We start from the raw sequence: 42867 nt of genomic DNA on the forward strand, positions 1-42867 counted from the left end.
GGTATCACAAATTGATAAGGCAATACCTGCACGTTATCAGTGGCAGTAGCTTGTTTTGTTTGCTCACCGCAAGCACTAAAAAAACAAGCTAAATAAAAAAGTGTTAAAACAGAATAAAACGAATATTTCATAGTTGAATAATAACAGATTGCATAGGCGCTAAATTGAGTTTAATGAAACCTAAGTTCTGTTGTTTAATCAAGGGATATTTATCACCTGTGAGTAGTTCGAGGCCTTCTTGATTAGTGGTATTTTGCAAAATATTTTCCGGCAATGGCACAGAAATAGTGACAGAATTGTCCACTGAAAAATGACTAACCACTAATAATGTGTGTTCATCAGCATGACGAATAAAGGCTATTGTTTTATCTGGGTTTGTGAGTTCAATTGGTACGTATTCACCTAACATAGCCGGATGATACGCTGAAATATTCATCACTTTTAGGTAAAAATCACGCAGTGCTTTTTCACCAAGCGTTAGTTGTCCACCGTCAAACTTCCCTTCATTCATCCATCTTTGATGAGCTGGCACACCTGCATAATCAAAAATGCTGGTACGAGTTGGATCACCAAAACCCATATCTTCACTACCATCTTCACCAACATCTTGAGCAAAATATAAAAGAGTAGGAGAACGGCTGATCAAGGCTGACACAACAAGCGCGGGTTTACCCATTTCGGCCCCGCCCACTTTACCTGCAAAGTCATCACTCGCAATACGTTGTTCATCGTGATTTTCTAAAAAGTGCAACATATGTTGCTCAATATCTGCAATGGCTGACTGAATGTCATGCAACTGAGTAGCTGATGTTTTATCTTGCATCACTGCTTTTAAGGTATCGTAAAATCCAACCTTGTCATACAGATAGTCCATTTTCCCAAGTTGAATGTAGTGACGATATAAATCTGGGTTATAAACTTCAGCCAATAAAAACGCCTGTGGATTTTTAATTTTGATTGATGAATTTAGGTAACTCCAAAACTCGGCTGGCACCATTTCAGCCATATCATAACGAAACCCGTCTACCCCTTTATCTAACCAATAATGGGTAATATCTCTAAATTTCTTCCAAGAATCAGGCACTTTTTTATCAGCCCAAAAAGCGGCATGTGCTTGCACATCTAGCTGCATATATTCTTCAGGTAGCTGCGCAAAATCATAACTCCCATCTGGCTTCACACCATAATTAACTTTGACTGTTTCATACCAATCGTTAAAGTGAGGTTTGGCTTTACGAGAGCCATTACCTGTCCATTTGGCAGGCCTTTCGATAAATTTGTTATCAGCTAAGGGATGAGGCTCGCCACCAAGAGGCTGATAAACATTTAACGCATCAGGTACTGCAAAGTCTTCACCTACCACATAATAAAAGTTGTTATTTTTGGCATACTCCACACTAGTATCATCATGCTCTCCGAAGTCACTCACTCCTTCGGGTTTTGCTAACGACTGATAATTACGCGCCACATGGTTAGGCACAATATCGATAATCACTTGCATACCATTATTGTGAGTACGCTCAATTAGTGCTTCGAATTCAGCCAATCGCTTGGCTGGATCATCAGCTAAATCAGGATTGACTGAATAATAATCTTTCACCGCATAAGGTGAACCAGCTCGGCCTTTAACCACATCTGGATCATCATTACTTATGCCATACGCTGTGTAATCTCTGATCACATCGTGATGGGGAACACCTGTGTACCAAATATGTGTTGTGCCTAATTCTTTAATGCCTTGTAAAGCAATATTGGTGAAATCACTAAATTTTCCCACACCATTTTCTTCAATTGTGCCCCAAGGTTTGTTCGTGCTGTTTTTATTACCAAACAACCGAGTAAAGACTTGGTACACCACAGGTTTACCTTGTGGTTCAGTGGGTAATCTTGACTTGAGTTCAAACATCATGGGCTTCTCATCCGCTGTTTCTAACTTTTCTTGTTTTGGTGTACAGGCATATAAACCTAAACTTAAAACAAACAACAAGAGTGATTTTTTAGCATCAATTGATCTTTTTTGGCCACACATATTTCTGATATTCCCAAAGTTTAACTGAGTAAATCATACCCTCAGCTTGATGCACCGAGTAGAGCACTACATACGTATTCAGTCCCTTTAACAAATTGATTTATCTTTTCAACAATTGATTCTAACAACCAACACAAATGTATATTTTTAACAATTAACATTTATATCAATTTCTAATCATGTAATAATATTGTTAACTAATTTTGAGTAATCACTTATGTCGTCACCCACTAGAAATGCTTTTTTATATTCGTTAATTGTCGCCTTCGGCGGTTTTGTTTTTGGCCTAGATATTGTGCTAATTTCAGGCACAATCAAAGCCATCACCTCAGAATTTGGTTTAACCGCTTTAGAAGTTGGATCTATTGTTTCTGGCCCGGGTTGGGGAGCCCTTGTTGGCCTAATCTGTACTAGCTATTTTTCTGATAAATTTGGTCGTAAAAATACTACCTTAGTTATCGCTGCACTTTATACCCTGTCAGCAATTGGCTCAGCATATGCGCCTAGTGCAACTTTTTTATTCTGGGCCAGGTTTTTAGGTGGATTGGCATTTGCGTCACTTTCATTAGCTTCTATGTACATAGGTGAAATTGCTCCTCCTAAATCTCGGGGTAAGTTGGTTGGATTAAATCAGCTCAATATTGTTATTGGTATTTTTATCGCGCAAATCTTAAATTACTACATAATTAATGGCACGGAACAAGGAGCAGCTTGGACCCTGAGTTTAGGTTTAAATGCTGAAAACGCTTGGCGCTGGATGTTAGGAGCCGAAATTATTCCAGCTTTGTTATGGTTTTCTGCATTATTTATTGTCCCAGAAAGTCCTCGTTGGTTAGCCTTAAATGGCAAAGAAGAAAAAGCCAAAGCGGCATTGGCTAAAATTACCGAGCCTGAGAAATTAGATCAAGAAATCAATGAGATAGTTCACAGTTTGAATGATACTGACCATCATACTTTGTCTTTAGCGCAACAATTTAAATTATTGTTCTCTTCTAAAATGCGTATTGCCTTAATCATAGGCGTAGTCATTACCATTATTCAGCCTATGACAGGAATGAATGCAGTATTAGCCTACATGCCCACTATCTTTGCTCAATTAGGTGGTAGCGAAAGCTCTGCATTTGGTCAAACCGTAATGGTGGGTGGGATTGGCTTATTCTTCACTGTATTGGCCTTAGTGTTTATCGATAAGCTTGGCCGTCGCCCTATACTGCTTGGCGGTTTAACTTGGGCCATAATCAGTTTAGCCGTGGTGGCGTTAGGCTTTTTCAACGCGACTTACATGTTAACTGCCGAATCTTTAGTGACACTTAAAGAATCAATGGATGTGAACTTACTTCAGTCTTTGCTGAACACTGAATTTAGTTCTGACGTAGATTTTAAACAAGCCATTGAAAATAAAATCGGTCGCGAACAACTTGTGGCTTATGAAAGCAGTATCATGACCGCAGCAACCACAATTAATGGCTTAATGGTGTTATTAGGTATTATTAGTTTTCAATGTGCCTATAACTTCTCGTTAGGCCCTGTAGTATGGATATTATTATCAGAAGTGTTCACAACTAAAGTACGTGCCGTAGCCATTCCTTTATGTGGGTTTGTAGCCAGTGTGTTTGGAGGCATTATTGTGCCATTGTTCTTCCCATGGCAGTTAGAAAATATGGGCGCAGTGTCAACATTTAGCGTGTATTTAGTCTGCTGTTTTATTGGGTTAATTTTTGCTTACAAAGTGATCCCTGAAACTAAAAACAAAACAATAGAACAAATTGAATTGGAGTTAGCGGGTAAATAAAATTAATTCTTAGTTATGGCTGACAACCAATAATATTGGTTGTCAGCTTTTTATAACATGCTTTAAACACTTGTCAGTTTATTTTGTAATGCCATGGGCTAACAGAGTAAATGCATATTCTTCCGCGTAGTCTTTTAAACGTCCATACCTGCCTGTGTTGGCAAAATGCCCAGCCCCCATATTTATGCGCATAACCAATAAATTATTATCGGTTTTAGTCGCGCGCATTTTAGCAGTCCATTTGGCGGGCTCCCAATAGGTCACTCTAGGGTCATTTAAGCCGCCAGTCACCAACATAGGTGGGTATTCTCTTGCTTGAATATTGTCATAAGGAGAATAACTTTGAATGAATTGATACACAGATTTATCTTCAATCGGATTCCCCCACTCTTGCCACTCTGGTGGGGTTAAGGGTAATGTCGCATCTAACATGGTATTAAGTACATCAACAAAAGGCACGCCTAAATTTACCGATCGCCATAAATCAGGCGCTTGGATCACAGCCGCTCCCATCAACTCACCACCTGCGCTGCGACCTCCAATAGAAATATTTCCTTTAGCTACATATTTTTTATCTATTAGATGTTGAGCTACGTCTATAAAGTCATTAAAGGTATTGGTTCTTTTATTTAACTTGCCGTCTAGATACCATTTATAACCCAATTCATCCCCCCCTCTCACATGGGCATAGGCATAAACAAAACCTCGATCTAATAAACTCAACCTTAAACTTGAAAAGCTGGGTGACAAACCTAAACCATATGCGCCATACCCATACAAGTATAAAGGATGGTTCTGATCTTTTTTAAATTCTTGTTTGTACACTAACGTCACTGGCACTTTAACGCCATCCCTTGCAGGTACCATAATGCGCTCAGTGTGATAATCGTTTTTGTTGTATCCTGATGGTATGGACTTGATTTTTCTTAACGCTAACTTCTGCTCTGAAATTTGATAATCATAGACACTGTCTGGCGTGATCATTGATTCATAGTTGATTCGAACATGTGTTTGCGAAAATTCTGGGTTGTTGCCTAAACCAACAGCTGCAACACTTTCAGGTAACTGAACATCATAAGGTTCACCTAATTCTGGATATATAGTCACAGATTCCAATCCATCCACAGATTGATTAACCGCAAGAAACTCTTGGAACACTTGTATATCGGTTAGGTATCGAGCATCTGAGCCTGTAACTAATGTTTGCCAATGTTTTTGCTCGGGTAAGTTTTCTGGAGTTTTAACTAAGCGAAAATTTACATGAGTATCGTTAGTTAAAATATAAAAATGACCGTTACCATGATCCACCACTTTAAGTAATTTATTCTGTGCTCTGTCGCTTAGTTTTATGGGCGCTTGGCTTAGATCATGTAAGTTAAAGGCAAACACTTCATCTTGTACTCGGTCACTTGATTTGGAAATCAAATATCTGCCATTACTAGTCACATCAAAACGCAGAAAATAACTATCATCTTCTTCACGGACCAAAACAGTATCTTGTTGCAATGGGGTGCCAATTTTATGAGTATTGAGGCTGACGGTTTGCCATTTGTCTTTTTGTAGCAGGGTGTAAATAACATGTTGGCTATCATGACTAAAAGTTACTTCACCAGCTGAATCTATAATTGTATCATCCAACAATTTATTCGAATTTAAATCAACTATACGGATGACACTTCTTTCACTGCCGTCTGTATCTAGAGTGTATGCTAAGTATTGATTATTTGGGCTGATGTCCCACTCTTCAATCGAAAAATACTCATATCCTTGGGCAAGTTTAGTTTCATCTAAAAACACTTCTTCGGTTTTAGTACCTAACTTTTTGCGCACCCAGGTTTTATAGTTTTCCCCTTCGCGATAAAACCAACGGTATTCGTATCCATTTTTTTGCCAAGGCACCGAAGCGTCTTGATCATTTTCTCGGCCTTTAAATTCCTCAAACAATGTATTGATTAGTTTTTTATGAGGTTCAATAAAATTTGCATAATATTGATTTTCCGCTTTTAAATAAGCAATCACAGCTTGGTCATCAACTTCTGGGTAACCTTGGTCTTTTAACCAGTGATAGTTGTCAACTAAGGTTATGCCATGATACCGAGTTTTATATTCTTTTACTGGCGCGATAGGAGTCTCATCACCTAACGCTTGAATTCGTTGATAATATATAGATTGTTTAGGTGAATTAGGCGTGCACCCTTGAACGATTGCCATAATCACTATTCCTGCTATAAATGTTAGATTTACATAAGACATGTTTAACTCCCTTTAATCAGCGTAATACTAGCTAATGTCCCAATACGTGGTGTAATGTTTTTCTGACCATAGCAAGCTTTTTTCGTTATACCTATAGTGAGTAGATATTTAACTAATTTTATTTAAGCCTTACACCGATCACCTCATTTTTAGAGCCTAATATAATTGCTATAAATAGAGGGTAAAAACATGGCATAATTGCCGGCATTTTTTACGACAAGGATATTTAAATGAAGTTAATGGTTACCGGCGGTGCAGGTTTCATTGGTAGTGCCATGGTTAGACATATTCTCAACTCATCTGCAGACACTGTAATAAATGTAGATAAATTAACGTATGCTGGCAATCAAGAGTCAATTCCTACTGAATTGCATTCATCTCGTTATATATTCGAACAAGTCGATATCTGTGATGCATCCGAGTTAAAGCGTGTTTTTAACCAATATCAACCCGATGCTGTGATGCATTTGGCAGCAGAATCTCATGTTGATCGTTCAATCGATGGACCTGGTGAGTTTATTCAAACCAATGTCGTAGGTACTTATACTTTACTAGAAGCAACTAGAGAATATTGGTCTGGCTTAGATAACCTTAAAAAGCAAAGTTTTATTTTTCATCATATATCTACAGACGAAGTCTATGGCGATTTACCCCACCCAAATGAATTACCAGCAGGTTCTGAACTGCCCTTATTTACTGAACAAACGCCTTACGCTCCAAGTTCGCCATACTCAGCAAGTAAGGCAAGTTCTGATCACTTAGTTAGGGCATGGCAACGCACTTATGGATTACCTACCGTTATCACCAATTGCTCAAATAACTACGGGCCATATCACTTTCCAGAAAAGCTAGTTCCCCATATTATTTTAAATGCGCTGGCTGGAAAGTCATTACCGGTTTATGGAGATGGTAGTCAAATTAGAGATTGGTTGTATGTAGAAGATCACGCAAGAGCTTTAGTCACTGTGGTTAAATCTGGAAAAGTCGGCGAGACTTACAATATTGGTGGCCACAATGAAAAACGTAATCTAGAAGTTGTGGAAACAATTTGTGATCTATTAGATGAGTTAGCTCCAAATAAACCAGACGGAGTAGCTCGTTACCGTGATTTAATTACTTTTGTGACTGACCGTCCAGGCCATGATGCCCGTTATGCAATTGATGCTGATAAAATTCAGCAAGAACTCAACTGGGCACCACAAGAATCGTTCGAATCTGGGATCAGAAAAACAGTAGAGTGGTATTTAGGTAACCAAGATTGGTGGCAAAGAGTCATGTCTGGCGCATACAAACTAGATCGCTTAGGCGCTTAATTAAAAAATTGGTAAAGGAATTAAAATGGCAAAATACAAAGGTATTATATTAGCAGGCGGCTCTGGATCACGTTTACACCCTATCACTCAAGGCACGTCAAAACAGCTATTACCCATTTATGATAAACCTATGATTTATTATCCGTTATCAGTGTTGATGCTAGCGGGGATTAAAGACATATTGATTATTACTACACCTGAAGACCAAGCAAACTTTGTTAAGTTACTCGGTGACGGTAGTTCATACGGAATAAATATTAGTTACACCATTCAGCCTTCTCCAGATGGTTTGGCACAAGCTTTTATTTTAGGTGAAGAGTTTATTGGTGACGACAATGTAAGCTTAGTCTTAGGCGACAATATTTTTTATGGTCAGCACTTTTCTGACAAATTAAAAGCAGCCACTCAAGTTGAAACTGGTGCTACTGTTTTTGGTTATCATGTCAACGATCCCGAGAGATTTGGTGTAGTAGACTTTGATAAAGACGGCAAAGCCGTTAGCATTGAAGAAAAGCCAGAACAACCAAAATCTAACTATGCTGTGACTGGATTATATTTTTATGACAACAGTGTGGTTAAAATTGCTAAAGGTATTAAACCCTCGCACCGAGGGGAGCTAGAAATTACCGATATCAATGTGGCGTATATGCAACAAAACAACCTCAATGTTTCCTTGTTAGGGCGAGGTTTTGCTTGGCTTGACACAGGTACACATGACTCACTACTTGAAGCAGGCCATTTTGTGCAAACGGTTGAACATCGCCAAGGTTTAAAAGTCGCTTGCCTTGAAGAAATTGCCTATAACCAAAAGTGGATCACAACTGAGCAATTGATCGAGCAAGGCAATAACCTTAAGAAAACCGGCTATGGCCAATATTTATTAAAACTGGCTAAAGGATATAAATAAGTGCAGGTAACCAAAACAAAATTAAATGATGTACTTATTTTTGAACCCAAAGTATTTGGTGATGAGCGTGGTTTTTTTATGGAAACCTTTCGTGCAGATTTTTTTACCGAGCAAACAGGTGTTAAAGAATTAGTTCAAGACAACCACAGTAAATCTGCTAGTGGTATTCTGCGAGGGTTGCATTACCAAACTGAGCATACCCAAGGTAAGTTAGTCCGTGTCACCCAAGGCAGTGTTTATGATGTGGCGGTAGACTTACGAGAATCATCATCTACTTTTGGCCAATGGGTGGGTGTTGAACTATCAGCTCAAAACCATAAACAACTTTGGGTTCCAGCAGGATTTGCTCATGGTTTTTATGTCACAAGCCAAACCGCTGAATTTGTGTATAAATGTACAGATTATTACCACCCGCAAGCAGAAGTATCCATCAGCTGGAATGATCCCCAACTTAATATTGACTGGCCACTTGTAAATGGTAAACAGCCCAACCTTTCCGCTAAAGATGCTCAAGGGTTATCTTTTGTGGATGCGCCTAAGTTTGCTTAAGGAAGTCTAAGGTATGAAAGTATTAATCACAGGCAAAGGAGGGCAACTTGGCTGGGAGCTTCTACAAAATGTCCCAGCTGATATTGAATGTATAGGTCTGGATAGCAAAGAATTAGATATCACCAATAAGCACTTAATCCAACAAGTTGTGGCGCAATATCAACCTGATGTTGTGATTAATACCGCGGCCTATACCGCGGTAGACAAAGCAGAAACAGACCAAGAGCAAGCCTACGCAGTTAATGAAACGGGTGCCAAGGAACTAGCCTTAATTTGTAAAAGTAACAATATACGTTTACTCCATGTATCAACTGATTTTGTATTTGATGGGACTAAAAACACTCCCTATCAAACTACCGACCAAACACATCCTATTAGTGTTTATGGTGCGTCTAAACTAGCGGGTGATATAGCCGTTATGGATACACTCCCCCATGCAGTGATTGTAAGAACGGCTTGGGTATATTCTGAAAATGGTAATAACTTTGTCAAAACCATGCTCAGATTAATGGCAGAAAAACCCAGTCTTAACGTAGTGTATGACCAAGTTGGCACACCTACATGGGCAGCTGGATTAGCCGCATGGCTATGGGCAATAGTTCAACAACCTCATGTGTGTGGGTTATATCACTGGACTGATGCTGGGGTAGCTTCTTGGTATGATTTTGCTATCGCGATTCAAGAACTTGCTATAGAAAAAGGTATGTTAAAAAAATCAATACCCATCTCACCGATCCCAGCGAGTCAGTATCCGACCCCAGCCAAAAGACCTGCATTTTCAGTGATAGACAAATCTTCAGCGGAAAGTGTATCAGGGTTACAAACTGTGCACTGGCGAAAGCAACTTTCTAGTATGCTGGATACTTTAAAAGCACATCAATAGATAACTTTAAATAACTCACCACATATTGTTTTTAATATTGGTGAGTTAGTTGGCCTTTAACTTGCCTGTGCTTCGTGCTCTTCTGATTCTATTAAGGAAATCAATTCTGGTGAAAAGCGACAACTAAATTCAGCCCCTTTGTTCACTTTACTTTCAATAACTAACTTAGAATTATGGTGGGACAAGACGTGTTTAACGATAGATAAACCTAAACCAGAACCGCCTGTAGTGCGAGATCTAGCTTTATCAACCCGATAAAAGCGCTCAGTTAAACGCTCCAAATGTTCTGCAGAAATGCCATCTCCGTTATCTTTAACGCTAAACTTAGCTTGTGGACCTTCAAATCCCCAAGTCACCTGAATAACACCTTTATTTGGCGTGTAATTTATGGCATTAAAAATCAAGTTAGAAAAAGCACTTCTGAGTTCTGTTTCAATACCATAAACATAAAGAATTGGCGAAATATCAAAAAATATCTTATGTTGTTTTTCTCGATTTAACGCTTCGGCTTCAGCCTGAATTTGCCACAACATTTGCGGCACATTGACTAATTTTTCAAAAGCCCTCTCGGCACTGGCTTCGATGCGAGATAACACCAATAAATCTTCAATTAAACTTTGCATTCTAAAAGATTGAGAGCGCATTTCAGACAAGGCTTTTTGCATCATAGCTTGCGGCATATTGCCATCTTCGGGGATCATTTCTAAATAACCATTAATCACAGTTAATGGCGTTTTTAATTCGTGGGATACGTTAGCCACAAAATCTTTACGCATATTTTCTATTTGGGTAATTCTAGTCACATCTCGAATCAGTAACATCAACTGATCTTCAGCATAAGGAACAATTCTAATTTCTAATACTTTGGAAGAATTAATAGGCGATTCAATTTCAATAGGCAACTCAAATCTTTGCTCTTGCAAAAATTCAATAAATGCAGGGTCACGAATGCATAAGTCTATGTTTGAACCGGCATCTTCAGGCCAACGTATACCTAGCTCAATTCTGGCTAAACGATTACACCAAGTAATATTAGCGGAATGATCGATCACCAATGCAGCATCAGGCAATGCCTCAGTGCCTTCTCTAAAACGACGGATAATTTCGCCCAAGGCTTTGCGTTTATTTCGATTATTTACCTTAGCCGCATATATTCCTTCATATATATTGGCCCACACTCCGCGAGTACTCGGAGGGGAAATCTTTTTACTGTGCCATAGCCAATAATTTAAACGATACAATCGCCAATATTGCCAAGCAAGCAATATAACGCCACCGACAACAATCCCTGCAGCAACATGTCCAAAATAGTACCCTAGACTAGCAGTAAGCGTCATAAACACTAAAACTCTTATGATACTTTTTAACCAAATAAATCTATGGTACATAAATCACATTTCCCTGATCCGTTTAAATTATTTATGCCGATTGATATTACACTTTAGTAGAGTATCGATACCCCGCACCACGCACAGTTTGGATCATATTTTCATGAGAATAAACAGATAAGGCTTTACGCAGTCTTCGAATGTGCACGTCAACTGTTCTGTCTTCAACATAAACATTGGTGCCCCATACATTATCTAGTAATTGCTCGCGGCTATACACTCTTTCAGCGTGAGTCATAAAAAAATGTAACAGTTTAAATTCAGTTGGCCCCATGTCGATAGGTTCATCATTTGAAGTCACTCTGTGTGAAACAGGATCTAACCTTAAGCCCTTAAACTCTATAGCATCTTCGCTTGAAGTAGGAGTCACACGTCTGATTACAGCTTTCACTCGAGCGATCAACTCTTTTGGTGAGAAAGGCTTAGTGACATAATCGTCTGCGCCTGACTCTAATCCTCTAATTTTATCTTCTTCCTCGCCTTTTGCCGTTAACATTATAATAGGAATGTCTCTAGCATATTCGTGTTGTTTAAGTTTTTTAGCTAACTGAATACCAGAACCTCCAGGCATCATCCAATCTAATAAAATAAGATCGGGATATGGTTCAATAATCTTGTCGAGAGCGACTTGATAATCTTCTGCTTCTATCGCCTCAAAGCCCGACTGTTCAAGAACAAATCTTAACATGTCTCTGATTGGAGCTTCATCTTCCACTAATAATATTCGTTTGGCCATCTGGTAATTCCTTGATACTTCAATGGGTGCGTATTATTCAGACATTTTATGACACTTTTATTAAAGTTTTCATTTAAGTTTCATAAACATTGATTTGAGCCCAGATTTGCGTAAAAAAACATCACTTTATGAAAATTAACATCATTATTAAACTTTAGTAGTAGGACTATTAAACTTTATTGTATAAATTTCATTCAAACTAAACACTTTTAATCGCGGCGCTAATTTTTAGGCAAACCCACATTCTTCAAACCACATGCCGTAGTGTTTGTGCGGCATTTGCCGCAGCTTCAGTATTCACTTATATAGAATAACTAGATCACATTCGTGCTTCATTGTATAAATACTGTACAACTCACTACAAAAACACACTACAAAGTTCAATAGCCCATCATTAATTCTTTTATAATCATTTAATCACACTTCTTGTTTATTTTTTTGAAAGCGCATACTCTGTACAATGTTCGTAATGTTTAGCTGAAGGATGCCAATTAGATATGTCTAGCGTTAATGAGGGATTATCAAAAAAGCTATTAGCTCGAGTGCTTTCCGTTTATTTTATACTTACCCTTTTAGTCACTGCCGGACAAATTTTTTCAGAGTACGTGAATGCTAAAAGTCACATTGAAGGTGAACTTCAAACTCTTAAAAATACATTTAGCACTAGTTTAACTCGGGCAATATGGGAACTAAATACCCCACAAGCTAAGTCTATTGCAGTTGGCTTAATGGAACTCCCAATCATTGAGGGGGTTCAAATCAGAGATGAAAATAGCAAATATATTGCTGATCTAGGACGCACCTCCCAACTAACCGAAGAGCCAATCACAAAAGGTGTAGTAAGGGATCACTCTGGAGGCACTTTTGGTTATAGTTTCCCACTGATTTTTGAATTTTCTGGGCGTACCTCTTTAGTAGGTGATGTAACCCTGTATTCCAGTATTGACATTATATTTAGCCGAATTGAAGTAGGTATATTTTTTCTAATCGGTAATGCCATTCTAAAAACAGGCTTTTTGGTATTTTTGTTCATGAGTGCTTTTCGCACCATGTTAACTAATCCTCTAAATGAACTTACACAACAAATTACAGATTTCCATCTAGACGATCCTGAATCCTCTAAATTAGATTTAGGGATAGAGGATGACAACGAATTAAAATTATTAGAAACCTCGTACAATAAATTAATTGATGAAATGGTTGAATTTCAATCTAAATTGTCTGATACCCAAAATGAATTAAAGCAAGCTAATCACAGACTAGACGAACAAAATATATCACTCGAAGAAGAAGTCGCTAAGAAAACTGCAACTCTTAGTAAAATCATGCTCGATCTTGAACAACAAAAAGACGAACTATTGATAAATCAGAGAGAATTACGTCAAGAAAACGAAAACCGTCAATTTATAGAAGATGAATTACGTAATAGAAACAGAGAATTAGCCAATTCAATGGAAACCATTCAATTAGCTAAAGACCAACTTATTGAATCGGAAAGAATGGCCTCGTTAGGTGGATTAGTGGCTGGTATTGCCCATGATGTCAATACTCCACTTGGTGTGAGTATTACAGCCACCAGTTTTCTACAAGAACGTTTAGCTAAGCTAGAAGTGGCATATAAAGATAAGAGTTTAACCGGTAGTACCATGTCTTCATTTATTGAAGATGCCCAGCAAACGACAACTTTATTAACCAGTAATCTTAATCGAGCCTCAGACTTAATCTCTAGTTTTAAACAGGTGGCAGTTGATCAAACCAGTGAAGCAGTTAGAGAAATAAATGTTAGTCAGTATCTAAATGAAGTTGTTCAATCATTGGCACCCAATTTCAAAAAGACTCAGCACACAATAGATATTAATTGTCCGGATAATATTTCTATTCAATGCGCCCCTGGGGTATTAGCCCAAATTTTCACCAACATGATAATGAACTCTTTGATACATGGCTTTGAAAATATCACTAACGGCCATATAAAAATTGCTATCAGCCAACAACAAAAAAGTTTGTTTATTGATTATTCAGACAACGGTAAAGGCCTAGATGCAGATAATTTAAATAAACACTTTGAAGCGTTTTTTACGACCAAACGAGGAAAAGGCGGCAGTGGTCTTGGTACTCATATCATGTTTAACCTAGTCACCCAAACCCTCGAAGGTAAAATTGAAGTATTTAGCGAACCTGATCAAGGATTACAATACAAAATTGAATTACCGGTTTAATAATTATTACCGCAAGGTGGCTAGCTAATCCATAGCAGCCACTTCGAATTCCTGCTACTCTTTACCTCCCTTTTAGTACACCTCCCTTTTTTAACGATGGACTTTTTTTATGTGGTTTAAAAACCTAAAACTGTATTCTCTTACCCAAGATATCGATATTACCGAGCAAGATCTTGAAGACAAACTAGCTGAATTTAAATTTCGCCCTTGTGGTAGCCAAGAGTTAGCGACTATGGGATGGGGATCTCCATTTAATCAAGGTAAAACTTTAATTCATGCCACGGCTGGACGTATTTGGCTAACTTTAAAGAAACAAGAACGTATTTTGCCCGCTACTGTGGTTAACGCTGAACTAGCGGATAAAGTCGCTCAAATCGAAGCTGAAACAGGCTCGTCAGTGGGTAAAAAAGCCCAGCAAGATATGAAGCAAGAAATTATTCAACGTTTATTACCCCAAGCCTTTACTAAAAATAGTTTTACCCATGGTTTCATTTCAACAAGAGATAAGCTGGTAGTTGTAGACTCCTCTGCAGATGGAAAAGCAGAAGCATTTTTAGCCATGTTACGCAAAGCGATTGGTTCGTTACCAGTCATGCCTCTCGCAAGGCAATCTGTACAAATTGAACTAACCTCTTGGTTAAAAGACGACTCTGCTCCAAAAGACATAAAAATATTAGAAGAAGCTGAATTAAAAGCACTTGAAGAAGATGGTGCAATTGTCCGAGTTAAAAACCAAGATTTATACTCTGATGAAATTGCCAATCATTTAGAAGCAGGGAAATTGGTTCAAAAAATTGGCATCGAATGGAGTGAAACCCTTAACGCAATCATTCAAGAAGACCTAAGTATTAAACGACTTAAATTTACTGATATGATCAAAGAACAAAATGATGATATTCCTAAAGATCAAATGGATGCTAGGTTAGATGCTAATTTTGCACTGATGTCTGGTGAAATTGTTAGATTTGCTGAACGTCTCAAAGAAATATTTAACTTAACTGAAGAAGAATAAACAATTAAGTGCTGGTGCCGTTTATGTAAACTTACACCAGCATTTAAATAAGATTGCTATTAGCTATTAAACAATTGTTTTGCGTTATCACGTAATTCATCAAAATCGTCTGTCAATAATTCATCAAGACCTGAAATCACACCTTTTTGTATAACAGTTTCAAATACTTGGTCTTTATGTTCATCAAGCCTTCCACACAAAGCGGCTCCCAACCTGACAAAATCTAAATAGGAAATGCCATCAGTTTGGACTGACATATCATTAAAGTGAGAAGATACTTCAACAAACTCAGGTTCAAAGCCCCATTCTTGAGTGATACTTGCGCCTATTTTTCCACTCAGCTTTTCAATCGCCACTTCTAAGAAGGTAGGATTGGCGAAAACGTCAGCGTGCCTTTCTGCCTCTGTTAGTACAGGCAATATACCAATATTATGAGTCAATGCTGCTAACATCATTGACTCTAAATTTAGCTGTCTATTTTTTGTTTTTTTCACATGTATCTGTAAAGCAGCCATAGAGTTAGCCACCACTTCTAAAGTGTCGCCCCAGACTTTGTCCATGTACGACTTAACCACTTGATTTTTAGAAACAAATAATTGTTCCATTGCCAATGCAGTGGATATGTTTTTAATTTGACGTAAACCTATGCGAGTGACAGCCTGTTGGGTTGACGTGACTTTAACCGAGCGACCTAAATACGCACTATTTGAGATTTTAATCATTCGAGCACTAAGAGAAGGGTCTTGACTAATGACATCAGCCATTGCGTTTAAATTAATATCAGGATCATCGGCACATCGCCTAACCTTAATTGCAATTGCGGGAAGAGTTGGTAGAACCAAAGTGTCATTATTTATTTTATCTACCAATATGGTTAATAGTGCATTTTCTGTAGCCATGTAGTTACCTGTTCCTGTGATAAATAGAATAATATTTCTATGCTTGTGCTTATTATTCTTTTACGTATAAATTTATATCCAGATGGATATAAATATAGAATCCAACCCCTCCTTCATTTATCCAAAATTCAATCCATTCGTTAAACTAACGTAAGATTATGCTTCCAAGATAGACAAATAAAACAGTATGTAAATGCTAGCATATTTTTTGGCCATGCCTAGAGCGGATAATGCCTATAAATGCTAATTTTTTGTTATATTCGAGTGTATAACATCTGACTCAATCAGTTTACTCAATTATCAGGTCAAAAAAGCACCTATCGATTAAAAATATACAACAAATATAAAATTAGGATATTTATGAAAAAACTAACTAAATCAAATATTTCAATCTTACTAGTGACTGTTATTTCCAGTTTACTTTATGCTTGCAATGAGGCACCAATATCAAGTCATCCACAACCCAGCACAACCACTTCACTAGAGTTAAACAAAGATATTACTAATAGACTAAACATCTATTTCCCTGTTGAGCTAAACACTGACCTTAGCCATTTAAGTGACAATCAAAAACAAATGTTAGTGCATTTAATTGATGCTTCCAAAATTATGGATAAGTTATTTTGGCAACAAGCCTTTGGCGAAGACAAACATACTTTTTTAGCCAAAATAGAAGATCCTAAAATGAAAAGTTTTGCTATAATTAATTATGGCCCTTGGGATAGACTAAATGGTGACAAAGTCTTTTTAGAAGGTTATCAAGCCAAATCACCTGGAGCTGAATTCTATCCAAGTGATATGACTAAAACTGAATTTGAACAACAGAATTTTACCGCCAAAAAAGGACTTTATTCGATTGTAGAGCGAGATAGTCATGGCAAACTTATTAGCACCCCCTACTCTAAAAAATATAAAGATGAGTTGCTTAGCGCGTCAAATATTTTAAAACAGGCTGCAAAACTTGCTACTGATGAGCAATTTTCTCATTACTTAAACCTACGTGCAGAAGCTTTAATCACTGACCAGTACCAAGCTTCAGATATAGCCTGGATGGACATGAAGAATAACCCCATTGATTTGGTAATTGGTCCTATCGAAACCTATGAAGATCAGCTATTTGGTTACCGCGCCGCTTTCGAGGCTTACGTTCTAGTTAAAGATATGGCATGGAGTGACAAGTTAGCTAAATATGCCCAGTACCTACCTGAATTACAAAAAGGCCTGCCAGTAGAAAAGAAATATAAAGCAGAAGTACCAGGCTCTGATGCAGATTTAAACGCCTACGATGTTATCTATTACGCGGGGCATTCAAATGCGGGTAGCAAAACCATTGCGATTAACTTACCAAATGACGAAAAAGTTCAGTTACAAAAAGGCACTAGACGTTTACAGCTTAAAAATGCCATGCAGGCTAAATTCGATCATATCCTAGTCCCCATTTCGGAACAGTTGATAACACCAACGCAAAGAAAGCATGTAACCTTTACCGCTTTTTTTGCCAATACTATGTTCCATGAGGTGTCGCATGGGCTTGGGATAAAAAATACTATCAACGATAAAGGCACTGTGCGTCAGGCACTTAAAGAACATGCATCTGCGTTAGAAGAAGGTAAAGCAGATATTCTTGGTTTATATATGATCCGTCAGCTTTTAGAAAAAGGCTCCATAACTGACGGCCAGTTAGAAGATTACTATGTCACTTTTATGGCTGGCATCTTCCGTTCAGTGCGTTTTGGCGCTAGCTCAGCTCACGGTAAAGCTAATATGATTCGTTTTAACTATTTCCAAGAACAAGGAGCCTTTGAGCTTGATGCTCAGGGTTTTTACCAGGTCAATATGCCTAAAATGGAATTAGCCATTGATTCATTATCAAATTTAATTCTGACCTTACAAGGCAATGGGGATTATGAAGGCGTGGATAAACTAGTCGCAAAAATGGGCGTTATCAAACCCCAATTACAAAGTGAGTTAGATAAGCTAACCAAAGCCGATATTCCTGTGGATATTGACTTTAAACAAGGCGTGAGCGTCTTAGGACTAGACTAACAAACAATTATTGTCACTACTAATATTACTCCTAACAAGTGCCACTAAGAACAGTTAGTGGCTAGTTTGGCCCATAACTAAGTTCCCCAATTTGATATAATCTGGGAGCTAGTTATTTTAATCTTTCTTGATAAGGCGGCCAGCCTAACGCTTTACCTGCTAATACGTGTAAATGGATATGGTAAACAGTTTGTCCACCGTCTTCATTACAATTCATTACAGCTCGATAACCATCTTGGGCAAAACCTTTCTGCTTGGCTATTTGCGCGGCCACCCAATACAAGTGGCCAACGGTGGCTTTATCTTCAGATTCGATATCGTTAATTGTAACAATGGGCTTTTTGGGGATCACTAAAAAATGAATGGGTGCTTGAGGGTTGATATCACTAAAAGCTAATGCAATATCATCTTCATATAAAATTTCAGCGGGTATTTCTTTATTGATTATTTTAGTAAAAATTGTATCTGTCATTTATTTTTCCTATACAAAAATAAAGAGTAAAAGTAGCGTACCTAAAGCCAAGCGGTAAATCACAAAAGGCAACATACCTATTTTAGATATCCAAGCCAAAAATAAATAAATACAGGCATAGGCACTGACAAAAGAAAACACGGCGCCAAACAATAAAGCATTCCAGTCAACCGCTTCAGATACTTTTAACAAGTCAAAGGTAGCTAATGTCCCTGCTCCTAAAATCACGGGGATTGACAACAGAAAAGAAAAACGAGCGGCACTTTCACGATCTAAGCCTAAAAATAACCCTGCAGTCATAGTAATGCCGGAACGAGACGTACCTGGAATAATGGCAACGGCTTGAGCTAGGCCAATAACTAAGGCATTTTTCCATGTGATATGGGTAATGTTTTTAGCTAAAGTAGCTTTTTTATCTGCGTACCAAAGTAACAAACCAAACACTATAGTCGTGGTGGCTATCACTAAGGCTGAACGTCCATATTCTTCTATTAAATCTTTAAATAGGAATCCAAATAAAACAGCCGGAATAGTAGCAAGAATAACCCACCAGGCTAATTTACTGTCTTGAGATTGCTTAGAACTTAAGCCCTTACTTAACCAGGCAAGCGTTAATCGCCAAATATCCTGACGAAAATATATCATCACGGCCAATAAACTGCCTAAATGCACAGCTACGTCAAAAGCCATACCTTGATTGTTCCAACCTAATACTTCCGCTGGCAAAATTAAGTGCGCTGAACTAGATATAGGTAAAAACTCAGTCAACCCTTGGATAATCGCTAATATGATGATCTCAAATAATGTCATAAATCTGTTGAACTCCATTCAAAATTTATTGCCCACAACTGCTGTTTAGTTTTGTCATAATCTTGCCACAATGAGGCATAAGTTTTCTTTACAATTGGATGAACTTTATCACCGGCTATTTCGGCTAACGGTCTTAAAACAAAAGCATTATACAGCACTTCAGGCCTAGGAATAATGATAGGATTTTCGATTATCTGCTCATCAAACAATAACAAGTCAAGATCTAACGTACGAGGGGCAAACTTTTGTTCACCTCGCTGACGTTTATTATCTGTTTCTATTTGTTTTAATATTTTACATACCTGTTCAATACTTAGCCTAGTCTGTGCTTTGACTACCAAATTGTAAAAATTATCGCCTTCAAAACCCACAGACTCACTTTCAAACACTGAAGATAACTCTAAGTCGCCAAACGCTTGATACATAGCTAAAAGACCGGCTTTAGTGTGCTTTTCTCGATCAATATTACTGCCAACACTGATATAAATTTGATGCTGAACAGTCAATGCACTCAAACTTCTTGTCCTTTACTAAATTCCACTGCCACATTTTTGGCATTAGATAAAATATCCGGTTTACTTAACTTAAGTTTCACAAAGGACACTAACGGGAATTGTTCTAAAATGCCTGTAACTAAGTTGTTGGCTAAGGCTTCGATAAGCTTAAACTCAGCTTTTTGTGCCAAAAAAATCACAGTTGCTGCCACTTGTGCATAATTAAGGGTATCTTCAACATCGTCTGATTTAGCTGCAGTACTTAGATCCGCTTGTAACTCAATATCAATCAGCAATCTTTGCTTGTTTTTTCTTTCCCAGTCGTACACACCAATCAACGAAGATGTCTCAAGTTGTTCGATAAAAATTTTTTGCATAAGAGATCCGCGCAGTATTTTGTGGAGTATTGTTATATTCTGCATGGATTGTAACTCATTCTAATCTAACGAAACAATTAAGATATGAATAGTTACTAAAGTTAAATCAACTAACTTGTCTTTGGAGACGATTGAGAAAGTGACATGACAGCATTAACAATCTTAATGTTTGCTATAGCCTATTTATTGGGGTCTATTTCTAGTGCCATTTTAGTCTGCAAGTTATTTAATTTAGGTGATCCTCGATTACAAGGCTCTGGTAACCCAGGTGCCACTAATGTGTTTAGGCTTGGCGGAAAAACACCTGCTCTATTCGTTTTAATATTTGATGTTTTAAAAGGTACAGTACCCGTTTGGTTTAGCTATTATCTGGGCCTGCAGCCAGTTTATTTAGCTTTTGTAGCGATATTTGCTTGCTTGGGCCATATGTACCCATTGTTTTTTCAGTTTAAAGGCGGAAAAGCAGTAGCCACGGCTTTGGGGGCGACATTACCTTTGGGGGCAGATTTAGCCGCAATGTTGCTCAGTACTTGGATTTTAATTTCATACTTAACTAATTATTCTTCATTGGCATCAATAACCACCTTCATACTTGCGCCAATTTTCACTTGGATTGTTAAACCTGACTACGCTATTCCAGTCGCGATATTGAGTACCTTAATCATTGTTAGGCATAGAAAGAACATAGTTAGATTAATATTCAAACAAGAAACAAAAATACGAGACAAGAAGCAAATAAAATAACAATTAAATAGCGCTTAATTCTTCTAAAGACCACCTAGGTTTAGCTTTAGTTGACAAACCTTCTACGTCATTAGCCTTTAATCGTTGTAGCCCTGCATAAGCAATCATTGCTCCGTTGTCAGTACAAAACTCTAATCTAGGATAAAACACTTCACCTTTAATAGACTTCATCATTTGAGCTAACTGACTACGCAATTGTTTATTGGCACTCACCCCTCCGGCTATGACTAACCGTTTTAGTTTGGTTTGTTTTAAGGCTCTTTTACATTTAATGGCTAAGGTATCTACAACCGCTTCTTGGAAGGCGTATGCGATGTTAGCCTTAGTTTGTTCACTACCATCAGATTCTCTAATAGTGTTAGCAGCGAAAGTTTTTAATCCACTAAAACTAAAATCCAATCCTGGTTTAGTGGTCATCGGACGAGGAAAGTTATAATGTCCTGCTTCACCTTTTTCAGCTAACCTAGCTAACAAAGGCCCACCAGGGTAATCTAAGCCTAATAACTTAGCGGTTTTGTCAAAAGCCTCGCCAGCCGCATCATCTACAGATTCACCTAAAACTGTATATTGCCCAATACCCTGCACTTCCACCATCATCGAATGACCACCAGAAACCAACAAAGCTATAAACGGAAACTCTGGCGTTGGTTCATCCAACATAGGAGCAAGAAGGTGTCCTTCCATATGATGAACACCAACCGCGGGTAAATCCCAAGCATAAGCTAAACTGCGAGCTACTGACGAGCCCACTAACAAAGCCCCAACTAATCCAGGGCCTTTTGTAAATGCTATGCCATCTAGATCTTTTTCTGTACAATTAGCTTCCAACAAGGCTTGTTTAATTAAAGGTATTATTTTACGAACATGATCCCGAGATGCGAGTTCAGGCACAACACCACCATAATCAGCATGTAACTTTACTTGGCTGTATAGTTGATGTGACATTATTCCTTGTTTCTCATCATATATTGCGACACCCGTTTCGTCACAAGAGGTTTCGATACCTAAAACACGCATATTTTCTGCTATTTTGTTAATTTTGATGGCGGCATTTTACTGGCTTAGAAAAAAAGCGCCAATTTATTTGAAGATATTCACTTTTTAACCTATCAAGGCTTTACTTCTACTGCGGATATGATTAGAATTCCGCACCATTTTTAACCGAGCTGGTCACATTTCGTACTGGTTCGAACAATTATTATATTTTTGAGGTGAGATTTTAATGCCAATCGTTAAAGTTAGAGAGAACGAACCTTTTGATGTTGCATTGCGTCGTTTTAAACGTTCATGTGAAAAAGCAGGTGTACTTTCTGAAGTTCGTCGTCGCGAATTTTTTGAAAAACCTACTTGGGAACGCAAACGTAAAAAAGCTGCCGCTAAGAAACGTCTTTTGAAGAAGTTGTCTCGCGAAAACGCACGTCGCATCAGATTGTACTAATCTCTCCTTTGGCGTGTTGCTTATTTAACTAACAAATAACGCGCCGAAAGAAGTTTTACCAATGTCCTTTTTTTTGTTTTTCATTGAGTCATGCCATGTCAGTATTAGATGATTTAAAAAATGCACAAAAAGATGCGATGCGCGCTAAAGACAAAATTCGTCTTGGCACTATTCGTATGGTTTTAGCTGCCGTTAAGCAGCGTGAAGTTGATGAGCGTATTGAGCTAAATGACAGTGACGTAATTGCGATACTGACTAAAATGGTAAAACAGAGAAAAGACGCTGCTAGCCAGTTCGAAACAGCTAATCGTCAAGATTTGGTTGATGTTGAACTCGCAGAAATTGTTATTTTACAAGACTTTCTACCACAAGCTCTAACAGATGCAGAAATTGAAGCACTTATTGCTCAAGCCATGCAGGAATCTGGCGCAAGTGGTATGCAAGATATGGGTAAAGTGATGGGCTGGTTAAAACCAAGAGTCCAAGGTCGTGCAGACATGGGCCAATTAAGTGGTAAAATAAAAGCACAACTTAACGCTTAACAACTTATTGATAACAATTCTACAAACCGCACTCGTTGCGGTTTTTTGTTTTTTAGATCTAACATTAGCTAAATCCATTGTCGCTGAATGATGTATATCCTGTCTATTTTTGATAAATATGTCATCATACTTAACCTTTTTACACTGAGATTATTAATTCAAAATGGCAGGCCGTATCCCTCGTGACTTTATCGATGATCTCATCGCTCGAACTGACATAGTCGAATTAATCGATGGTCGTGTATCTCTAAAAAGGGCAGGCAGAAACCACCAAGCCTGTTGCCCATTTCACAACGAAAAAAGCCCGTCTTTTACAGTCAGCCAAGATAAGCAGTTTTATCACTGTTTCGGCTGCGGTGCTCATGGCAATGTTATATCTTTTTTAATGGAATTTGACCGCTTAGAGTTTCCTGAAGCCATTGAAGAACTGGCACAATATCACAGCATAGAAGTGCCTCGGGAAAAAGGCTCGGCCCCAGCTTTGAGTGCCGAACAAAAACAACAAAAAAGTAATGATTATGACTTGATGGAAAAAGTCTCAAAATTTTTTGCCCAACAACTCAAAGTTAATGAACACAAAGATAAAGCGGTTAATTACCTAAAAGGCAGAGGGTTAAGTGGTGAAATAGTCAAAGCCTTTGACATGGGTTACGCGCCACCAGATTGGGATTCGATCTTAAAAACTTTCGGTACCGATCCAGTTACTCAGCAGCAATTGTTAGATTTAAAGCTCATTACCGAAAATGATAAAAGGCGCAGGTTTGATTTTTTCCGCGACCGCATCATGTTTCCAATTCGTGATAAACGAGGCAGGGTTATAGGTTTTGGTGGTCGAGTATTAGAAGATGGCGGCCCAAAATATTTAAACTCACCTGAAACACACATATTTCATAAAGGTCATGAACTATATGGCTTTTATCAAGCCAAGCAAGCTCATAGAAACTTAAAACGAGTGATGATAGTTGAAGGTTATATGGACGTGGTTGCCCTTGGACAATATGGTATCGACTATGCTGTGGCTTCATTGGGTACGGCAACCACTCCTGAACATATTCAAATGTTGTTTCGCTCTACCAGTGAAGTTATATGTTGTTACGATGGCGATCGTGCTGGACGAGATGCCGCCTGGCGGGCCTTAGAAAATGCTTTAGCATTTTTAAAAGACGGCGTTCAAATGAAGTTTTTGTTTTTACCCGATGGAGAAGATCCTGACACATTAGTCCGACAAATTGGTAAAGAAGCATTCGAACAGAAACTAAATGATGATTCAGTTCCACTTTCAAAGTTTTTCTTCGACAATTTATTGCAACGACATCAAATCAGCAGCAATGAAGGTAAAGCAGCGTTAAAAACTGAAGCTAGCCCTTTAATAGAAAAAATATTAGGGGAAAATATTCGCGCTAGTTTACTAAGTGATCTAAGTACCCACATGGGTGAGCACAATAAACACAGGTTAGAAAATGACATTGCCAAAGCTAATCAAAATAAAGAACCTAAAAAGCTCGACTTTAACCGACTAAACAAAAGCAATATTTCACCGGTACGTATGATGATCCGTTTATTGATAGACGATCCAAGCATTGCTACAAGATGCTCAGCAGCGGATCCAAGTTTATTGATCGGCACCTCCATTCAGGGTATTGACATGCTTTGTGAAGTGTTTCAATTATGTAAAAACAAACCAACAGCTAACACAGCTCAAGTGATCGAACACTTCAGAGGGCACCCACACAGTGCCCATCTAAGTAAACTTTTAACTTGGGAATATGCTGAGCAAAATCAAGCAGCGGTTTTTGAAGACAGTTTTGCAAAATTACTCGACTGGCACTTACAAGGCCGCATGGACGAGCTATTTGCTAAGTCCAGAACAAGTTTTTTGACAGAAGAAGAAAAACAAGAATTAAATCTACTTGTAAAAGAACAAAAATGACCCAATATCTGGTAGTAAGGTAGCTAAGTCTGCTATACTGGCGAATTCGCTAGAGCGTTTAGTTATTTTCAAACTAAACTATTTTCGGCAAGAATTTATTACGACGTAAAATTCATCTCAAAAAAAGAAGAGTTGTACGGAATTTTTAATCATTTCAAGAAGTGTAAGGTTATATGGTGCAAAGCAAGCAGTCGCAGATAAAACTCCTCATTGCTAAAGGTAAAGAACAGGGCTATTTGACTTTCGCGGAAGTTAACGATCACCTTCCACAAGACATTGTCGATTCAGATCAAATCGAAGATATCATTCGGATGATAAATGACATGGGTATTAAGGTAGCTGAAACAGCACCTGATTCCGATGAGCTTTTGATGCAAGAAAGTGACACAGACGAAGAAGTTGCGGAAGCGGCTGCCCAAGCCCTTGCGACGGTAGAAAGCGAAATAGGTCGAACTACTGATCCAGTGCGCATGTACATGCGTGAAATGGGTACAGTAGAACTTCTAACACGTGAAGGCGAAATTGTTATCGCTAAACGTATTGAAGAAGGCATTAACCAAGTTCAGTGCTCGGTTGCAGAATATCCAGAAGCTATCACTCATTTATTAGATCAGTGGGACTTATTTGAGGCCGAAGAAATTCGTCTTAGCGATATTATCATTGGGTTTGTTGATCCAAACGAACAAGACGTAGCGCCAACAGCTACCCACATAGGTTCTGAGTTATCTGAAGAAGAGTTAGAAGACGAAGACGGCGAGAATGACGACGAAGAAGACGAGGAAGAAGAAGATACTGGACCCGATCCAGAGCTTGCTCGTGAAAAGTTTGAAGCATTACGTAAACAATACGAAATTGTGCGCGATGTTATTGCAGAAAAAGGTCGTTCACATGCCGATTCACGCGCAGTAATCCATGACCTAAGCGAAGTATTCAAAGAATTTAGATTAACCCCTAAACAATTTGATCGCATGGTTAAAAACATGCGTAGCATGATGGATCGTATCCGTGTGCAAGAGCGCATAGTGATGAAGCACTGTGTTGTCACTGCCAAAATGCCTAAAAAGAACTTTATTAAAGCGTTTGCTGGCAACGAAACATCAACCGACTGGTTATTCGAAATATTAAATTCAGATCTTCCTTATGCAGAAGAGATGCGAGTTCACCAAGAAGAACTTGAACGTGCCATCAGCAAAATGAATGCGGTAGAAGACGAAACTGGCTTAATCATTGCAGACATTAAAGACATCAACCGTCGTATGTCAATTGGTGAAGCAAAAGCCCGTCGCGCGAAAAAAGAAATGGTAGAAGCCAACTTACGTTTGGTTATCTCAATTGCGAAAAAATACACAAACCGCGGTTTACAATTCTTGGATCTTATCCAAGAAGGTAATATTGGTTTGATGAAAGCAGTTGATAAATTTGAATATCGCCGTGGTTATAAGTTCTCAACTTATGCAACTTGGTGGATACGTCAGGCAATTACTCGGTCAATTGCAGACCAAGCCCGTACTATTCGTATTCCGGTACATATGATTGAAACGATTAACAAATTAAATCGTATTTCTCGTCAAATGTTACAAGAAATGGGCCGCGAACCTTCACCAGAAGAATTATCAGAACGCATGTTAATGCCAGAAGATAAGATCCGTAAGGTATTAAAAATCGCTAAAGAGCCTATTTCCATGGAAACGCCAATTGGTGATGATGAAGATTCACACTTGGGTGATTTTATCGAAGATAGCACTATTGTGCAGCCTTTAGATTCAGCCACAGGTGGAAGTTTAAAGGATGCGACACAAGAAGTACTAGCAGGCCTTACAGCCCGTGAAGCAAAAGTACTAAGAATGCGTTTTGGTATTGATATGAATACTGACCATACTTTAGAAGAAGTAGGTAAGCAGTTCGACGTAACCCGTGAACGTATTCGCCAAATCGAAGCTAAAGCTTTACGTAAATTGCGTCATCCTAGCCGCTCTGAGCAACTTAAGAGTTTCTTAGACGAGTAACAAAAAACTAATAATTACACAAGCCCCACTCGTTAGTGGGGCTTTTTTATTTAGGTTGTCTACAAAATGAAATACTTAAATAGATTTGCATATACAATACTGGGAATTTGTTTACTTAATGGTTGTAGTAAAGACATTCCAGCTGATCCCATGTGCAGAGTGCAGCCTTCTGAAAAGCCTTTGTCACCTGCTCCAGCTGTTTGCTTGATCAAGTTGAATTCTAAATTATTAGCTATAACTACTCACCAGCAAGAATTATGGAGTTTACCTGTTGAGAAACAGCACAAAGCTAAAAGTGCTCAATGTAGTGCCCACCAAGCCGTATGGAAATCTACTGGGTTAAATGTAGAAGTAGGTGAATTGCTATTTACTGATGAAAAAAATGTTCATTACTTTTCTTGTATCGCGCAAAACCCATTGACAAAAGACCAAATACAATTACCCGTGCCAACTTGGGCAACCTCAAAAGTAAATAACATTCAATTGATTAACCCTTACCAGACTCAAGCTGAGGATTGGTCACCTAGGCATGACTTACTAAAGCTTAGAGAAGCCTTTACTCAACTTTAACCTCTAAAATTTGTAAACCGAGATTATCCTAATCGGGTTATTTCCACAACTAAATCTAAATACGAGTAATTATCATTTGCGCTAGCCTATTTATATGCTATTGTGTTCACGAATTAAATCAAGGGACACTTAGAAGTATACAACTATGAAAAACACCAACAACACATTAGCTTTTGGCGCACAGGCTGTTGCAGCAGCATTAATATTTAACAGTGGTCAAATTTCAGCACAAGAAAACACCCAAACTTGTAATCAAGATGACTCAACTGAATGTCAATCTAACCAGTCTGCCGAATCTATTGAGAGAATTAGAATACACGGTGTACAAGATTCAGTTTACTTGTTTGAAAAGTCTGGCGATCTGCGCCGTGTAGCGGACTTAGTGGATACCCCACAAGTGATTACCGTATTAACCCAAGACCAAATTCAAGAGTCAGGCAAAACTGACCTTAAAGACATTCTATCAGCTCAAGCAGGGGTAACTCTTGGTACTGGTGAAAATGGAAACGCATTTGGAGACAGATATATTATTCGTGGACACGAAGCTCGAAGTGACGTTTTTGTTGATGGATTACGTGATCCAGGTATGACAACCCGCGAAAGCTTCGCCACTGAACGTGTTGAAATCACTAAAGGCCCAAGTTCAACCTTTGCTGGCCGAGGCTCATCTGGTGGTGCAGTTAACAGCGTGACTAAAAAAGCATCTACTGCATATAATTTTGGACGAGTGGATGCCAGCGTAGGCTCAGATGATCACACCCGTTTAAGCCTAGACTACAACTTATCTTTGTCAGATAGTACAGCCGTTCGCTTCAACGCATTGACAGCTGAGCAAGACAAACCGGGGCGTGAGGGGATCTCAAGAGAAAGAGACGGGGTACAAGTTTCAGCAGTTTATTTACCTCAAGATAATTTGTCTTTTATTGCTGATGTTTACTTTTTAGATGCAAAAGACGTCCCTGATTTAGGGAGCTACTTCGACCGGACGACGCGTGCACCGCTAGCAGACATCCCAGTTTATGCACAAGAATCAGACATGTTAGACTCTGAAGTCACTACTTTCACGTTCAGAACCGAATACGAAATTAATGACAGCTTCATGTTTTATAATGCCACCCGATTAGGTAAAACAGAAAATGCCTATATCACCACAGGTATGAGTGCGACCTCACGCCACGTGACAGATCCTACTGCCCCCGGCGCTGACACACTTAGGCTTAGTACACACCAAGGATCACAGGATGTCGATTACGTTAGCACGCAATTTAATTTATTTTGGAATACTGAAGCCTTAGGGTTTTCACATAAATGGGTATTTGGTGCCGAATTAACTGACGAATCAGTAGATAATGGGGTATTTAATATTACTAACAATAACCCAACCAATTGTATAACAAATGGCAGAGGTACTAATCCTGATACTGGCCTACCCAATACATCCAACTCTTTTTGTATTTTAGATGGCACGGGTAATCAAGTAGAAAACATCAGCCAGCTAATGGGTAGAAGTTATACACGCGGTATTATTGATGCCGCCTATGATATTAAAACCACATCAATTTATGCAATGGACACTGTAGCACTGTCTGATCAATTAGAACTATTCTTCGGTGTAAGACAGGACAGCTTTGAATTAACGAATAACACTGTTGGTCGAGGAGGAGAAGCACTTTATGGTTATTCAGATGATATGTACAACGGTCATATTGGCTTAGTATACGACTTCAACCAAGATACAAATGTTTATGTAAATTACAGCACAGCTACCAATATTAACGGTGGTGAATCTGACTTAGGAGCCAGCTGTGGTTATGGGGGTTTATGCGGTACGCCAGATCAAGTACTTCAATCCGATCCTGAAAGAGTGGAAAACATCGAACTAGGCACAAAATGGATGTTATTTAATGACAAGTTATTGTTCTCTGGTTCAATTTTCCAAATTACCAAGAGTGATGTAATGGAAAGTGTAGGTGACAGTTATTCTAACTTAGGTACGCTGAATACCGGTGAAAACCAAGTTAAAGGTATTGAACTAGGTGTAACAGGTAATATCACTGACGACTTAAGTATTCAATTCTCAGCCGCTTCTATGAGTGCAGAAGTGATTGAATCTTTCACGCCAGAAAACGTAGGCTTAACCTTAAGTAACTTTGCAGACAAGAGTGCATATTTGCAATTAAGATATCAATTAAACGACAAGTTTGTTATTGGTGGAGACTATTCTTATCAAAGCGAAATGTATGGTGGGCAGCCAGACACAGCTGCTGGATATGATGCAACAAACGAGCGATATAGTATTGTAGTACCCAGCTATCAAGTAGTTAACTTGTTTGCCAGCTATACCTTAACCGAAGATCTAAATTTACGTCTGAATGTGGGTAATGCACTGGACGAAGAATACTGGACTGCGGCCTATCGTTCTGGCTCATTTATGTACTTAGGTGACGCTAGAAACACGCGATTAACCGTTAATTATCAATTTTAAAATTGTAGTTTAAAAACTACCTTTTAAAAAATAGAGAAAAGCATGATTGTTATTGAAAAACTATTAGCGGCAGAACAAGTAGCCCAGTACCGTGGCGCATTACAATCCCTACCTTGGGAGAACGGCGATAAAACGGCTATGGGCATGGCGGCGAGTGTTAAAAATAACAATCAAGCTGATGCTAAAGATCCCCACGTACGTCAACTCGCTAATCAGCTGTTGGCTAGCGTGGGTAACACCCCTAAAATTGTATCAGCCGCCCTACCCCATAAAATATTCCCCCCCTGTTTTAACCGTTACCAAGAATCTGAAGAATACGGCTACCATGTAGACGCAGCCATTATGCGCCTACCGGATAGTTCAGACGTGATCCGCAGTGATGTATCTATGACAGTATTTTTGAGTGAGCCAGGAGAATACGAAGGGGGCGAGCTAATTATAAAAACTGAGTTTGGCGAACAAGTCGTTAAATTACCCGCAGGTTATGCGGTAGTGTATCCATCAAGTAGTTTGCATAAGGTCACAGCTGTGACTAAAGGTACACGACTAGCGGCGATTACATGGATGCAAAGCATGGTTGCTGATAGTAACTTAAGATCTAACCTTTACCAGCTAGATCAGAGTATTCAATCCTTGATACAAAATGAGTCCACTAGTCGAGAAGAGTTGGATAGATTGCATAATGTTTATCATAACTTGGTAAGACAATTTTCGATTATTTAACAGCGACACTGTTGTATGACCTTTGCGCACTGAGCATATGCTGCACAAACCAAGATGATTCATTCCGTGAACTTTATTCGCTAGGCTAACAAGACATGCACTTCTAGCACAAAGTGAATACTTTCTGCCCCTTTCATTTGCATAGCTGCTGCATTAATATCTTTCTTTTAAATTTTTCCCTCATTTCCTGATCGTTTTTGTAACGACTTGAATACTATTTTAAGTTTTAGGATTTTTTACCTTCATTTATGGCTTTATAACAATATGCAGTTTTTATCATCCGCCAATAATAATCGGTCCCTTAAAGCTATTTTCTTCGATCTCGATGGAACATTGCTAAACAGCGCACCTGATTTAGCCACCGCAGTCAATAATATGTTGCACCATTTCAACCTTGAGCACGTATCATTAGAGTTGATTTGTAAATGGATTGGTAATGGAGCGCCCAAATTAATTGAACGAGTATTAGACCATCAACAAAAAAGCATGGTTTATTTACCTACCCACCAAAACGCCTTAGCTCAGTTTTATGCGCAATACGATAAAGTACAAGGCCAATACTCCACATTATATGATGGTGTAATTGATACGCTAACGGTTCTAAAATCCATAGGCTTGTCGATGGCAGTCATTACTAATAAACCTAGTCAATTTACACCCAATGTATTAAAAGCTCACGGCTTAACAGAATTCTTTGAATTAGTTTTGAGCGGCGACTCTCTGGCCCAAAAGAAACCGCATCCCTTACCTATCGAACACGCATTAGCTCATTTTAATTTGGCAAAACACAATGTCATTATGGTGGGAGACTCTACTAGCGATATTAGCGCCGCTAACAATGCTGGGATAGCTTCAATATGCGTCACCTACGGTTACAACCATGGTGAAAATCCATTAGATTTAGCTGCTAACGCGCACATCCATAGGTTTAGCCAACTTCTAGACTAAATAATGGTTGAGTTAAACTGGTGTGATTGGAAACTTAGTTTTATCGAAATGCATGTCTTATATGCTAAAGCATACCCTAACCTATTTAATTTTCTTAGGCACTTTAGGTGGTAATGAACGTACAAAACTCTCACAAATACCCACCCAATGTGCTAATTCCTCATCACTATCTAAACCTTCGGGTGTCACATACACCATGCCTTTCATGGCCTTACCGGTAAAATCCATTTCTTTGGCATAAGGTTGATTTAAACAAGCTTGGTAATTATCTGGACCAACTCTTGCCATCAAGGTGTCGCCCACTATGCCAACACACATATGTTCACACACCATAAAGCACAGTCCACCAAACATCTTTTTACTCTCTACATCTGCATTACCTTCAAAGTGCTCAGTCAATCGTTGAGCTAACCCTTGGTCATAAGCCATGGATTATTTATTCCACAACCAGCGTAGTCCTTCAGGTAATAACATACCTGCGTGTTGGTCATTGTGAACGCCATCGGTCCAAACATGTGTGACTTGATACCTTGCTCCTTGTACATTATTTTTATCTGCAATTCGGTTGGCATAATTGAGTGCTGATAACATTTGTTGGTTAGCTAAAAACCAGTTACCCCACTCATTATCTAAATCGTTTACACCGTCTTGCATAAACATTTTAATCGGGCGAATGGGCTCACGACGGATCAAAGCAGGATAATCTTGTCCACCAAGACCTACTGGGTTAGCGTTTGGTTTAAAACCTATTGACACATAACTGCCAATAGAGCTATACACTTTACGAAAATAATCCGGCTTATGCCAAGCTACCGTAAAGGCTGCAATTGCACCACTGCTAGTGCCACCTATGGCTCTTTGCTGCGGATCTTTAGTCAGATTATAGTTTTTGCCTACATGAGGTAACATTTCTTCAATGATGAATCTGGCATAACTGTCATTCATAGCGTCATATTCAGCTGCTCTATGATTGGGGTTACTCATACCTAGATCATCTGGATAATGCTTTGATTTGTTACCAGGAGTAATGAAAATGCCAATTGTGGTAGGCATATCACCACTGGCAATTAAATTATCTAACACAGTCGTAATGCGTAACGAACCTTTGGGGTTTGTTGCACGTTGACCATCTTGAAACACCAACACACTGGCCGCTTTTGATTCTTCGTATTGCGCGGGGACATACACCCAATAACGGCGCACTGTGTCTTTTAAAATAGTACTGTGAAATTCAAATGGCCCGTTTAGCTTGCCTTTAGGTACCCCCTCTTGTTCCATTTGTTCTGGTGCCATGGTTAAGCCAGTTCGTACTTTTAAGGGCTCGGCCAACAACTTTAACGACATACAAAACAATAAACTGACAAACAATATTTTCGTACTTAATACTTGCATAACTAACCAAATGTAAACGTTTTAGGTGGTTACATTAAGTTAACAAAGCATCACGTTCAATACTTAAATAAATTGAACGTGATGATATACATACAAGCTCGTCAAATAATCAATTACTCACAGCTTTTAGAGTCTATATCTGTTGAAGTTACAAACCTCAGTTCGCTGATAGAAAGAGAGTTATTTGAATCTGAATAAATTGACAAACTATCCACCAATTCATTGGCTGACAGACCTTGCACTAAACACGTCATGTCAATTGTAATATCCGTCCATGTGTTATCTGATAACTGAGTCAATTGATGACTGATGTCTACTGCTTGGGTACAAGCCGCATTATTTTCTTGTTGCCCTGAACAAGCCATTTTCACAAATACTGAATTGGTTTTAGCTTGCTCGGTTTTAATATTTAACACTAAAGCAGATGCATTGGTTAACATTTCTGCAAGACTAGAGTTTTTTAATACAAAACTTACACCGGCTTTTCCTGATCCTAAAAAATCCAGTTTAAACGCATCTTCTTGAATATTTTTATCTATAGTGCGATAGCCAATATGCGGCAATGTTAAAGTGTTAGAAGACACCTCTTTTTTCTGCTGCGCAGAAAACAAAGTCATACTCCACTTAGGATCTAACTTGCCGCTAAACACAGCTAAACCAGATGCTTGAATTTTTACATTAGTTTCTGTGGTTAAATCATTAGGAACGTCAGTTGTGCTTGTGTAATCCAAGCCATAACCGTAAGCAAAAAGTGGTTGATACTCTGTATCTAGTCGATTATTCATTGCTTGAGGATCATTTGGCCAAGAAAATGCCAACTTGCCTTTAAAATCAAATTGTACTTGATTTTGACTATCGGCCAAAATGACTTCAGCCACGCCCGCACCTTCTGTACCAGGAAGCCAAGCGGCTACAAAAGCATCACTGGCATTCAGCTCAGCATTGACCCACATTGGACGACCAGATATGAAAACCGAAATAGTCGGTATGCCTTGAGCTTTAAAAGACTCTAACAATGCTAGGTCTTGTTTGTTTTCAGCTTGATAGGCTAGATGTTCGAGATCACCTTGGCCTTCAGCATATGGCTCTTCACCAAATACTACAATAGCCACATCTGGTTTATCTGTAAACGCACCGTCAACACTCAAGGTACTTGTGCCACCAGCAGCGGTAACTTTTGCCGCTATGCCATCGTAAATCGAGCTACCACCTGGAAAATCAGCATTAGTATTACCCGTGCCTTGCCAAGTCACACTCCAACCACCAGCTTGTTTACCAATATTATCTGCCCCGTCACCAGCCACTAAAATATTCTGTTTAGGAGAGATGGGGAGTAAATTGCCGTTGTTTTTAAGTAAAACCAAAGACTCTCTAACGGCTTGTCTAGCTATGTCTCGATGACTTTTTTGGCCTATCAACTCAGTTTTACCAGAATACTTACGATTAGCTGGACTAGGTTTTTCGAACAATCCCGCTCTTAACTTCACCCTTAAAATACGACGCACTGCATCGTCAATTCTGGCTTGGCTAATTTCACCTGATTCAACTTGAGCCACAAGATTATGAAATAAAGGTTTCCATGCACTTGTGGGTACCATGTATATGTCTAAGCCTGCGTTTACTGCCTGAGGACAATTTTCATTGCTACAGCCTTTAATTTGTCCGTGTCCATTCCAGTCACCCACTACAAAACCATCAAAGCCCATTTTTTCTTTTAACACATCAGTTAATAGGTATTTATTGCCATGTAATTTATTGCCATGCCAACTGTTAAACGAAGCCATAACAGATTGAGCACCAGCTGTTAGGCCACCCACATATCCTTGAGCATGAATATCAAACAAGACTTGCTCTGAGGTAAGGTTATCACCTTGATCTACCCCATTTTGCGTACCACCGTCGCCGACAAAATGTTTAACCGTACTGATCACTCGGTTGTCACCTAAAAAATCTTGCTCAGCATGACCTTGTAATCCTCTAACAATCGAAGCAGCATACGCTTTCACTATTTCAGGATCTTCAGAATAACTTTCGTAGGTTCTACCCCACCTATCATCACGCACCACAGCAACAGTCGGTGCAAATACCCAGTCTATGCCGGTAACCATTACTTCAGTGGCTGTGATAGCCGCAATTTTTTCAATCAAATCAGGATTATTGGCTGCACCTAATCCAATATTATGGGGAAATAAAGTCGCACCAATTACATTATTATGACCGTGCACTGCATCAGTGCCCCACATAGTGGGAATTGTGGAACCGTCTAACGAATCATCGATTGACGCTTGATACATTTGTTCGGCAAGATTGATCCAATCTTGCGGGGTAGATTGTTTATTTCCATTCGGAAAAGAGCCGCCACCATTTAAGTAAGAGCCAAATCCATATTCGCGCATATCTTCAACTGTGATATCGCGAATTTCAGGTTGGATCATTTGTGCGACTTTTTGTTTCAGGCTCATAGTCGCTAATAAAGATTCAATCCTAGTTTCAATGTTTGGATCTTGAACTACTTCAGACTGGATTTTTGGCCATATTTCATTTTTTACTTGAGGGCTAGAAACAGCTGGATTTATAGGTGTTTTATCACCAGAACATGCCGCCATAATTAAACTTAAACCACCTAAAATCGCTATATTATTAGCTAATTTAATCACCATTAGCCCCCTCTGATTAATTATAAAGAATGAGATATGAGTTGTTACTTTTGTTAAAAATGACAACTCCTGAAATATTAGTTTAAAAAGTAAACGCCCACCACTCTGCACAGCAGCAGGCGCCTACACCCCTACTTAAAGCTATACCTAGCACCTAGTACATATCTAGAGCCATATTCACGAGCAAACAAGAACTGTTCTTGGTACCGTCCAAACCCTTGTTCAGTTTCATTGTTTAAATTAATACCGTCAAAGAAAATGGTTAAGTTTTCATTTAGGTCATAGTTAACACTCATGTCCCACTGACCAAAGGCCTTAGCAAATTGTGGAGGATTATCAGACGACCCTTGATCTTGCCCCACACCTATCAAGTATTCATCACGCCAGGCGTAAGTAACCTTGATTGAAATGCCATCTTTTTCGTAGAAACCTTGGAAGTTAGCTGAATCACTTAACCCAGTAAGTGGAGTTTGTTGGGTTAAGCTTGTGACGTCAAACTCGACATCACCTTCTACAAAAGTCGCGTTAACGCCGACACCAAAACCACTGTCTCCCAACAGATGTTGTACCGCCAATTCAATACCATCTACTGTCTTGGTTTCTGGACTGTTGTATGGACGACTAATGTCCCATTCAATTAAAGGATCACTTGCTTCAGGCACAATATAACCTTGAGCATTTAAGGTAGCGCCATTAGCTTGCATTTGCGCAAATATCGCATCATTTGTAGCTTGTACACCATCTGCTATTAAATCGGCTTCAGCTTGTTGCCATCTAGGGCCTTGATAAATATCGTGAAACCCATCAATGGTGGTAGAGACAATCTGACTACCAATAAAGTTTTCTACTTCCTTCTTGAAATAACCAATTGCCGCATAACTGCCTTCGTCATAGTAGTATTCCAAACTTAGATCTAAATTAGTTGACTCAAATGGCTGTAAGTTAGTGTTACCTTCACTACCGTTTCGAGAACCTATTTTGGGGCTGCCAGATAACTGTCTGCCTCCAGCTAGATTTCCTAAAGGCGCCCTTGCTATGGTTTTTCCCCAAGAAAAGCGGCCAACTAAATCGTCAGTAATTTCTACTTTAAAATCAAACATAGGCAGCAGCACATCATGCTCACCTGCTAATTCTAAGAAGTTACTGTCGCCATCTAAACGTTGAGTGTGCCATTCGCTACCACCTTTCCACCAAACCTCTGTTGGAACTTGCTGTAAAACGCTACTCGTCACATCTGTTTCTTCATAACGAACACCTATGTTCATTTGTACAAAAAAGTCTGCTATATCAAACTCCCACAGTGACTGCACATAAATACTGCTAGTTTCTTCTGTCACAGAGCTTTCAGAATAAGTGCCCATAGGGTGGTAAGCAGTAGCTGCAAAATAATCATCACCGCCTAAGACTTCATTGGTTAAAAATGCTTCTGAGCGTGCCACCAATTCATCAAAATCAAAGGTGTAGTAATAATTGGGACTAAGATCAGCTCCGCCACCCTCAATCGCACTTAAAAAGTTTTCAGTACTGTGACGAGTAAACATGCCGTCAGGCAACATTTCAGGCCATGATGGGTTGAATAAAAACCCACCAATCAAGCCACTCCAAGCATTTGAACCACCCATAGTTTGTTCAGTTCTGGCAACACCAAAATCAACCGAAACCAATGGAATATCAAAAGTGTTGTCCCACGAACCATCAAGTTGAAACTGCTCAATACTAGATTTACCAGGAGAATGAATAAACTGACTAAAATGAGTATCAATTTCACCTGGGGCTAATTCTGTTGTGCCATTGTTCCAATATATTTGTGCACTGGGTATGTCACCCTCTCGGAAGTCATAAGTTTTAGTGGTTAGTTGATCTGAGCCCAGTACTAATGAACCTTGGCTACCTAATCCCTCGTCTGCGCCATTATCATTTTCACTACTTGAATCATGATAATCTAATGTTAACTTAAGATTGTCAGTTACCTGCCAATCAAAATTAAGGCCAAGGGACTCTTCTTTAACTTCTGTCGTCACTCGGGTAGCAGTATAAGATCCGTCATTGCCAGCAATATCAGCAAAAATGACTGTACCGTTTTCATCTAATTCATAGGCATTTATATTGCCGCCATAGTCGTTCCACATTCCCCAGCTAATTGAATTACTGCCTGTAACGGCATTGGTCATAGTGTAATCAAGGGTTATAACTAAATCGTCAACTGGGGCATATTGTAAAGCCAGATGACCATTGGTGCGTTCTCTTTGAGTATCTTGAATGGCATATCCCATATTCCTTGGGAAGAAATAATCACCACTTGGATTACCTTCAGCATCTAAAGGACGTGCATCAATCACATTTGGTGCATCTAGCTCAGGTAGCGCAACATTCGCCTGCCACCCTTGTATACCAGCCGATTGTTGTTGAAAGTCACGTCTGTGATGATTAAACGAGAAAGCCACACCAAAAGTTTCATCAGCAAAAGTATTACTGTAAACGGCTGAAAGTTCAGGAGTGACATCATTGCCCGCTTCATTTGATGTATCTATAATGGTCTTTCCCGAAATAGAATACTTCTCACCGGGACTAGCTAAAGGTTTCGTTGTAACAATATTAACCGTTGCGCCTAAACCACCACTTGGTAACTCGGCACGAGCTGTTTTTTGCACTTCAAGTGCGCTTACGCCTTCTGAAGATAAATTCTCAAGGCTATACGAACGAGTATTACCTGTTCCAGGCATTTGCCTACCGTTTAAGGTAATAAGGTTAAACTCGGGGCCAAATCCCCTTACCGTGATTTGACTGCCTTCACCATTAGCACGGCTAACCGATACACCTGTAATACGTTGCAGTGACTCTGCTAAATTGGTATCGGGGAATTTCCCCATATCTTCAGCAGATATAATATCTACCACCCCAGACGCATCACGCTTTAGGTTCATTGATTTAAGTAAACTGCCGCGTATTCCGCGTACTTCTATGACTTCAGCCTCATCAGCCCCCCCTGAGCTAGCTTCTTGAGCATATAAAGACTGACTTGCAGTGGCAGCAAAAATGGATGAAAGACATAATGCAATATGTGTTTTTGAAAATGTTGAATATTTCATGTTAACCCTACTTTCTTAAAATTAGTTTTGATTTAATGGCGGCTTTGTCTGGCTCGAACTTCTCAGCCTTTAAAGACAACGAGACTAAGGCACTATGATTTGCGCATTATCAACGCGATACACAGCACCATCTCCCGTTCCCCAAGTAGGGAAAACCATCACCACATCAATGGCACTAATATCCAATCCGGCAGCAAATAAGTCCTCTAAGGTAAAGGTATAGGTTTGCCATTCACCTGCAGTTGGCGTTACACCTTCTTGGCTAGCTGAAAGTGCTAATTCAACAGCGGTATCAGCATCGCCTGATTCAATTTTAAATAACCAAGTTGAACTAGCGTCATTTGGAGCAGAAACTACTTTCAAATCAAAACGTACAACACCACCTTGAAGTAAGGCACTGGCATCGTAATAAACACCGTCATTTGCTAAAAAGCCCATTACTGTTGGAGAAGCACCAATTACAAACTCTGCCACTTGACCATGTTCTGAATCGTCTGATTCTTCGGTTGGAGTTGAATCTGCACAACAGTCCCAAATTGGCCATTCACTATTTTGTGAATCTTCATATAGAGTTAGACCAACCGCAGCAGGCACACTGGAAGGATCATAAATCATCACGTTATCTAATCGATAAACCGCACCTTCACCCGCTCCCCAAACCGGGAACACCATCAACACATCAATGGCGCTAATATCCAAACCAGCATCGTATAAACTTTGTAATGAATAAGTGTAAGTTTGCCATTCACCTACTACTGGATTCGCTCCTTCTTGGCTGTCAGCCAAAGGCAATTCAACGGCACCAGAGGCATCACCAGATTCAATTTTAAATAACCACTGGGCATCAGAGTTAACAGGCGCTTCTAGCACTTTCATTTCAAATTGCACTACGCCATTAGTTAATAGGTTTGAAGCGTCTAGATACACTTCATCATCCGCTAAAATTCCCATTACGGTAGGTGCACTACCTATGACATACTCAGCCGTTAATCCGTGGGCAGTATCATCATTTTCAACCGTTGGCGTTGAACCACCACAACAATCCCAAATACTCCACTGGGCTAACGCTGCGTCAGCAAATAACACATGACCATTAAAAGCAGTTGAAGCATTAGGATCATATATTTTTGCATTATCGATACGATAAATGGCTCCAGAACCAGCCCCCCAAGCAGGGAACACCATAAGTACATCAATGGCGCTGGTATCTAAGCCGGCTTCGGCTAAGTCAGCTAAATTGAAGGTATAAGTTTGCCACTGACCTTCAACCGGTGAGACACTTTCAACACTGGCAGCAAGGTTTAGCTCAACTGCTGTGGCTGCATTATCAGCTTCAACTTTAAACAACCAAGCAGCACTTGTGTCACTTGGCATAGACACTACTTTCATATCAAACTGGATGACACCATTAGCCAAAATACTAGTGGCATCAAATGGAGCTGGACTCTCGGTGTTATCTTCACGAGATATAAAGCCCATAACCGTTGGCGCATCACCAATGATAAATTCTGCAGTTGCACCATAAGTCGTATCTTCATCTTCGACCACCATAGGTACTGAACCACCACAACAATCCCACATTGGCCAACTGGCGTTTTCAGCATCTTCGAACAGGGTAACTGATGGAGAAGCACTACCACCTTTCCCAGCAATGGTTAAATTGGTAATTTGGTACACAGCTCCTTCGCCTGATCCCCAAGCTGGAAAAACCATGACGACATCTAAGGCACTTAAATCAAGGCCCATGTCAGCTAAGGTTTTTAAACTAAAACTAAATGTTTGCCATTCACCTTCGATTAATTGTGCGCCGTTTAAATTATCAGTTAAAGGGACAGCCGCTTCAGTTTGAGCCTCTAAACTTTCTACCTTTAGGCTCCATGAAGCACTTGTATCATTCGGTAACGACACTATTTTCATATCAAAACTAAGGGTGCCAGAATCAACTAAAGGAGAGGCGTCAAATGGTTTTGGCGCTCCTGCCGGATCATCGATGAATTCTGAGCGAGAAATGAAGCCATTAACAGTTGGGCTTGCCCCAACATAAAACTCCATAACACTGCCTTTTTCAGCGTCATCCATTAAAGTAGGTGTTGAACCACCACAACAATCCCATGCAGGCCAATTAGGGTTTAACGCACCAGAAAATATTGTTAAATCTTGGGCAATTCCTGAAGATGGTGGTGAAGGGATCGGCGCTTTACCTTCAACTAAAGCGTCATCTAGGCTGTCGTAGCCTCCACGCACGGTTTCACAACCTTTGCCTGTATCTGGATTATGAACACACTCATAAACACGTACGTAGTCTATTTCGAATGCATTGCCGTTACCAAAAGCTTCGGCGTCCACTCCAAGATTATTCACATTCTCAGGCCAATCACCGCCAACCGCAAAGTTCATAATTAAAAAGAACTCTTGGTCAAAAGGACCTTTATCCCAATAGGTAGTTAACTCACCAGTAATTGGGTCAAAGTTCTCATGAAACCATCCTCTATGGGCCAAACCAACAGCTTGATCTTTGCTGTTATAACGGACTTGAGATTGGCGTTGTGTGGCATATAGATAGTTATCTACATACCAGCGTATCTCACCTTCTTGCCACTCAATAGCATAAGTGTGAAAATCATCTGCAGGATTCAGATTATCAGGTAGTATGTATGAACCACCAGAATTAACATTGTTTGGCCATTCTTTGCCATAATGTAACGTGCCATGGACTCGACTTTCAATATTACCTTCATTGTCTACAGTCTTTAAGTTTACTGCTTCTAATATGTCTATTTCGCCCGATTTAGGCCAACCACCATATACACTATCAGTCGGCATCATCCAGAATGCAGGCCAACTACCTTGGCCGCTGGGTAATTTAGCGTTAATTTCAATTCGGCCGTATTTAAAGTCTGCCTTATATTGAGTGATCATTCTTGCAGACGTATAGGGCTTGTTGGCTCCAGCTTCTGCCGGTAAAGCGACTATTTGTAACTTCCCATCTGCGATATAGGAGTTATCTGAGCTATCGGTATAACATTGTTTTTCGTTATTCCCGCCACCGTCACAATTTACTTCGTGGGTCCATTTTTTATCATCGATTGCTGAACTATCAAATTCATCACTCCAAACCAAGTTCCAATCAGAAACCGGTTGTGTGGGTTTGATATGTTCAGTACTGGTTTTTGTTTCCGCTTGTCCGCCACACCCTAAAAATGTAAGGGTTGACATACAAACAACTAATTGACTGATATTTTGTGCTGCTTTTTTCATTGTGTGTGATTCTCAAATTTGGCTAAGCAACAAGCTCGAGAGTTAAATCATAAATAATTAGCAGATTTAACTATCCAACTCCTCTTCACCTGTGTACCAATATATTTTTATTTGTTTGATACTCGGCGCTTTGTGCGCTCAAAAGGTGGTGATTAACAAATTAATCGCGGGCATGATGAAATAGTTACAATTACTTAACAATTGAAATGCGGTATTAGGAAACGAGTTTGCGGTGTTGTAGGAATGAGTAACAAAAAGCCGATGAAGCGATACAATAAGGCGGCAAACTGAACCTAAATACAATTAAAGCTTAAACCTAAAAACAAAGGTTAACTAAAAGTGATTTTAGAGGTAAAGGAGCAATTGCCGAGATGTCATATTTGGGTGAGTATCATCATGGATGTGCAATTCAAACCATTGACGCTTTCCTAAAATTTAGGGCTGGATTACTCCAGGCATCCTGCCTTACGCCCTTCGGGCCATGCTGCGCATGTTCTATTTTGTTCCAGACAAAATAGTCGAACCACGCTGGCTATTCGCATCATCCCTGATACTCACCTCGTTCCGAGGCCAACCTCCGGTTGTTCTAATTTTTTCCCGAAAAATTAGTCTCATCCGGCACGACTAACGTGACAGAAGTATATAAATTAACATCGGGGATTTTTGAAACTTAGGGGATATACAAAAAGATGGTGGGGGAAAACGGGAATTTCAGGAACGTAGTTCCGCTCCGTTTTTCAATATGACATGGATGTCATATTTGGGTGAGTATCATCATGGATGTGCAATTCAAACCATTGACGCTTTCCTAAAATTTAGGGCTGGATTACTCCAGGCATCCTGCCTTACGCCCTTCGGGCCATGCTGCGCATGTTCTATTTTGTTCCAGACAAAATAGTCGAACCA

The 42867-nt window shown here is 39.3% G+C and carries 33 protein-coding genes (1 of these 33 cut by a window edge); 17 read left to right on the forward strand and 16 right to left on the reverse strand.

The features are described from left to right. Together L0668_RS18015 and L0668_RS18020 are read right to left on the reverse strand one after the other, a co-directional pair. On the reverse strand, positions 1-131 hold the beginning of the coding sequence (locus tag L0668_RS18015; RefSeq protein WP_235314122.1) for an alpha/beta hydrolase. It extends 721 nt beyond the left edge of the window; only the first 131 of its 852 coding nucleotides appear in the window; its start codon is at positions 129-131; its stop codon lies off the left edge, out of view. After that, positions 128-1909 (reverse strand): alpha-amylase family glycosyl hydrolase, encoded by a 1782-nt coding sequence (locus L0668_RS18020; RefSeq protein WP_370659915.1) that lies wholly within the window; start codon positions 1907-1909, stop codon positions 128-130. The genes L0668_RS18015 and L0668_RS18020 overlap by 4 nt, the downstream gene beginning before the upstream one ends. 337 nt (positions 1910-2246) lie before the next feature. Here L0668_RS18020 and L0668_RS18025 point away from each other — a divergent pair, with 337 nt between their 5' ends. Further along, positions 2247-3821: an MFS transporter gene (locus L0668_RS18025; RefSeq protein ID WP_235314124.1), complete on the forward strand. Its 1575-nt coding sequence runs from the start codon at positions 2247-2249 to the stop codon at positions 3819-3821. A 78-nt stretch (positions 3822-3899) separates the two neighbouring features. Here L0668_RS18025 and L0668_RS18030 read toward each other — a convergent pair whose 3' ends face one another. Next, on the reverse strand, positions 3900-6074 hold the full coding sequence (locus L0668_RS18030) for a S9 family peptidase (protein WP_235314125.1): 2175 nt from the start codon (positions 6072-6074) through the stop codon (positions 3900-3902). A gap of 230 nt (positions 6075-6304) precedes the next feature. On the opposite strand from L0668_RS18030, the gene rfbB reads away from it, so the two are divergent. From rfbB to rfbD, 4 genes are read left to right on the forward strand one after another with little or no spacing between them, the layout of a single operon-like run. Then, positions 6305-7387 carry a dTDP-glucose 4,6-dehydratase gene (gene rfbB / locus L0668_RS18035; protein ID WP_235314126.1) on the forward strand — a complete coding sequence of 361 codons (1083 nt, stop codon included), beginning with the start codon at positions 6305-6307 and terminating at the stop codon, positions 7385-7387. 25 nt (positions 7388-7412) lie between these two features. After that, positions 7413-8294 (forward strand): glucose-1-phosphate thymidylyltransferase RfbA, encoded by an 882-nt coding sequence (rfbA, locus tag L0668_RS18040; protein WP_235314127.1) that lies wholly within the window; start codon positions 7413-7415, stop codon positions 8292-8294. After that, a complete protein-coding gene (rfbC, locus tag L0668_RS18045) occupies positions 8295-8843 on the forward strand; it encodes a dTDP-4-dehydrorhamnose 3,5-epimerase (RefSeq protein WP_235314128.1) in 549 nt (182 codons plus the stop codon). 13 nt (positions 8844-8856) lie between these two features. After that, the gene (rfbD, locus tag L0668_RS18050; RefSeq protein WP_235314129.1) at positions 8857-9726 is read left to right on the forward strand and encodes a dTDP-4-dehydrorhamnose reductase; all 870 of its coding nucleotides are present in this window, start codon (positions 8857-8859) and stop codon (positions 9724-9726) included. 56 nt (positions 9727-9782) lie between these two features. Here the strand turns inward: rfbD and phoR are convergent, their stop codons facing one another. Together phoR and phoB are read right to left on the reverse strand one after the other, a co-directional pair. Beyond that, on the reverse strand, positions 9783-11114 hold the full coding sequence (gene phoR / locus L0668_RS18055; protein WP_235314130.1) for a phosphate regulon sensor histidine kinase PhoR: 1332 nt from the start codon (positions 11112-11114) through the stop codon (positions 9783-9785). A 46-nt stretch (positions 11115-11160) separates the two neighbouring features. Further along, on the reverse strand, positions 11161-11850 hold the full coding sequence (gene phoB, locus L0668_RS18060; protein ID WP_235314131.1) for a phosphate regulon transcriptional regulator PhoB: 690 nt from the start codon (positions 11848-11850) through the stop codon (positions 11161-11163). Positions 11851-12347: 497 nt separating this feature from the next. Between phoB and L0668_RS18065 the strand changes: the two genes are divergently transcribed. Both L0668_RS18065 and rdgC read left to right on the forward strand, forming a co-directional pair. Further along, entirely contained in the window at positions 12348-14069 is a 1722-nt protein-coding gene (locus L0668_RS18065) for an ATP-binding protein (protein ID WP_235314132.1), read from the forward strand. A gap of 109 nt (positions 14070-14178) precedes the next feature. Then, positions 14179-15081: a recombination-associated protein RdgC gene (rdgC, locus tag L0668_RS18070; protein WP_235314133.1), complete on the forward strand. Its 903-nt coding sequence runs from the start codon at positions 14179-14181 to the stop codon at positions 15079-15081. A 59-nt stretch (positions 15082-15140) separates the two neighbouring features. Here the strand turns inward: rdgC and L0668_RS18075 are convergent, their stop codons facing one another. Beyond that, a complete protein-coding gene (locus tag L0668_RS18075; protein WP_235314134.1) occupies positions 15141-15980 on the reverse strand; it encodes an HDOD domain-containing protein in 840 nt (279 codons plus the stop codon). A 360-nt stretch (positions 15981-16340) separates the two neighbouring features. Between L0668_RS18075 and L0668_RS18080 the strand changes: the two genes are divergently transcribed. Beyond that, positions 16341-18026, forward strand: coding sequence for a DUF8614 domain-containing protein (locus tag L0668_RS18080; RefSeq protein ID WP_235314135.1), 1686 nt, complete (start codon positions 16341-16343; stop codon positions 18024-18026). Positions 18027-18138: 112 nt separating this feature from the next. Here L0668_RS18080 and L0668_RS18085 read toward each other — a convergent pair whose 3' ends face one another. Genes L0668_RS18085 through folB form a run of 4 tightly spaced genes read right to left on the reverse strand, consistent with a single transcriptional unit; the run spans position 18139 to position 20179 of the window. Continuing rightward, complete coding sequence (locus L0668_RS18085) at positions 18139-18498, reverse strand: histidine triad nucleotide-binding protein (protein ID WP_235314136.1); 360 nt, start codon at positions 18496-18498, stop codon at positions 18139-18141. 9 nt (positions 18499-18507) lie between these two features. Next, positions 18508-19308, reverse strand: coding sequence for an undecaprenyl-diphosphate phosphatase (locus L0668_RS18090; RefSeq protein ID WP_235314137.1), 801 nt, complete (start codon positions 19306-19308; stop codon positions 18508-18510). Then, on the reverse strand, positions 19305-19823 hold the full coding sequence (gene folK / locus L0668_RS18095) for a 2-amino-4-hydroxy-6-hydroxymethyldihydropteridine diphosphokinase (protein ID WP_235314138.1): 519 nt from the start codon (positions 19821-19823) through the stop codon (positions 19305-19307). Before folK ends, L0668_RS18090 begins: the two co-directional genes overlap by 4 nt. After that, the gene (gene folB / locus L0668_RS18100; protein WP_235314139.1) at positions 19820-20179 is read right to left on the reverse strand and encodes a dihydroneopterin aldolase; all 360 of its coding nucleotides are present in this window, start codon (positions 20177-20179) and stop codon (positions 19820-19822) included. The genes folK and folB overlap by 4 nt, the downstream gene beginning before the upstream one ends. 144 nt (positions 20180-20323) lie before the next feature. Between folB and plsY the strand changes: the two genes are divergently transcribed. After that, complete coding sequence (gene plsY, locus L0668_RS18105; protein WP_235314140.1) at positions 20324-20923, forward strand: glycerol-3-phosphate 1-O-acyltransferase PlsY; 600 nt, start codon at positions 20324-20326, stop codon at positions 20921-20923. Between the two features lie 3 nt (positions 20924-20926). Here the strand turns inward: plsY and tsaD are convergent, their stop codons facing one another. Continuing rightward, positions 20927-21940, reverse strand: a complete 1014-nt coding sequence (gene tsaD / locus L0668_RS18110; protein ID WP_235314141.1) for a tRNA (adenosine(37)-N6)-threonylcarbamoyltransferase complex transferase subunit TsaD — start codon at positions 21938-21940, stop codon at positions 20927-20929. Between the two features lie 205 nt (positions 21941-22145). Between tsaD and rpsU the strand changes: the two genes are divergently transcribed. The 8 genes from rpsU to L0668_RS18150 all read left to right on the forward strand — a co-directional run bounded on the left by rpsU (position 22146) and on the right by L0668_RS18150 (position 31565). Beyond that, the gene (gene rpsU / locus L0668_RS18115) at positions 22146-22361 is read left to right on the forward strand and encodes a 30S ribosomal protein S21 (protein WP_006991319.1); all 216 of its coding nucleotides are present in this window, start codon (positions 22146-22148) and stop codon (positions 22359-22361) included. A 95-nt stretch (positions 22362-22456) separates the two neighbouring features. Next, positions 22457-22903 carry a GatB/YqeY domain-containing protein gene (locus tag L0668_RS18120; RefSeq protein WP_235314142.1) on the forward strand — a complete coding sequence of 149 codons (447 nt, stop codon included), beginning with the start codon at positions 22457-22459 and terminating at the stop codon, positions 22901-22903. A gap of 163 nt (positions 22904-23066) precedes the next feature. Further along, entirely contained in the window at positions 23067-24833 is a 1767-nt protein-coding gene (gene dnaG, locus L0668_RS18125) for a DNA primase (RefSeq protein WP_235314143.1), read from the forward strand. A gap of 173 nt (positions 24834-25006) precedes the next feature. Continuing rightward, positions 25007-26839, forward strand: coding sequence for an RNA polymerase sigma factor RpoD (rpoD, locus tag L0668_RS18130; RefSeq protein ID WP_235314144.1), 1833 nt, complete (start codon positions 25007-25009; stop codon positions 26837-26839). Positions 26840-26905: 66 nt separating this feature from the next. Next, on the forward strand, positions 26906-27409 hold the full coding sequence (locus tag L0668_RS18135; protein ID WP_235314145.1) for an NUDIX hydrolase: 504 nt from the start codon (positions 26906-26908) through the stop codon (positions 27407-27409). Between the two features lie 145 nt (positions 27410-27554). After that, complete coding sequence (locus L0668_RS18140) at positions 27555-29894, forward strand: TonB-dependent receptor (protein WP_235314146.1); 2340 nt, start codon at positions 27555-27557, stop codon at positions 29892-29894. 42 nt (positions 29895-29936) lie between these two features. Then, positions 29937-30617: a Fe2+-dependent dioxygenase gene (locus L0668_RS18145; RefSeq protein ID WP_235314147.1), complete on the forward strand. Its 681-nt coding sequence runs from the start codon at positions 29937-29939 to the stop codon at positions 30615-30617. A 264-nt stretch (positions 30618-30881) separates the two neighbouring features. After that, positions 30882-31565 carry a phosphoglycolate phosphatase gene (locus tag L0668_RS18150; protein WP_235314148.1) on the forward strand — a complete coding sequence of 228 codons (684 nt, stop codon included), beginning with the start codon at positions 30882-30884 and terminating at the stop codon, positions 31563-31565. An 81-nt stretch (positions 31566-31646) separates the two neighbouring features. Here L0668_RS18150 and L0668_RS18155 read toward each other — a convergent pair whose 3' ends face one another. The 5 genes from L0668_RS18155 to L0668_RS18175 all read right to left on the reverse strand — a co-directional run bounded on the left by L0668_RS18155 (position 31647) and on the right by L0668_RS18175 (position 41961). After that, positions 31647-31994: a TfoX/Sxy family protein gene (locus tag L0668_RS18155; RefSeq protein ID WP_235314149.1), complete on the reverse strand. Its 348-nt coding sequence runs from the start codon at positions 31992-31994 to the stop codon at positions 31647-31649. 3 nt (positions 31995-31997) lie between these two features. Next, positions 31998-32957, reverse strand: coding sequence for an alpha/beta hydrolase (locus L0668_RS18160; RefSeq protein WP_235314150.1), 960 nt, complete (start codon positions 32955-32957; stop codon positions 31998-32000). A 113-nt stretch (positions 32958-33070) separates the two neighbouring features. Beyond that, positions 33071-35617 (reverse strand): glycoside hydrolase family 3 protein, encoded by a 2547-nt coding sequence (locus L0668_RS18165; RefSeq protein ID WP_370659914.1) that lies wholly within the window; start codon positions 35615-35617, stop codon positions 33071-33073. A 128-nt stretch (positions 35618-35745) separates the two neighbouring features. Further along, positions 35746-38703 (reverse strand): TonB-dependent receptor, encoded by a 2958-nt coding sequence (locus L0668_RS18170; protein WP_235314151.1) that lies wholly within the window; start codon positions 38701-38703, stop codon positions 35746-35748. 84 nt (positions 38704-38787) lie between these two features. Beyond that, the gene (locus L0668_RS18175; protein ID WP_441295208.1) at positions 38788-41961 is read right to left on the reverse strand and encodes a glycoside hydrolase family 16 protein; all 3174 of its coding nucleotides are present in this window, start codon (positions 41959-41961) and stop codon (positions 38788-38790) included. Positions 41962-42867 lie beyond the last annotated feature (906 nt).

This window comes from Paraglaciecola algarum, from assembly GCF_021532655.1.
Taxonomy (GTDB): domain Bacteria; phylum Pseudomonadota; class Gammaproteobacteria; order Enterobacterales; family Alteromonadaceae; genus Paraglaciecola; species Paraglaciecola algarum.

What these genes read in the sequence shown, in the direction of transcription:
- L0668_RS18020 (WP_370659915.1), bottom strand. Translation starts at nt 1,909, where the DNA reads ATGATGTTTGAACTCAAGTCAAGATTACCCACTGAACCACAAGGTAAA.
- L0668_RS18025 (WP_235314124.1), top strand. Translation starts at nt 2,247, where the DNA reads ATGTCGTCACCCACTAGAAATGCTTTTTTATATTCGTTAATTGTCGCC.
- L0668_RS18030 (WP_235314125.1), bottom strand. Translation starts at nt 6,074, where the DNA reads ATGTCTTATGTAAATCTAACATTTATAGCAGGAATAGTGATTATGGCA.
- rfbB (WP_235314126.1), top strand. Translation starts at nt 6,305, where the DNA reads ATGAAGTTAATGGTTACCGGCGGTGCAGGTTTCATTGGTAGTGCCATG.
- rfbA (WP_235314127.1), top strand. Translation starts at nt 7,413, where the DNA reads ATGGCAAAATACAAAGGTATTATATTAGCAGGCGGCTCTGGATCACGT.
- rfbD (WP_235314129.1), top strand. Translation starts at nt 8,857, where the DNA reads ATGAAAGTATTAATCACAGGCAAAGGAGGGCAACTTGGCTGGGAGCTT.
- phoR (WP_235314130.1), bottom strand. Translation starts at nt 11,114, where the DNA reads ATGTACCATAGATTTATTTGGTTAAAAAGTATCATAAGAGTTTTAGTG.
- phoB (WP_235314131.1), bottom strand. Translation starts at nt 11,850, where the DNA reads ATGGCCAAACGAATATTATTAGTGGAAGATGAAGCTCCAATCAGAGAC.
- L0668_RS18065 (WP_235314132.1), top strand. Translation starts at nt 12,348, where the DNA reads ATGTCTAGCGTTAATGAGGGATTATCAAAAAAGCTATTAGCTCGAGTG.
- rdgC (WP_235314133.1), top strand. Translation starts at nt 14,179, where the DNA reads ATGTGGTTTAAAAACCTAAAACTGTATTCTCTTACCCAAGATATCGAT.
- L0668_RS18075 (WP_235314134.1), bottom strand. Translation starts at nt 15,980, where the DNA reads ATGGCTACAGAAAATGCACTATTAACCATATTGGTAGATAAAATAAAT.
- L0668_RS18080 (WP_235314135.1), top strand. Translation starts at nt 16,341, where the DNA reads ATGAAAAAACTAACTAAATCAAATATTTCAATCTTACTAGTGACTGTT.
- L0668_RS18085 (WP_235314136.1), bottom strand. Translation starts at nt 18,498, where the DNA reads ATGACAGATACAATTTTTACTAAAATAATCAATAAAGAAATACCCGCT.
- L0668_RS18090 (WP_235314137.1), bottom strand. Translation starts at nt 19,308, where the DNA reads ATGACATTATTTGAGATCATCATATTAGCGATTATCCAAGGGTTGACT.
- folB (WP_235314139.1), bottom strand. Translation starts at nt 20,179, where the DNA reads ATGCAAAAAATTTTTATCGAACAACTTGAGACATCTTCGTTGATTGGT.
- plsY (WP_235314140.1), top strand. Translation starts at nt 20,324, where the DNA reads ATGACAGCATTAACAATCTTAATGTTTGCTATAGCCTATTTATTGGGG.
- tsaD (WP_235314141.1), bottom strand. Translation starts at nt 21,940, where the DNA reads ATGCGTGTTTTAGGTATCGAAACCTCTTGTGACGAAACGGGTGTCGCA.
- rpsU (WP_006991319.1), top strand. Translation starts at nt 22,146, where the DNA reads ATGCCAATCGTTAAAGTTAGAGAGAACGAACCTTTTGATGTTGCATTG.
- L0668_RS18120 (WP_235314142.1), top strand. Translation starts at nt 22,457, where the DNA reads ATGTCAGTATTAGATGATTTAAAAAATGCACAAAAAGATGCGATGCGC.
- dnaG (WP_235314143.1), top strand. Translation starts at nt 23,067, where the DNA reads ATGGCAGGCCGTATCCCTCGTGACTTTATCGATGATCTCATCGCTCGA.
- rpoD (WP_235314144.1), top strand. Translation starts at nt 25,007, where the DNA reads ATGGTGCAAAGCAAGCAGTCGCAGATAAAACTCCTCATTGCTAAAGGT.
- L0668_RS18135 (WP_235314145.1), top strand. Translation starts at nt 26,906, where the DNA reads ATGAAATACTTAAATAGATTTGCATATACAATACTGGGAATTTGTTTA.
- L0668_RS18140 (WP_235314146.1), top strand. Translation starts at nt 27,555, where the DNA reads ATGAAAAACACCAACAACACATTAGCTTTTGGCGCACAGGCTGTTGCA.
- L0668_RS18145 (WP_235314147.1), top strand. Translation starts at nt 29,937, where the DNA reads ATGATTGTTATTGAAAAACTATTAGCGGCAGAACAAGTAGCCCAGTAC.
- L0668_RS18150 (WP_235314148.1), top strand. Translation starts at nt 30,882, where the DNA reads ATGCAGTTTTTATCATCCGCCAATAATAATCGGTCCCTTAAAGCTATT.
- L0668_RS18155 (WP_235314149.1), bottom strand. Translation starts at nt 31,994, where the DNA reads ATGGCTTATGACCAAGGGTTAGCTCAACGATTGACTGAGCACTTTGAA.
- L0668_RS18160 (WP_235314150.1), bottom strand. Translation starts at nt 32,957, where the DNA reads ATGCAAGTATTAAGTACGAAAATATTGTTTGTCAGTTTATTGTTTTGT.
- L0668_RS18165 (WP_370659914.1), bottom strand. Translation starts at nt 35,617, where the DNA reads ATGGTGATTAAATTAGCTAATAATATAGCGATTTTAGGTGGTTTAAGT.
- L0668_RS18170 (WP_235314151.1), bottom strand. Translation starts at nt 38,703, where the DNA reads ATGAAATATTCAACATTTTCAAAAACACATATTGCATTATGTCTTTCA.
- L0668_RS18175 (WP_441295208.1), bottom strand. Translation starts at nt 41,961, where the DNA reads ATGAAAAAAGCAGCACAAAATATCAGTCAATTAGTTGTTTGTATGTCA.